The organism is Mesorhizobium sp. M1329, from assembly GCF_040318035.1.
Lineage (GTDB): Bacteria > Pseudomonadota > Alphaproteobacteria > Rhizobiales > Rhizobiaceae > Mesorhizobium.
This window is the reverse complement of the sequence record NZ_JAMYLN010000021.1, coordinates 57,265-110,783: the sequence shown is the minus strand read 5'-3', so window position 1 is coordinate 110,783 and position 53,519 is coordinate 57,265. Positions and strand designations below refer to the sequence as shown.

Here is a 53,519-nt window from a genome sequence, read left to right as displayed (position 1 = left end):
GGGAGAGAACTTGTTGGTCGTCTTGCTTGTCATGGCTCCACCTTCTCAGGAGTTGGAGCCTCCGATCAACCCGGGGCGGTTCACTTGAGCCTCCACAAAGAGATCAGCTTCGAAGCCGAAGTCTGCGACTATCTCGCCGGCAATAGTTGGCTCTATGTCGAAGGCGATGCCGCTGCGTATGATCGGCCTCACGCGATGTTTCCTAGCGACGTGATTGCTTGGGTGCAGGCGAGCCAGCCGGATGCCTGGGCGATCCTTAGCAAGAATCATGGCGTGGCGGCCGAGGGGATGTTGCTCGACCGAATCCGCAAACAGCTCGATGAGCGCGGGACGCTGGGGGTGTTACGCCAGGGCGTCGAACTGATCGGCCTTCGTGCGCCGCTCAGCCTCGCCCAGTTCAAACCGGCACTGGCGATGAACCCCGACATTCTCGCCCGCTACCAGGCCAACCGGCTGCGCGTCATACGTCAGGTGCGCTACTCCGAGTCCAACGAGAATTGCATCGACCTGGTGCTGTTCCTCAACGGGTTGCCGATGGCGACGGTCGAGTTGAAGACCGATTTCACTCAATGCATCCGGGACGCGGTGGATCAATACAGGTTCGACCGGCACCCCAACCCCAGGGGCCAGCGCCCGGAGCCTCTGCTGGCCTTCATCGGCGGCGCACTGGTACACTTCGCGGTCAGCAATGCCGAAGTGATGACGGCGACAAGGCTGGAAGGCTCGGCGACCCGCTTCCTGCCGTTCAATCGGGGGCGCGACGGCGGCAAGGGCAATCCGCCGAACCCGCTCGGCCACCCCACAGCCTATCTCTGGGAGGACATCTGGCAGCGCGACTCCTGGCTTGAAATCCTCGGCCGGTACATAGTCGTCGAACGGGACGCCAAGAAGAAGATCAAGGGCGTCATCTTCCCGCGCTACCATCAGCTTGACGCGACGCGAAAGCTTCAAGCGGCCGTGCTGGCAGATGGCGCTGGCGGCAAATATCTCATCCAGCACTCGGCGGGATCGGGCAAGACCAACTCGATCGCCTGGTCGGCGCATTTCCTTGCGGACTTGCATGACGGGCAGCACCGCAAGATGTTCGACACCGTGCTCGTGGTGTCCGACCGCAACGTGATCGACACGCAGCTCCAGGAGGCCATCTTCAGCTTCGAGCGGACGACCGGTGTCGTCGCTGTCATCAGGAACGACAGTGGTGCCAAGAGCGGCCAACTGGCGGAGGCGCTAGCGGGTGGCAAGAAGATCGTCGTCTGCACCATCCAGACCTTTCCCTTCGCGCTGGAAACTGTGCGTGAGCTTGCTGCAGCCAAGGGCAAACGGTTCGCGGTCATCGCCGACGAGGCACATTCCAGCCAGACGGGCGAGGCGGCGGCGAAACTGAAGGCAGTCCTCTCGGCCGAAGAATTGGCAAGCCTCGGAGATGGTGGGGAGATCAGCAGCGAGGACATTCTGGCGGCGCAGATGGCAGCCCGCGCGGCCGACACCGGCATCACCTATGTCGCCTTCACAGCCACGCCCAAGGCGAAGACGCTGGAGCTGTTCGGACGCCGTCCCGACCCTTCGCAGCCGGCCAGCGACAAGAACCTCCCAGTGGCCTTCCACGTCTATTCCATGCGGCAAGCGATAGAAGAGGGCTTCATTCTCGACGTGCTCCACAACTACACGCCCTACAGTCTGGCTTTCAAGCTAGCCAGTGACGGCGAGGAGATGGACGACAGGGAGGTGGAGCGCTCCGAAGGGGTCAAGACGCTGATGCGCTGGGTGCGACTTCACCCGTACAACATCAGCCAGAAGGTGCAGATCGTCGTCGAGCACTACCGCTCGCTGGTACAGCCGCTGCTGGATGGCAAGGCCAAGGCAATGGTAGTCGTCGGCAGCCGCCTGGAGGCCGTGCGCTGGCAGATCGCCATCCAGAAATACCTTCGCGAGAAAGGCTACAAGTTTGGGGCGCTCGTTGCCTTCTCTGGCGAGGTGAACGATCGGGAGAGCGGACCTGACCCGTTCAGCGAAACCAGCAAGGAATTGAACCCGGGGCTCAACGGGCGCGACATTAGGGAAGCCTTCAAACTGCGCGACTATCACATCCTGCTGGTCGCCAACAAATTCCAAACTGGGTTCGATCAACCACTGCTCTGCGGCATGTATGTGGACCGCCGGCTCGCTGGCATCCAGGCGGTTCAGACGCTCTCCAGGCTCAATCGGGCGCATCCGGGCAAGGACACAACCTTCGTCCTCGACTTCGTCAACAGCAGCGATGACATCCTGAAGGCGTTCCAGACCTACTACCAGACGGCAACGCTGGAGAACGTGACCGACCCCAATCTCGTCTATGATCTCAGGGCCAAGCTTGATGCGCTCGGCTACTACGACGATTTTGAGGTCGACCGCGTCGTCAAGGTCGAGTTGGAGCCAAGCTCGAAGCAGGGCGACCTGGTGGCGGCGATCATGCCCGTGGCGGATCGGCTGTTGCGGTCTTACCGGGGAGCGCAGGAACGCTTGAAAGCGGCAACGGCGCGGGATGACGACAAGGCCGCCAAGGATTCCCAGGACGAGATGAGCGCTCTGCTGCTTTTCAGGAACGATATGGGGGCCTTCATCCGCCTCTATACGTTCCTCTCCCAGATATTCGACTACGGCAACACTGCCATCGAAGCGCGAAGCATCTTCTTCCGCCGCCTGATTCCGCTCCTAGAGTTCGGCCGGCAGCGCGAAGGCGTCGACGTCTCCAACATCCTGCTGACGCATCACAAGCTTTCCAGCAAGGGTAAGACGCCGCTCGTTCTAGGCGGATTCAGCGAACCGCTTGAGCCGTACATCGCGCCGGGATCAGGCTCCATCACCGAGAAGGAACGGGCGTTGCTGGCCGAGATCATCGCCAAGGTGAACGACCTGTTTCAGGGAGACACCACCGACGACGACCGGCTGATTTACGTGAACAACGTCATCAAGGGGAAATTGCTGGAAAGCGAGACGCTGGCACAACAGGCGGTGAACAACAGCAAGGAGCAATTCGCCAACTCTCCGGCGTTGTCCAAGGCCATCCTCGATGCGGTCATCGACGCGCTCGAAGCGCACACCACCATGAGCCGGCAGGCACTGGACTCGAAGGACGTCCAGGAAGGGCTAAAGGATGTGCTGCTGGGACCGGGACAGCTTTACGAGAGTTTGAGAAGTGGTGCGGAACGAAGGGCGGCACCGTAGGCGTTCGTGGGGATTATTCCTTCGGGGGCTCGACGCGTTCGGCATCCAACACCGAATATGTCACACCACTTTCGACTTTTTGCGATCGTTGAAGTTCCTCAAAAAGGTATCGGGCAAACATCGCGCCGCCGCCCAGAACCACCCAAAGTGGAACCCCAACCGCGCCGCCGAGGGCCGCAATTCCTGCATTTGCTCCGCCAAACATCGCCACTCCGACAGCGGCAGCACTGAGCCCCAATCGTTGCGCGGCCGTGCGCTTATCCCATCCATGCTTCTTGGTCTCGAAGGCGACTATCTTTAAGACCGGCCAGATCGCCTTGCTCTTGATTGCGGCTGAGATGGCGGCCCCCGCTTTCTGGTAGATAGACAAGTCTGCTTGGCGAAGATCCAACAGCTTTAGCACAAGGGTCTGTAGGGCCTGATTCTCGCTTGGCGTCGCGTTTTCCGCAATCCGAACGGCGAGCTGCTTCTGACGATCTTGCTTTTCGATCATGCGTTTCCCTCGGCACCTTAGAGGTCATAGCAGACCGCGACGGATAATCGAGACTAGTTTCAGAAGGAGGACATTGCCAAATCACCGACATGTGTAAGTGAATATTGGGGCACCGGTTTGGGGCACCGCAAAGCAGGGGCTTAAAAATAAGTCATACAATATCAGCCACTTATGTGGCCATTTAGGAGATGGCGGAGAGAGCGGGATTCGAACCCGCGTTACGGTCTCCCGTAAACACACTTTCCAGGCGTGCGCCTTCAACCACTCGGCCACCTCTCCGTCTTTAGCATTTTCGCTGCGGCCGGTTTCGCCGCGCGGGTTGGGGAGATGCATCTCCCTTGGGAGTCCGGACCGGATTCCGGCCGTGGGCGCCGTCAACCAGCGGATACCCTTTCCCGCACCTGAGCCGTTAAAGCAACAGGCGCGGGGCTCATCTAGTCGATCCGGTGCCGAATGCCAAGACATAACGGCAGTCTATTCGCTTTGCCGGATAGGGATGCTCAGTCCATGTTATCGGAGCACCCATTGGGAGCGCATCGAAACGATTGGTGGAGGTGTGCTTGCCGTCCGGCGGGCCACCGGTTCCGGCGAACCGGCGGTCGCGGGTTCAACTTCGCGTGTCGCGATTGCAGGCCAAGCAAGTAGATCCTATCTAACAGTCCGATACGACATTCTGATAAACTCCTGGGGAGGAAGGGTCCGGATGTTCCGCTTCGTCTTTCGTCTCGCTGCAATGGTCTCGCTTTCGGTTTCGGTCATCATGGCCGTGCTCGACGCGACCCGCTCGGTGGCGGCTTCGGCGCTGGTGATGACCCCGCTCAATACCAGCTGGCTCGCGGTCTCGCCGGATACGCGCAGCGCCTTCGAAAGCTTCGTCCGCGACAAGGTCAATCCGTTGCTGTGGGACGGTGCCATCGCCTGGGTGCTCAGCCAGCCCGGCTTCGCCGTGTTCGCGGTGCTGGCGTTTATTCTTTATGCCATCGGCTACAGGCGGCAGCGCCCCAGCGGGCGGTTCGCCGCAACCTGAAATTTCCAGCTTTCCCGGCCCCTGCGTCGCGGGAAAAGCTCAACCAAGAAGAAAAGGAACCCGCACATGTTTCTCAGCGACATGCTGAACAAGAAGCTCAACCTGCCGAAGCCCTCCGAGGCGTTGCCGGGCCGCGACCGGCCGATCCCGACGGCGTCGAAGCACTTTGTCTCGAACAGGCCGCTCAAGGGTCCTTATCCCGAAGGGATGGAAACGGCGATGTTCGGGCTGGGTTGCTTCTGGGGCGCCGAGCGCCTGTTCTGGCAGGTCGAGGGCGTCTGGGTCACGGCGGCCGGCTATGCGGGCGGCGTGACGCCCAATCCGACCTATCAGGAAACCTGCACCGGGCTCACCGGCCATGCCGAAGTCGTGCTCGTCGTCTACGATCCGAAGATCGTGTCCTATGCCGAGCTTTTGAAGCTGTTCTGGGAAAGTCACGACCCGACGCAAGGCATGCGCCAGGGCAATGATGTCGGCACCACCTACCGCTCGGCGATCTATACGTTCAGCGACGCGCAGTACCAGGCTGCGATCGCCTCGCGCGATGCCTACGAGGCTTCGCTGCGCGGCGCCGGCCGCGGCAAGATCACCACCGAGATCGCGCCGGCGCCGGAATTCTACTTCGCCGAGGAAGACCACCAGCAATATCTGGCGAAGAACCCCTACGGCTATTGCGGCCTGCAGGGAACCGGCGTCTCCTGCGCCATTCCGGCCGCCGCCTCCGCCTGATCTTACGCCCTGACGCAATGAATATGCTGTGGCGCCGCGATGCGGCGCCATGCTTTTCCAAAGGGTCAAAATTCCACGTGAATTTTGTTTCGGGCCGTGCCAGATTGACCCGAAGCGGGAGGAAGACACTCCTGCCTGACGCCGCATGCCTGCCGGAGAACCGGGCCGGCATGCGGTGCATAATGGACAAATAACCGACAGGGGTGTGGATCACATGAAACGTATCGTACTTGGCCTCATGGCCGCAGCTGCAATGGTTCTTCCGGCCTTCGCCGCGGATATTCAACCCGCGATCCTCTACGATCTCGGCGGCAAGTTCGACAAGTCGTTCAACGAGGCGTCCTTCCACGGCGCTGAAAAGTTCAAGACCGAGACCGGCATCCCCTATGTGGAATTCGAGGTCAGCAACGCCACCCAGCGCGAGCAGGCGCTGCGCCGCTTCGCCGAGGACGGCCGCAACCCGATCGTCATGGCGGGCTTCTCCTGGGCTGACGCGCTCGACAAGATCGCCACCGAGTTCCCCGATACCAAATTCGCCATCATCGACATGGTCGTCGACAAGCCCAATGTCCGCTCCCTGGTCTATAAGGAGCAGGAAGGCTCGTACCTCGTCGGCGTGATGGCGGCGATGGCTTCCAAGACCAAGAAGGTCGGCTTCGTCGGCGGCATGGACATTCCGCTGATCCGCAGGTTTGGCTGCGGCTATGTCGGCGGCGCCAAGGCGGCCGGCGCCACCGACGTCATCCAGAACATGACCGGCGATACGCCGGCAGCCTGGAACGATCCGGCCAAGGGCGGCGAGATCGCCAAGACGCAGATCGACCAGGGCGCCGACGTGGTCTACGCAGCGGCAGGCGGCACCGGTGTCGGTGTGCTGCAGGCAGCGGCCGACGCCGGCAAGCTCGGCATCGGCGTCGATTCCAACCAGAACGGCCTGCAGCCCGGCAAGGTGCTGACCTCCATGGTCAAGCGCGTCGACGTTGCCGTCTACAACACCTTCATGGATGCCAAGAACGGCAAGTTCACGGCAGGCGTCAACGATCTCGGCCTCAAGGAAGGCGGCGTCGACTACGCCATGGACGACAACAACAAGGCGCTTGTCGACGATGCGATGAAAGCGGCGGTCGAAAAAGCCAAGGCCGACATCATTGCCGGCACCATCAAGGTGCACGACTACATGTCGGACAATGCCTGCCCGTATTGATTGATCGACATTGCAGACTGACGAGCCGCCGGGTGAAAGCCCGGCGGTTTTGCATTGTCAGCCGCTCACCAGTGCGGCGGCTTGGTCACCGGCACGTCGGGTGCGGCCTGTTCCTCCAGCGCCAGGAAGCGCTCGGCCAGCGCGTCGAGCTTGCGCTGCATGCGCTCGATCACCTTCCACTGCTCGGCGATCTGGCCGGACAGTTCCTCGATCGTCTTCTCCTGCTCGGCGGCGCGGATTTCCAGCGTCGTCAGCCGATCCTCGGGCATGGTCATTTGAAATCCTCGATCAGGCGATTGTGCAGGCTGCGGCCACGTTGGAAATTGACAAGCATGGCGGGATTTGTCGAGAGTGAACCCTGCTCCGGCCAATCGGTACGGACCCAATTGGCACAGACTGGGCGTCATGCTAGGCGTTTGACCAAGCGGTAAAAAAATAACAGTGGGAACAGGCTGCATGGCGCAAGCCGCAATCGAGCTGATCGGCATCGACAAGAGCTTTGGCGCCGTGCGCGCCAACCGCGACATCAATCTGGAGATTATGCGCGGCACCATCCATGGCATCGTCGGCGAAAACGGCGCTGGCAAGTCGACGCTGATGTCGATCCTCTATGGTTTCTACCAGGCCGATTCCGGCGAAATCCGTGTCGGCGGCCAGCCGGCATCGATCAAGACGCCGAACGATGCGATCGCGCTCGGCATCGGCATGGTGCATCAGCACTTCATGCTGGTCGACAATTTCTCGGTGCTGGAAAACGTCATTCTCGGCGCCGAAAGCGATGCGCTGCTGAAGAAGAGCATCGCCAAGGCGCGTTCCGAGCTGGAGCGGCTCGAGCGCGAATACGGGCTCGAAGTCGATCCGGACGCGATCATCGAGGAGTTGCCGGTCGGCCTGCAGCAACGCGTCGAAATCCTCAAAGCGCTCTATCGCGGCGCCGAGATCCTGATTCTCGACGAGCCGACAGGCGTGCTGACGCCGGCCGAGGCCGACCATCTGTTCCGCATCCTCAGGCAGTTGAAGGAGCAGGGCAAGACGATCGTGCTGATCACCCATAAGCTGCGCGAGATCATGGCGATCACCGACACGGTCTCGGTGATGCGCCAGGGCACGATGGTGGCGACGCGCGAAACCAGGAAGACCACGGTCGAGGAGCTGGCCGAGCTGATGGTCGGCCGGCGCGTGCTGCTGCGCGTCGAGAAGGGCGAGGCGAAGGCCGGCGGCGTCAAGCTCGCGGTCAAGAACCTGACGGTGAAGGATTCCCGCGGCGTCACCATGGTCGACGACGTCTCCTTCGACGTCCATGCCGGCGAGATCGTCGGCATTGCCGGCGTCGCCGGCAACGGGCAGTCCGAACTGCTCGAGGCGATTTCCGGCATCAGGCACGCCGTTTCGGGCTCCGTTATGCTCGACGGAAAGCCGATCGACCTGACCGGCGCCGCCGATCCCGGTGAGTTGCGCGAGCGCGGCCTTGCCCATGTGCCGGAGGACCGCCATCATGTCGGCCTGGTGCTGGCCTTCGAGGAGAACGAGAATTCGATTCTCGGCTACCAGGACGACGAGCGCTATCTGAAGGGGCCGTTCCTCGACATCGACGCCATCCGTAACGATGCCAGGGACAAGATCGTCAAATACGACATCCGCCCGGCGGACTGCCGCCTCAAGACCGCCAATTTCTCCGGCGGCAACCAGCAGAAGATCGTGCTGGCGCGGGAAATGGAACAGGATCCCGGCGTGTTGATCGTCGGTCAGCCGACGCGCGGCGTCGATGTCGGCGCCATCGAATTCATCCACAAGCGCCTCATCGCCATGCGCGACCAGGGCAAGGCGGTGCTGGTGGTTTCGGTCGAGCTCGACGAGATCCGCTCGCTGTCCGACCGCATCCTGGTGATGTTTGCCGGCCGCATCGTCGGCGAACGCGGTCCCGACGCGACCGAGGGCGAGCTCGGTCTGCTGATGGCCGGCGTCGAGCACCGGGAGGCCGCCGAGTGAGCACTCCCTATGCCAAGCTGCCGGCCTGGGCCGATTACGTGCTGATCCCGCTGATCAATCTGTTCGTCGCCTTCGTCGTTGCCGGTTTCGTCGTCATATTGGTTGGCGAGAACCCACTGCGCGCGGCCGTCGTCCTGGTCGAGGGGGCCTTCGGTCGCGGCCAAGGCATCGCGTTCACGCTTTTCTATGCCACCACCTTCATCTTCAGCGGGCTTTCGGTGGCGGTTGCGGCGCATTGCGGCCTGTTCAACATCGGCGGCGAGGGCCAGGGCTATATCGCCGGTCTCGGCATCGGCATCGTTTGCCTGACCTTCGACAGCGTGCTGCCCTGGTGGCTGACCTTCCCGATTGCCATTGTCGCCGCCGCGGCGATGGGCGCGCTGTGGGCGCTGATCCCGGCCTATCTGCAGGCCAAGCGCGGCTCGCACATCGTCATCACCACCATCATGTTCAATTTCATCGCCGCTAGTGTCATGGTCTATGCGCTGGTGGGCATGCTGAAGCCGCCCGGCTCGATGGCGCCGCAGACGCGTACCTTCCTCGAAGGCGCACAATTGCCGAAGCTCAACTGGGTCATCGAATTGTTCGGCGCCAAGATCCGTTCGGCGCCGTTCAACGTCAGCTCGCTGCTGGCACTGGCAATGGCCTTTTTGGTGTGGGCCCTGATCTGGCGTACCAAGCTCGGCTACGAGATGCGCACCTATGGCCACAGCCCGAAAGCGGCGCGCTATGCCGGCATTTCGGAGATCCGCATCATCATCATCGCGATGATGATCTCGGGCGCGCTGGCCGGCATGATGGCGCTCAACCCGACGATGGGCGACCAGCACAATGTCGCGCTCGAATTCGTTTCGGGCGCCGGTTTCGTCGGCATTGCGGTGGCACTGATGGGACGCCTGCACCCGGTCGGCATCGTGCTGGCGGCGATCCTGTTCGGCATGCTCTACCAGGGCGGCGCCGAGCTCGCCTTCGAGATGCCGGCGATCAGCCGCGACATGATCGTCATCATCCAGGGCCTGGTCATCCTGTTCGCCGGTGCGCTCGAGCATATGTTCCGGCCCTATGTCCAGGCGCTGTTCGCCTCGCTCAGCCCGAGATCGGTCGGCATGGAAGCGGTCAAGGGGAAGGGCGCCTGAGATGGATTTCTTCAACGCCATCGTGCAGGTCCTGGACTCGACCATCCGCCTGTCGGTCCCCTTGCTGCTCGCCTGCCTCGCCGGCCTCTATTCGGAGCGCGCCGGCGTCTTCGACATCGGGCTCGAGGGCAAGATGCTTGTCGGCGCCTTCGCCGGTGCGGCCGCCGCCTCGGTCCTCCACTCGGCCTATCTCGGGCTCGGCATGGCCATCCTCATCTCGGTTGCTTTCGCGCTGATCCACGGCTTTGCCTCGATCACCCATCGCGGCAACCAGATCGTCTCTGGTGTCGCGATCAATTTCATTGCCGCCGGATCGACGATCATGCTCGGCCAGGCCTGGTTCCAGCAAGGCGGGCGCACGCCGGCGCTGGCCGCCGGCGAGCGCTTCGAAGCAATCATCTGGCCTGGCGCGGATGCACTCAGGAGCGTGCCGATCCTCGGGCCAATCTATTCGGAACTCATCTCCGGCCACTCCGTGCTGGTCTATCTCGCCTTCCTGGCCGTGCCGTTCACCTGGTGGGTGCTGTTTCGCACCCGCTTCGGCTTGCGCCTGCGCGCCGTCGGCGAGAACCCGGCCGCGGTCGATACCGCCGGCATATCGGTCGCCTGGCTACGCTACCGGGCGCTGATCTGCACCGGCGTGCTCACCGGCATTGCCGGCGCCTATCTGTCGATGGTGCAGAATGGCGGCTTCGTGAAGGACATGACCGCCGGCAAGGGCTACATCGCGCTGGCCGCGCTGATCTTCGCCAAATGGAAGCCGGTCAATGCCATGTTCGCCTGCCTGCTGTTCGGCTTCCTCGACGCGGCGTCGATCCGCCTGCAAGGCACGCCGCTGCCGCTGATCGGCAAGGTGCCGGTGCAATTCATGCAGGCGCTGCCCTATGTGCTGACCGTCATCCTGCTTGCAGGCTTCATCGGCAAGGCAATCCCGCCGCGCGCCGGCGGCGTGCCTTATGTCAAGGAACGCTGATCTATCATGGCTCATGATTTGTTCGAAGCGGCGAAAGCCGCCATGGCCAAGGCCTATGCGCCCTATTCGAAATTTCCGGTCGGCGCGGCGTTGCGCACCGAGGACGGCCGCGTCTTTGCCGGCGCCAATGTCGAGATCGCGTCCTATCCGGAGGGCTGGTGCGCCGAAACAACCGCACTTGCCAACTACATCATGGGCCGCGGCGGCAAAATCACGGAAATCGCCGTGATCGCCGAACGCGTGGCAAAGTGCTCGCCCTGCGGCGGCTGCCGCCAGCGGCTGGCGGAATTCTGCCGGCCGGAAACGAAGTTCTATCTCTGCGATGATAGCGGCGTGGTCGAGACCGTGACCATGGGCGAATTGTTGCCATACGGGTTTAAAGGCGATGTACTGAAATGAAGGAAGCGCTCGATCACCTCGTCGAAAGGCTGGACGGGCTGGCGCCGACCACCGCCTTGGTGCTGGGGTCAGGGCTTGGCGGGCTTGTCGACAAGGTCCAGGATGCGGTGCGCATCTCCTATGCCGACTTGCCGGGGTTTCCCCGAAGCGGCGTCAGCGGCCATGCCGGCGAGGTGGTGGCGGGGCTTTTTGCCGGCACGCCGGTGCTGATGCTGTCCGGCCGCGCACACTACTATGAGCACGGCAACGCAGCGGCGATGCGGCCGGCACTCGAAGTGCTCGCCGGCCTGGGCATCTCCAGGCTGATCCTCACCAACGCCGCCGGTTCGGTCGATCCCGAGATGGGCCCGGGCTCGGTGATGCTGATCACCGACCACATCAATTTCTCGGGCTCCAACCCGCTGATCGGCGAGCCGAGCGACCGCCGTTTTGTCGGCCTGACCGAAGCCTATGACGCCGGTCTCCGCTCCGCCATCGAGCAGGCGGCGAAGGCCACCGGCACCACGCTGCACAAGGGCGTCTATATGTGGTTCTCCGGCCCATGCTTCGAGACGCCGGCCGAGATCCGCATGGCGCGCGTCATGGGCGCCAACGCGGTCGGCATGTCGACGGTGCCGGAGGTCATTCTCGCCCGCTTCCTCGGCCTGCGCGTCGCCGCCTGTTCTGTCGTCACCAACCTTGCCGCTGGCATGACCGGAGCCGAGCTGTCGCATCAGGAGACCAAGGACATGGCGCCGGTCGGCGGCGCGCGGCTGGCGACCATCCTGCAGCGTGTTTTTCAGGACAGGCTTCCGGAGCACAGGGTCGACGCCTGATGCTTCCCCAGGAAATCATCCGCCGCAAGCGCGACGGCCAGAAGCTCTCGGCTGAGGAGACAGCGTTCTTCATCGAGGGCCTGACCGCCGGCACCGTTACCGACGCGCAGGTCGGCGCCTTCGCCATGGCGGTATTCTTCAACGGCATGAGCCGCGACGAGGCGGTGGCGCTGACAATGGCGATGCGCGATTCCGGCGATGTGCTCGACTGGTCGGATCTGCCCGGCCCGGTCACCGACAAGCATTCGACCGGCGGCGTCGGCGACAATGTCTCCTTGATGCTGGCGCCGATCGTCGCTGCCTGCGGCGCCTATGTGCCGATGATTTCCGGCAGGGGTCTGGGCCATACCGGCGGCACGCTGGACAAGATGGATGCGATCCCCGGTTATATCAGCCAGCCGGATGTTGCGCGCTTCCGCAAGACCGTGCTCGAAACCGGCTGCGCCATCATCGGCCAGACCGCCGATCTGGCACCCGCCGACGCCAGGCTCTACGCCATCCGCGATGTGACGGGAACGGTGGAATCAGTGCCGCTGATCACCGCCTCGATCCTGTCGAAGAAGCTGGCCGCCGGCCTCAATTCGCTGGTGCTGGACGTCAAGGTCGGCAACGGCGCCTTCATGGAGAAATCGCGTGACGCAACCACCCTGGCCAATAGCCTGGTCGAGGTCGCCAATGGCGCCGGCCTGAAGGCCTCGGCGTTGGTCACCGGCATGAACGAGCCGCTGGCGTCCGCCGCCGGCAATGCGGTCGAGGTGCGCAGCGCCGTCGATTTTCTCACCGGCCGCTTTCGCGACCGGCGGCTGGAGGACGTGACGCTGGCACTGGCCGCCGAGATGCTGCAATCGGCAGGCCTGGTATCGTCCAACCAGGACGGCCTGCGCCGCGCCGCCGAGACGCTGGCCGGCGGCCGCGCTGCTGCCATCTTCGGGCGCATGGTGGCGGCACTTGGCGGTCCGGCCGACTTTGTCGACAATCCCGAAAAATATCTGCCGAAGGCGGCAACGGAATTCGCCGTCAAGGCGAGCGCCAACGGCTTTGTCACCGGCATCGCGACCCGCGAGATCGGGCTTGCCGTGGTCGGGCTTGGCGGCGGGCGGACGCGGCCCGACGACAGGATCGATCACGCCGTCGGCATCACCAGACTGTTGCCGGTCGGCGCCGAAGTGCGGGCCGGCGAAGCGCTGGCGCTGGTCCATGCCCGCAATGCCGGGGATGCCGAAGCGGCCGCGGCCGCCGTGCTTTCGGCCTATACGATCGGGACTTCCAAACCGGCCACGGAGAAAACCGTCATCCGGCGGATCCTGCCGCGCGGGTGATCACTGAATCAGCAGCAACGTGCCGTCTTCGACCTGGTATTTTTCAAGCCGCTGCAGAAAGCTCATGCCGATCAGGTTGGTGTGCAGCGCCCTGTCGTCGAGCACGACGGCCTCGACGCCCTCGACGCTGATCTTGCCGATCTGCAGGCGGTCAATCGTCACCACGGCGGCCTTTATCGCACCGTTGGCGGTATTGACCTGATGGCTGAAGTCCGTCGAATTGAGCGAGATGCCGATCCGGCGCGCAGTCGAGGTGTTGATGGCGACGAGCGTCGCGCCGGTATCGATCATGCCGTCGATCTGGCGGCCGTTCAACTTGAAGACTGACATGAAATGCCCGCGCGCGTCCGCGGTGACGACGACCTTGCGGCCGAGCGGCTGCGGCGTTGCCGGCCTGTCCGGGACGGCGGCGAGATTCAGGTCGGTTTGTGTGTCGGCCGGCCTGGCTCCGACGGCTGATTTCAACAGCCGCTCGATTACCTGTGAATTGGACTGATACACGATCGGCAGCGATGCCGACGTTCCGGCAAACACGCCAAGGATGAGAAGCTTGCGCAGCATGGACCGGCCTTTGTGGTTGCCGATCCTTAGTCCGACATGGTGTTTGCCGCTTTAACGAATGCGGAAACCAGCGGTTTGCGTAAACAATCGGTAAACGGATCTATTTGGTGCCGTACATGCGGTCGCCGGCATCGCCGAGACCCGGCATGATGTAGCCCTTCTCATTGAGCTGGCGGTCGATGGAAGCGGTGAAGACCGGAACATCGGGATGCGCCTGTGTAAACCGATCGAGGCCCTCTGGTGCCGCCAACAGGCAGAGGAAGCGGATGTTGGTGGCACCGCGGCCTTTCAGCTTGTCGATCGCGGCGATCGCCGAATTGGCGGTCGCCAGCATCGGGTCGACGACGATCACCAGCCGGTCGGCGAGGTCGCCCGGCGCCTTGAAGAAATACTCGACCGCTTCCAGCGTCTCGTGGTCGCGGTAGAGGCCGATATGGGCGACACGCGCCGCTGGCACCAGATCGAGCAGCCCTTCGAGCAGGCCGTTGCCGGCGCGCAGCACCGAGGCGAAGACCAGTTTCTTGCCCTCCAGCGTCGGCGCCTCCATCGTCTCGATCGGCGTCTCGATCGTCGTCGTCGTCAGTTCGAGATTGCGGGTGACCTCGTAGCCGAGCAGCAGCGAGATCTCGCGTAGCAGCCGCCGGAAGCCGGCCGTCGAGGTTTCCTTCTTGCGCATGATGGTCAGCTTGTGCTGGACAAGCGGATGGTCGACGACGGTGACGCCCTTCATGGTGTTCTCCAACTGCGCAGGTGAATAGTGGATGGTGAATGGTGAATAGTGAATAGTGAACTGGTTTGCGAGTCCTTGGTTGCGCTGAAAAACTCGCGGTGGACGAACCGAAGCGTCGGATGAACCATTCACCATTCACCATTCACCTGCCCTTGGCGCCGAGCCTCCCCAGCAGCGCCGCCCTGGTCTTCCTGTCGACGAAGGCTGCCTCGATGGCCGTCCTGGTGATGGCGGTGAGCGCCTTGTCGTCCATGGCAAAATGCTCGGCGGCGATGTCGTATTCGCGCTTCAGCGAGGTCCAGAAATAGGGCGGGTCGTCGGAATTGAGCGTCACCTTGCAGCCCGCCGCCCGCAATGCAGGGAAGGGATGGTCGGCGAAGCTGTCGAAGACTTTCAGGGCGATGTTGGAGCCGGGGCAGCATTCGAGCACGACGCCTTCGTCGGCGATGCGCCGCACGAGATCGGGGTTCTCGATAGCGCGCACGCCATGGCCGATGCGAGATGGGCGGATGTGGTCGAGTGCCGCCTCGACGCTCTCCCAGCCCATCAATTCGCCGGCATGAACGGTGATGCCGAGGCCGGCCTCGCGGGCGATCTCGAAGGCCCTGACATAATCTTCCAGATCGCCTATCCGCTCGTCGCCGGCGACGCCGAAGCCAGTGACCAGCGGATGCCCGCTGCGGGCGGCGAAACGCGCCGCCCGCTCGATCGATTCGACGCCGAAATTGCGCACGCCGGTGACGATCATGCGGCCTTCGATGCCGGTCTTCGCCTTGGCGCGGGCCATGCCTTCGCCGAGCGCGTCGGTATAGGCCTTTGGCGACAGCCCGGCCTTGCTGGCATGATCGGGCGAGGTGAAAACCTCGGAATAGATGGCGCCGTCGCGGGCAAGGCTGGTCAGGTAGTGATCGGCCAGCCGCGCATAGTCTTCTTCGGTGCGGAACAGGTCGGAGGAGAAGTCGTAGGCGGCGAGGAAAGAGGTGAAATCGTGCCAGACGAAGGAGCCGTCCTGGATGTAGGGCGAGGCATCCTTGCCGTATTTCTCAGCCTGGCGCAGGACGAGTTCAGGCGCCGCTGCCCCTTCGATGTGGCAGTGCAGTTCTGCTTTCAAAGGCATTCGATTATCCCGTCAGGCTTTTTCTTATGACGCAAGTTCCCGTCGGAAAACCGTGTGACACTTTTCCGGAACCTACTTCGAAGCGCGGCCGAACACCGCGCCTTAAACAATAGCGCCCGCACCATCGATCGGCTATGGTCCCGCCGATTTTATGGCGGATCAAAACGATGTCGGTTGAAAGAACCACTGCTGCGGGCGGTATGGAAACCTCCTATGGTTTCAAGCGGGTAGGACCAGGCGACAAACAGTCCCTGGTCAATGATGTTTTCCACAAGGTGGCGAACCGCTACGACCTGATGAACGATCTGATGTCGGCCGGGCTGCATCGGGTGTGGAAGGACGCCATGGTCGCCTGGCTCAATCCACCGAAGCGGCCGGGCTGGACCGTTCTCGACGTTGCCGGCGGCACCGGCGATGTCGCCTTCCGCATCGTCGAGGCGAGCGGCAGGCACGCTCATGCAACGGTTCTCGATATCAATGGCTCGATGCTCGCCGTCGGCCGCGACCGGGCCGAGAAAAAGGGCCTGTCGGCAAATACCGATTTCGTCGAAGCCAATGCCGAGGAACTGCCTTTTGCCGACGCCACTTTCGATGCCTACACCATCGCTTTCGGCATCCGCAACGTGCCGCGCATCGAAGTGGCGCTTGCCGAAGCCTATCGCGTGCTGAAGCCTGGCGGGCGCTTTCTCTGCCTTGAATTTTCCGAGGTCGAGATGCCGCTGCTCGACAAGGTCTATGAAGCATGGTCGTTCAACGCCATCCCGCGGATCGGCAAGATGGTGACCGGCGATGGCGAGCCCTATTCCTATCTGGTCGAATCGATCCGCAAATTTCCCAATCAGCAGAATTTCGCGGCGATGATCGCGCGCGCGGGCTTTGACCGCGCCTCATTCCGCAATTATTCCGGCGGCATCGCCGCGCTTCATTCGGGCTGGAAGCTTTGAGGCTGGCCCGCATTTCCATAACGCGACGTGCCTTTCGCCAGTTCAGGAAACCGGCAGGGCGAAGCCAGCCATGAGCAGCATCGGCGCTGGTTTCAGGCTCGTGCGGGCTGGCTGGGTGCTGGTCCGCGAAGGCGTCATCGCGGCTTTGCCTGGAGACGAACTCTTCGGCCTGCCGAAACTCGGCTGGCGCATGGCCCGGCTATTCACCCGCCGTCGCGCGCTTGCCTATGAGCGCGGCGACCGGCTGGCCAAGGCGGTCGTGCGGCTCGGCCCGTCCTACGTCAAGCTCGGCCAGTTTCTGGCGACACGGCCAGACGTCGTCGGCAACGATATCGCGCTTGATCTCGCCATGCTGCAGGACAAGATGCAGACCTTTCCCAAGGCCGAGGCCATAGCGGCGATAGAAGCATCGCTCGGACGCAAGGTCGGTGAGCTCTATGCCAGTTTTGGCGAGGCCGTCGCCGCCGCCTCGATCGCGCAGGTCCATACCGCCGAAACGCTGCAGGACGGCGTCGCTAGGCGAGTGGCGGTGAAGGTCATCCGGCCGGGCGTGCGCCGCCGCTTCTTTCGCGATCTCGAGAGCTATTTCCTCGCCGCCCGGCTGCAGGAAAAGTACATCCCGTCGTCGCGCCGGCTGCGGCCGGTGGAGGTGACGGAGACGCTGGCCCAAACTACCAAGATCGAAATGGATTTGAGGCTGGAGGCGGCGGCTTTTTCCGAGCTCGGCGAGAATACCAAGGACGATCCCGGCTTTCGCGTGCCGTCGGTCGACTGGGAGCGCACCGGTCGTGACGTGCTGACCATGGAATGGGTCGACGGCATCAAGTTGAACGATATTGCCGGCCTCGCCGCCGCCGGCCACGACCTGAAGGCGATTGCCGCCAACCTGGTCCAGTCGTTCCTGCGCCATACGCTGCGTGACGGTTTCTTCCATGCCGACATGCATCCGGGCAACCTGTTCGTCGAGGCCGATGGCACCATCGTCGCCGTCGATCTCGGCATTGCCGGCCGGCTCGGCAGGAAGGAGCGCCGCTTCCTCGCCGAAATCCTCTATGGCTTCATCACGCGCGATTACCAGCGCGTCGCCGAGGTGCATTTCGAGGCCGGCTACGTGCCGCGCCAGCACAATGTCGCAGCTTTCGCCCAGGCGATCCGGGCGATCGGCGAACCGATCCACGGCCAGCCGGCCGAGACCATCTCGATGGCCAAGCTGCTGACGCTGCTGTTCGAGGTGACCGACCTCTTCGACATGGCGACGCGATCCGAGCTGGTGCTGCTGCAGAAGACCATGGTCGTTGTCGAGGGCGTCGCCCGCACCCTCGACCCGGCCTTCAACATGTGGAAGACGTCGGAACCTGTGGTCAGCGGCTGGATTGCGCGCAATCTCGGCCCGCGCGCTTTGCTGGCCGATGCGCGCGACGGCGCCAACGCGCTGCTGGCGCTGGCCCGCCAGGCGCCGGACCTCGCCGCCCGCACCGAGCGGCTGTCGCGTGAGATCGACCTGATGGCCGAACACGGCCTGCGCTTCGACGAAAGGACCGCGCACGCGATCGGCAAGGCCGAGGCGCGCTACACCCGCTCCGGCCGGCTGGCGCTGTGGGTAATCGCATTGACGCTGGTGTACATCGCCTGGAAGCTGCTTTAACGCCTTGTTGTCGATTGATTGCATTGCTATCATTGCCTTCGGCGATTTTGGATAACGTGCAATCACATGGCCAGCATCACGATCCGCAACCTTGATGACGAGGTCAAGGATATGCTGCGCCGATTGGCTGCAGAGAATGGCCGGTCAATGGAAGACCAGGCGCGGGTCATGATCCGCGCAGCGGTCGAAGGTCAACTCGGTTCGTCCGACCGCATCGACCAGATCGAGAAAACGTTGCGCGAACTGACAAGCTTGCAGAATCCTGCAGCTCCGGTGGTCGCGGTCCCCAGCCAGGTCGTGCGAGGTGTCCTCTCCGGCAAGCGCATCCTGCTGATCATCGGCGGAGGCATCGCTGCCTACAAGGCGCTCGACCTGATCCGCCGGCTGCGCGAGCGCGGTGCTTCGGTGCGCGTGGTGATGACAGCCGCGGCGCAGGAATTCGTCACCGCGCTGGCGGCCGGAGCACTGTCCGCCGACCACGTCTTCACCGAGCTGTTCGACCGGCAGGACGAGCACGACATCGGCCACATCAGGCTGTCGCGCGAGGCCGACCTTGTGGTCGTGGCGCCGGCCACCGCCGACCTGATGGCAAAGCTCGCCAACGGCCACGCCAACGACCTTGCCTCGACGGTGCTCATCGCCACCGACAAGCAGGTGTTGATGGCGCCGGCGATGAATCCGAAAATGTGGACACACCCGGCGGTCCGCCGCAACCGTGCGACGCTGGGTAAGGACGGCGTCGCATTCGTCGGCCCGGCGAAAGGCGAGATGGCCGAAAGCAACGAGGCGGGCGAGGGCCGCATGGCCGAGCCGCTGGAGATTGTCACCGCGGTCGAGGCGCTGCTGGACAGCCGGCCAAAGCCCCTGGCGGGAAGAAAGATCATCGTCACTTCCGGACCGACGCATGAACCGATCGATCCGGTGCGCTACATCGCCAACCGCTCGTCGGGCAAGCAGGGTCACGCCATCGCGGCGGCGCTGGCCAGGCTCGGCGCCGACGTGCGTCTCGTCTCCGGTCCGGTCGGCATTGCCGATCCGGCCGGCGTCGCCACGCTGCACGTCGAAACCGCCGTCGAGATGAAGGACGCGGTCGAGCAGCTGCTGCCGGCCGACGCGGCAGTGTTCGTCGCGGCTGTTGCCGACTGGCGTACTCAAAGTTCGGCCGGGGAAAAGATCAAGAAGGTGGCGGGCGAGGGACCTCCGGCGCTGCAAATGGTGGAAAATCCCGATATTCTTGCCGGTGTCGGGCATCACAAAAAGCGGCCGATGCTGGTGGTCGGTTTCGCCGCGGAGACGCAGGACCTGGTCAGGAACGCCCAGGCCAAGCTTACGAAAAAGGGTGCCGATCTTATCGTTGCCAATGACGTCTCGCATGAAGGCGGTTCTCCGGGCGTGATGGGCGGCGACCGCAACAAGGTGCGGATCGTCTCGAAGGCCGGCGTCGAGGAATGGCCGGAGATGAGCAAGGACGAGGTGGCGACGCGGCTCGCCGCACTGATCGCCGGCCGGCTGAAGACGGTGGTGGTTTAGTCAATCTCCCCCACGGAGATTGGCAGCTTCGCCGGCTTCGTGTCGCTCGCCCCCGAAATCCGCAAGGCGGCGAGGCATCCCAGGATGCCGAGTGGCACGAACGCGAGGAACAGCCAGGTAGCAACATTTGCCGCGGCCTCGCGGTTCAGGCCTTCGGAAAAGCCGCTGGCGTTGGCGACGATGCCCGTCAGTGCCGCACCCACGGCATAACCGATGCGCTGCATGGTCGGCACAGCGGCCGAGGCGATTGTCTGCTCGCCTTCCCGCGCCGATGCCACGACGACACGCGTGACGAACGGCCAGGCAATGCCGAAACCGCCGCCTTGCAGCAAGGCGCAAAGCAGGATCAACGGGATCGAGCCCGCCGGCACCGTATAGGCGAAACCGGCGACGCCAGTGGCGATCATCAGCGCGCCGCCGACGATAGTCAGCCGTTCGCGCTCCGGCGGCGCATTGGCGACGAGGATCGACAGGATCGACCAGGCGATCGATTCGGCGGCGATGATGTAGCCGGTGGTGAGGATCGGAATACCGTGCAGGCTGGTCAGGAGCAGCGGTCCGTAGACCGCGAACGAACAGGTCGCCATCGAGAACGCCGCAACCATGGTCATGCCCGCGCCGACCGGCGAGCGCCATGAAAACAGCCGCGACGGGAACAGGCGCGAGCGCGGCTTCAGTGCGTCGATATAGATAAACAGCGCCAGGCCGATCAGGCCGAGGGTGAGCAGCAGCGACGAGCGCAGCAGGGCGATGTCGACGCCGGCGGTGGCGATCAGCACGACGCTGACGGCAAGGCAGCCAAGTGCTGCAAAGGGGAAGGGCGGCGCCGAGCCGCCGGTCGCCTGCGGCCTTGTTGCTTCAGGTGTATCGAGCACGAGGAAGCTTGCCAGCGCCATGGCCGTGCCGCCGAGGGTGAAGACGCCGAAGGCCCAGCGCCAGGACAGCAATTCGGTCATGACCGCGCCGAGCACCGGCCCGCTGAAGGCGGCGACACCCCAGATCGCCGACATGACGCCGAAAAGCTGCGGCCAGATCGCGCGGGCAAACAGCCGCTCGACCGAGACGAAGGCCAGCGACACCAGCGCGCCACCGCCGAGCCCTTCGATCAGGCGGCCGCAGAGGAACAGCGGCATCGAAGGCGCGGTGGCGCAGACCAGCGCGCCGGCGGCATAGAGCATTGCTGCGACCATCATGTTGGTGCGCAGCGCGACATAGCTCACCAGCCGTCCGGCGGCCGCACCGGCAACGATGGCGCCGAGCTCGTAGATCGCCAGCGACCAGCCGACCAGCTGCACGCCGGCGAGATCGCCGACCATGGCCGGCATGACCGTTGCCACCATGGTTTCGTTGGTAGCGTGCAGCAGGATGCCGAGGCTGATAAAGCAGAAGCGCGCGAGGTCGCCGCTCGCCCACAGCGCGCGCCAATCGACCCTGTTTGTGCTTGTTTTGATCATCCAGTCCCCCAAGCTTTCTTAGACGCTGGTCTAAAGGATTCGAGCGTTCTTCACATCCAAATGAGCGCATGCCGCAGTATGGGGAGGACTTCTAGAACCTCAACCGTAGTTGAGATCAAGCGGTTTTGATCGCCGTTGGTGGGGCGGATGTCAAATTTGTGCGATGGGGGACAATCACGAGGCGTTGAGATTTCTGGTTGGACCGAAGACAAGCAAAATTGGATCGTCGCAATCTTCGGTCACAGTAACTGCATGGATCCTGGGATCCATGCCGTTACCTTGGAGCGCTGCAACTTTGAACATCAGGGCGGCCCATTCTCTGCGGAGTGGGCCTGCCGGAATCCATGAACTTTCGGCAGCTATTCGCAGGTCGACACCTACGCTGCCCCGCCGCTCGGGAGCCGCGCTACGCCGCTATTTGAACGAGTGGATCAGGTCCAGCGACGTGACGGCGACCGCCAGGTTGACGCCGGTCTGTGCCTGGACGCTGAGCGGCTGCAGCGAAAAGGCGCTGTCGAGGCCGCCGACCAGGAGATTGGCGCCGCCACCGGTGACCACGCTGGCCTCGGCATTCACGCCATAGTAGCTGCCGGCAAGGTCGCCTTCATCGTGGTTGCGGGTCGCCGCCAGAACCGCCCAGACCAGCTGGCCCTGATGCGTCCGGCCGACATCGACGCCGAGCTTGGAAATCACCCCGGTATAGACTTCGGAGGGGCCGCCACGATGCGGACGAAAGACACATGAAACACCCTTGTTGGAGGTGACGAGATAGGCCGTGCCGCCGTCGATGGTGCAGTCGAGCACACCGAGCTGGAGCTTGCTGGCGCTGGCGGGAGCGACAACGGCGGTCGTCGCGAGAGCGGCGGCACAGGCGAGTTTCTTGATCATGGCAGGGTCCTTTCCAAATGGCTTTGTACAAACGGCTGAGCACGCCGAGCGTTCCGCCGAAAACTTGGCGCCAGCAAGGTAAGGATAAACGCAGGGTTGTCGGGGTGTGGAAAGGGCCGCCCGATAAACCGGCCCGATCAGCCGGCGCTGGTGCGGGCCAGGCCGTCCTTGGCCGGCTGGTAGGTCGGATTGAGGTGCACGGCCTCGCGGTAGGATTTCGCGGCCCTGACCTTGTCGCCGCGCCGCTCGTAGATCAGCGCCTGGTTGGACCACGCCTCGGCGTTCTTGCCGTCGAGCTTGATGGCCATATTGAAGTCGGCGAAGGCATTGTCCTCGTCGTTCATGGCAAGGTAGGAGAGGCCGCGTCCGTTGTAAGGCTCGGAGGCGTCCGGCGCCAGCGAAATGGCAGTCGAGAAGTCCTCGATAGCAAAGGCGTGCTGGCCCTGACTCTGGTAGATCAGGCCGCGATTGTGATAGGCGCGCGCGTCGGTCGTGTCGAGCTGAATGGCCTTCTGGAAATCGTTGAAGGCTTCCTGGACCCGGCCCGCCCTGCGGTAGAGATTGCCGCGGCCGATATAGGCGGCGTCATAATTGGAATTGATCTGGATCGAGCGGTTGTAGTCGGCCAGCGCGCTTGCCTGGTCACCGAGGAAGCGCTGGATGAGCGCCCGGTTCGAATAGGCCTGGTAGAAATTCGGATTGAGCTGGATGGCGGTGTCGAAGTCCTTCAGCGCCGCCTGGTACTGGCCGCCGCGGCCATAGGCCGAGCCGCGCACATTGTAGGCTTCCGGATCCTGAGGGTTGCGCTGGATCACCGCCGACAGCGAGGAGATGTTCTCGCTCGAGGCTTGCGCCTTGTCGATGTTGTTGAACTCGCCGGTCGGAACGCTCTGGCAGCCGGCAAGCGCCATCCCGGAAAGCAGGGCTGCCGTCAGGGCGAGGCCGCGCCACGCGGTTCTGCGCTCTACGGTGATTGCGTCCATATCTGCCCTGTCCTTACTGCGCCGTCTGGTCCGTTCCCCCTCCGAACCGGCATCTCTCCCAACCGGTCCTCTCGGACCGGGTCGAACTCACAACAAAAAGGTGGCGGCGATTCCGCATCGCGCCACCTTGGATATCCTTGGAAAAGGACGAAAAATTGACGTCAGAACCGCGGCGGACGCGGAGCACCGGCACCGGCAGCACCGGCCGCGACCGGACGTGGCGTCATCGGCAGCAGGCCTTCGCGCTGGGCGCGCTTGCGGGCCAGCTTGCGGGCGCGCCGCACGGCTTCCGCCTTTTCACGGGCGCGCTTCTCGGACGGCTTCTCGTAATGTCCGCGCATCTTCATTTCGCGGAAGATGCCTTCGCGCTGCATCTTTTTCTTGAGCGCGCGAAGCGCCTGATCAACATTGTTGTCGCGGACGAGTACCTGCACGTGCAATCCTGTCTTTCGGTTTGAAATCAACAGGCAAGCGGCCATAGCCACAAGCCTCCGCGGCGCGTTACACCACGAATTGGGGCGGCTGATAGCAGAATCAAGGGGCGCTGTCCACAGCCGATTGAGAGGCGGTGCCGATCCCGAAACGAAAAACCCGCCTCGGCGGCGGGTCTTCGGTGTGAATCAGCACCATACAGAAATTAGTAGCATAGCTGCCGGCACAAAGCAAGAACAAAATTCGCCTTGGGCCAGATAGGCGCCGCTACACCGTAGCCAGGTGGAGCTGCTCGAAACCCTCGAAGAACTCGCCGTAGTCGCAGGTTATCTCCTCGCCGGCGGCGATGTCGCGGGTCGCGGTGGCCCCGCCATATTGCGAAAAGTCGGTGTTCGGCTCGTCGGCGTGGTTCATGAAGCGGCCATTGTCGACCTCATAGACCATGAAGCCCGGCCGATCCGGACTGGGATAGGCATATCTGTCGAGCAATTCCTTGAGGTGCGGCGGCGCCGTCTCGTATCTTTCCACCGGGATCAGCCGGTCAAAGTCCGGATCGAGACGCCAGATCTGCGCGCCTTTGCGGACCGGCTCGGCGGCGAACACGCCGACGCCTTCGATTGCGCTTGCAGCGATATAGGTTCTGATCAGCAGCATGTTTCCAATCCGTCTTTGAGGAGAAGACGAAATCGTCAAATCGCCGGAAAAAGCAAGACCGGTTTTTCTGACGTTGGCTTGCGCGCCGATGCGCCAACCGCGAAACGCTTCACGTCCGGGTGATCGAGACGCCGCCATCGGCGAACAGTGCCGTGCCGGTGGTGAAGCTCGATGCATCGGAAGCCAGGTAAAGCGCCGAGCGGGCGATCTCCTCAGGCTCGGCGACGCGCTTCAAGGCATGCAGGTTTTCGACGAAGGCTCGCGATTCAGGTGTCTTGAACGTTGCCGAGGGCGTGTCGGTGCCGCCCGGCAGCAGCGCGTTGACTCGAATGCCCTTGGCGCCAAATTCGGCCGCCAGCACCTGCGTCAATCCGATCAGTCCGGCCTTGCTCGCCGCGTAGCTGGTCATGCCGGGCATGCCGACCGTGTAGCCGACGAAGGTGGAGGTGAAGATAAGCGAGCCGCCGCCGCGATCGATCATCGCCGGCACTTGGTATTTCGCGCCGAGAAAGGCGCTGGTCAGATTGGTATCGAGCGTCTCGCGCCAGCCCTCCAGCGACAGCTCCGAAACCGGCCCCATCCTACCGACCGAGCCGGCATTGTTGAAGGCGATGTCGAGCCCGCCGAATTTCCCGACCGCCAGGTCGACGAGGGCTTTGGCGTAGGCTTCGTCGCGTACGTCACCGGGAAGAGCGATGGCGGTGCCGTCGGCGTCTTCGATTTCGGCAACCAGTGCATCGAGCTCCGCCTGGCGGCGGGCTGCGACGACCACCTTGGCGCCTTCCTCCGCAAACACCTTGGCCGTGGCGCGGCCGATGCCGGAGCTGGCGCCGGTGACGATGGCAACTTTGTTTGCAAGTGCGGGCATTTTTTTGCATCCTTTTTTCGCGCCGGCCCTTGCCGGCAATCGGGATGCTTGGTCGCAAATCGGGACGGTGCGAACCACCCGATACCTGCGAGGTGCTTCGGATGTGGTTTGATCGCCCATCACGTCGCATGCCTCTTTTTCACCACGGCGCAAAACGGCAAGCGCCGTCGCAAACAGTGCAAGGCTGGCAGTGCGGTTTCGCTAGTGATACAGCTCGCGCGCCGGGGTTGGCTGATCTGCCCGGCCGCCATTTGCGAGGCCTGCAACGTTGAAGAAATACTCGGTATTCGCCATCGCCCGCGAGGCCATGCGCGGTCATAGAGGCTGGGAGGAACAGTGGTCCTCGCCGGAGCCGAAAAAGGAGTATGACGTCGTCATCGTCGGCGCCGGCGGCCACGGCCTGGCCACCGCCTATTATCTCGCCACGGTGCACGGCATCAGCAATGTCGCGGTTTTGGAAAAAGGCTGGCTCGGCGGCGGCAATACCGGCCGCAACACCACCATCATCCGCTCGAACTATCTCTACGACGAGAGCGCCGGCATCTACGACCATGCGCTGAAGCTGTGGGACGGGCTCAGCCAGGAGCTCAACTACAACGTCATGTATTCGCCGCGCGGCGTCATGATGCTCGCCCACAACATCCACGACATCCAGGTGCTGAAGCGGCACGTCCACGCCAACCGGCTGAACGGCATCGACAATGAATGGCTGACGCCGGAGCAGGCCAAGGAATTCTGCCCGCCGCTCAACATTTCGCGCGATGCTCGCTACCCGGTGATGGGTGCTGCCCTGCAGCGCCGCGGCGGCACGGCGCGCCACGATGCCGTCGCCTGGGGCTATGCGCGCGGCGCTTCGGCGCGTGGCGTCCACATCATCCAGAATTGCGAGGTCACGGGTGTCAAGCGGGCGCCGAACGGCGCGGTCACCGGCGTCGAGACGACGCGCGGCTTCATCGGCGCCAAGAAGGTCGGCGTGGTCGCCGCCGGGCACTCCTCGGTGATCATGAACATGGCCGGCGTGCGCATGCCGCTGGAAAGCTATCCGTTGCAGGCACTGGTGTCGGAGCCGGTCAAGCCAGTGGTGCCCTGCGTGGTGATGTCGAACACCGTGCATGCCTATATCTCGCAGTCCGACAAGGGCGAGCTGGTCATCGGCGCCGGCACCGACCAGTATGTCTCCTATTCGCAGACCGGTGGGTTGCACATATTGCAGCATACGCTCGACGCCATATGCGAGATGTTCCCGATCTTCACGCGCATGAAGATGCTGCGTTCGTGGGGCGGCATCGTCGACGTGACGCCGGACCGTTCGCCAATCCTGGCCAAGACGCCGGTGCCCGGCCTCTATGTCAATTGCGGCTGGGGTACGGGCGGCTTCAAGGCGACGCCGGGTTCGGGCCATGTCTTTGCCCATACGATCGCCAGGGACGATCCGCACCCGATCAACGCACCTTTCACCATAGAGCGCTTCCGCACCGGCCGGCTGATCGATGAGGCGGCGGCGGCAGCGGTGGCGCACTGAGCACCGCAATGACGCGCAAGACTCACACCTTGCTTTTCGGATTGGCCCTCGTTGGGGTCACGGTGCTGTTCGCGCTGTTGGTGCTTCGGGAGATTTTGGTTCGAATTGGATACGAGGCAAATGCGGTCGATCCTGTGATGGGGGCAATGTTTGCAGTGATCGGACTACGTACCTTTGGCTGCGTGGTTGCGTTTAGCCTACCGAAATTCTTCGCGGACATGTTTCTGAACGACACCTATCCAAGGCCTAGGTTCTTTGGGCCGCGAAAGCAGGTGGGCGTCGATCGAGCCAGAGAGAAATTGCGGTCAGTAGGGCTACTCCTCGAAGACGGTCCTGACGAAAAAAATGTTGTGACAAAACGTGGCAAGGATGACGCCTTTCCGCATGGTGAGTCAATTAAAACCAAGAAAGTCGATTGATGCTTCTCATCCGCTGCCCCTATTGCGAGGAAGAGCGTCCGGAGCTCGAATTCCGCAACGCCGGCGAGGCGCATATTGCGCGTTCCCCGAACATCGCCGGCGAGAGTGACGACGACTTCGAAAAGTTCTTTTTCATCCGCTCCAATCCCAAGGGGATCATCTATGAGCGCTGGCGGCACATGCATGGCTGTGCGCGGTTCTTCAATGCCGTGCGCGACACCGTCAGCGACAGGTTCCTGATGACCTACAAGGCCGGTGAGCCGAAGCCCACGAAGCTGCCGGGAGCCGCCAAATGAGCGCCACGTTCCGCATTGCCGGCGCCGGGCGGCTCAAACAGGCAAAGATAGCCGGCTTCAGCTTCGACGGCCGCCCCTATACCGGCATCGAGGGCGACACGCTGGCCTCGGCGCTGCTTGCCAATGGCGTCCATCTCGTCGGCCGCTCGTTCAAGTACCACCGGCCGCGCGGCTTCCTGTCGGCCGGCGCCGAAGAGCCGAATGCGCTGGTCGAGATCAAGCGCGACGCGGCACGCAGGACGCCGAACGTCCGCGCCACCGTACAGGAGCTCTATGACGGGCTGACCGCACAGTCGCAGAACCGCTGGCCGTCGCTGGCCTTCGACATCGGTGCGGTCAGCAGCATTGCCTCGCCGATGCTTTCGGCCGGCTTCTACTACAAGACCTTCATGTGGCCGAAGGCGGCGTGGAAAAACCTCTACGAGCCCAAGATCCGGGCCGCCGCCGGTCTCGGCGTCGCCCCCGACCAGCCGGACCCCGACCACTATTCGGCGCGCTTCGCCCATTGCGAGGTGCTGGTGCTTGGCGGCGGTGCCGCGGGCATCGCCGCGGCATTGGCTGCGGCCGAGACCGGCGCGCGCGTCATCCTTGCCGACGAGCAGGTGAAATTCGGCGGCAGCCTGTGCTTCGAGAGCGGCGCGAAGATTGAAGGCCAGGACGGCTTTTCCTGGGCGCAATCCGCCGTCGCCAAGTTGAGCGCGATGGACAATGTCCGCGTGCTGCCGCGCACCACGGCCTTCGGCTATTACGCGCAGAATTTCGTCGGGCTGGTCGAGCGCGTCAGCGACCATCTGCAGAGCCCCGACCGCGACCTGCCGCGCGAGCGGCTGTGGCAGGTTCGCGCCAAACGCTTGGTGCTGGCGACCGGCGCCATCGAGCGCCACATGGTGTTTGCCGACAACGACCGCCCCGGCATCATGCTGGCGTCGGCGGCGCGCACCTATCTCAACCATTACGGCGTCGCCGTCGGCAGGAATGTTGGCGTCTATACGGCAAACGATTCCGCCTATGCGGCGGCGATCGACCTGAAGAAGGCCGGCATCAACGTGGCGGCGATCGTCGATCTGCGCGACAACCCGGCCGGGCCGGTGATCGACGAGGCGAGGGCGCTCGGCATAGAGGTCAATTTCGGCCGCGCCGTGATCCGCGCCGGCGGCAAGCTGCGGGTGTCGTCGATGACCGTGCAGCCGAAGAATGGCGGCGGCGAACGCACCATGCCGGTTGACGCGATCTTGATGTCGGCCGGCTGGACACCGTCGGTGCATCTGTTCTCGCAATCGCGCGGCAAGGTCGCCTTCAATGACGAGACCAAGCGCTTCGTGCCCGGAATTTATGCGCAGGACTGCGTCTCGGTCGGCGCCTGCAACGGCACCGACGGGCTGTCGGCGACGATCGACGAGGCCTATGCTGCGGGCACCAAGGCGGCCAAGGACGCCGGCAGCAAGCCGGCCAGGGGCACCAAGCCGAAGGTCGATGCCGGCGAGAGCTGGTCGCGCGGCATGCTGGGTGCGGCGCCCGGCGCCGGGGCGGATACGACGGTAAAGGCGTTCGTCGATTTCCAGAACGACGTCACCGCCAAGGACATTCGCCAGGCGGTGCATGAAGGCATGCGCTCGATCGAGCACGTCAAGCGCTTCACCACCAACGGCATGGCGACCGATCAGGGCAAGACCTCCAACATGCACGGCCTGGCGATTGCCGCCGAGACGCTGGGCAAGCCGATCCCGCAGGTCGGGCTGACGACGTTCCGCGCGCCGTATACGCCGGTGACGTTCGGCTCGATCGTCGGGCACGCGCGGGGTCCCCTGTTCGACCCGACCCGCAAGACGGCGATCCATCCCTGGGCAGAGCGTCAAGGCGCGATGTTCGAGGATGTCGGCCAGTGGAAGCGCGCCTGGTATTTCCCGAAGCCAGGCGAGGACATACATGCGGCCGTCGACCGCGAATGCGTCACGGTGCGCAAGACGGCCGGCCTGTTTGACGCCTCGACGCTGGGCAAGATCGAGGTGGTCGGGCCGGATGCGGCCAAATTCATGGAACTGCTCTACACCAATCCATGGGAGAAGCTCGAGCCCGGCCGCTGCCGCTACGGCATCATGCTGCGCGAGGACGGCTTCATCTATGACGACGGTGTCGTCGGCAGGCTTGCACCCGACCGTTTCCATGTGACGACGACGACCGGCGGCGCGCCGCGCGTCATGAACCATATGGAAGACTATCTCCAGACCGAGTTCCCGCATCTCAACGTTTGGCTGACCTCGATCACCGAGCAGTGGGCGGTCATCGCCGTGCAGGGGCCCAAGTCTCGCGACATCATCGCGCCGCTGGTCGAGGGCATCGACATGTCGGATGAGGCGCTGCCGCATATGTCGGTGCGCGAAGGCCAGATCTGCGGCGTCCCGACCAGGCTGTTTCGCATGTCGTTCAGCGGCGAGCGCGGCTTCGAGGTCAACGTGCCGGCCGATTACGGCGAGGCGGTCTGGGAAGCGCTATGGGCCGAGGGCCAGAAACACGGCGCCTGTGCCTACGGCACCGAGTCGATGCATGTGCTGCGCGCCGAAAAGGGCTACATCATCGTCGGCCAGGATACCGACGGCACGGTAACGCCGAACGACGCCGGGCTCGACTGGGCGGTCGGCAAGAAGAAGACCGACTTCGTCGGCATTCGCGGCATGGCGCGGCCGGACTTGGTCGCCAAGGGCCGCAAGCAGCTTGTCGGCCTGAAGACCAGGGATCCCAAGGTGGTGCTGGAGGAGGGCGCGCAGATCGTCGCTGACCCGAAGCAGGCAATCCCGATGAAGATGATCGGCCATGTCACCTCAAGCTATTGGTCGCAAAATTGCGGCCGCTCGATCGCGCTGGGGCTGGTCGCCGGCGGCCGCGATCGCATGGGCGAGACGCTCTATGTGCCGATGCCGAACGGGGTGATCGAGGTGGAGGTCACCGGTATGGTGTTCTTCGACGAGAAGGGAGAGCGCCTCAATGGCTAAGGCCGCTTTGAAAACCGCCGCCGCCGGGCCGTCGGTCGAACGCCGTCCGGCTCTGGCCAGCCAGTCGCTTTCCGCCACCGGCGTCACACTTGCCGTACTACCGCCGGCCGAGCGCATATCGCTGCGCGCGCCGGACGCCTCGATCGCGGCACTTTCGAAAGCGCTCGGCGTCGTCCTGCCGCAAAGGCCGAAAACCTCGGCGGCAAAGGCCGGACGCACGGCCTTGTGGCTGGGGCCGGACGAATGGCTGGTCATCGACGAGAGCGGAAAAGATCCGCTCGCCGATTGCGCCAGCATTCCCGCGCTGCATTCGGCGGTCGGCATCTCGCACCGCAACGTCGCCATATCCGTTACCGGTCCGGCTGCCGCGGCGACGGTCAATGCCGGCTGCCCGCAGGATTTGTCGCTCGACGCCTTTCCGGTCGGGGCGGCGTCGCGTACCATTCTCGGCAAGGTCGAAATCGTGCTGCTGCGCACCGCGGCCGACACGTTCCGCGTCGAATGCTGGCGTTCCTTTTCCGATTATGTCTTTACGTTTCTGTCGGAGGCAGCGCGCGACGCGGCAGCATAGGCATGTTCGCCGCGCCCGACCGTTCTGCGACAGCGAGCCGAGGGAGAATGCAAATGCCGTCGAACTCCGCGCCGAAGTCGCCGGCCAAGACGCCGGCTGTGCGCTCTTTCGAAAACGAGCAGCGCACTGAGACGGATATTGAAGAGGAACTCGAGGAAGGCCTCGAGGATACATTCCCGGCCAGCGATCCGGTGTCGATCACCGGAACGGCCATTCCCGGCGCACCGGCAAGACCTGGCAAGCCCAAAAGCGTGGCAGGACAGAAGCGCAAGAGATAATTTCTATCGGCCCGGCGGGGCCGGTTCGGTTGGCGAGGGCAACCCTTCAGGTTTGCGCGGTTTTGCGTTCCAGCGTCGATGATTGGCGAAAGCCCGAACGAGGGCGATCTCCCCCGCAAGGGGGGAGATTGGCAGTTTCGCCGATGGCTCGAAGTCCTCAGAAGCTGCTTGGCACGATCCACGGGTCGATGCCGATGCCGAGCCTCGGGCCTTTGCTGCCGGCCTTGTGGGTCGCGGCATCCGCCTTTTCAAGCGATCCGGTCGGCGCGCAATCGAGCTTCACATCGGTCTTGGTGTCGACGCAGGCCCCTTCTTGCTTGGCTGGCTGACTGCTGCCGGCAAATGCGGCGCCAGAGAGCGCCAGCAGGGCGGCGAGCGTGAGGATTGCCTTCTTCATGGTCAGTCTCCGGTTCCAGTTATTCGACTTGTACATGTACGGTATTGCGTACAGATACGGCTATGACTTACGGAGGTTCAAGCAAAATCGTACATGTACAGAGAAGTTGAGCGCAGGAATTGCCGAACGCTCGGTGCCGGAGCGCGGATCGTTCGGAGAAGATCCTACAGATCGGGAGAAGGGCCGCTCTTCAGCAATTGACCGGCGGCGTGAGCGGCGCGATCTGGTGCGCGGCGATGGCTTCAAGCATGATGTCGCCGATCCGTGTGATGAACGTCGTCTGGTCGCCGAACGGGTAGAACGGGAAGGTGATCAACAACGAGATGGCGCCGTGGCCAACTGCCCACAGCATGGTGGCGATGGCGCGTGGATCGCCTCTGAGCCTGCCCGCGGCAACGCAGGCTTCGACCCTCTCGATCAGCACTTTCATCGCCGGGTTGCCGCTCTCCATTTCGGCGAAGGTCTTGCCGGCTGGCGGCCTGACTTTTTCGGTCATGAAGACGGTGCGGTACTCGTTGGGATTTTCCAGCCCGAAGGCGGCGTATTCGACCAGCACGGCCTTGAGCGCCTCGATCGGGTCGTCGGCCGTATGATTTGCGATGCGCCTGGCCAAGGTCTCGAACGCGTCCTCGGCTAAGGCGAACAGGATGTCCTGCTTGTCGGCGAAATAGGAATAGACCGACATCGGCGCATAGCCGACGCGCTTGGCGAGCTTACGGATGGTGAGGCCGTCATAGCCTTCTTCCTGGACAAGCTTGTGCGCGGCATCGACAAGTTCGGAACGCAGTTCGGCCTTTTGTTTTTCGCGGCGCTCCTGGACGCTTAGCTGCAACTTTCTACTGCCTTATGACTGATGGCTGGATGCAGCATATATACGCTGTACGGCGTCGGGCAAGGGTGGCACGAAGCAGAAGCTTGACTGTCACAAAACGATATAGCCCGGCAACATTGCGCTGCAGGTCAGTCGTCACATGAAGTACGTCGCGGCCGAAGCCAAATAGATTTGGCACAGATAGATTTGGGCTTCTCTGCCTGACGAACAGTCAAACCGCTTCCGGCTGGCGTTCGATCAGCGTCAGCGTCAGCCAGCGCGCAGTCAGCGCCGGTTTTTTCGAGCCCTCGATCTCGATCGTCACGTCGTGGGCAGTCTGCACCCAGCCCGACGGCCTGACCTTGACGTCGGCCAGCACGAAGCGGGTGCGGATGCGCGAGCCGGTCTTCACCGGCGCCAGGAAGCGCAGCGAATCGAAGCCGTGATTGACGCCCATCTTGCTGTTTTCGAGCGGCGGCATGGTTTCGAAGGTCATCGCCGACAACAGCGAAAGCGACAGGAAGCCGTGCGCGATGGTGCCACCGAACGGCGTCTCGCGGCTGGCGCGTTCCGGATCGCAATGGATGAACTGATGGTCGTCGGTGGCATCGGCGAACTGGTCGATCATGCGCTGGGTGACGACACGCCATGGCGACACGCCGACTTCCTTGCCGACGTTGGCCAGAAGCACATCGAGACTGATAGGTTCCACGCTGATGTCCTCCATCTTCACCCCCGGGCATTTCACTCGCCGGACGGCGTGCGTCTCATTCTTTGAACAATGTCAGCCCGTGTTGCACCGACTGCCCGCCATCGATCGGCAGGATGGCGCCGGTGACATAGCTGCCGGCACGGCTGCACAAATAGAGCGTTGCGCCGGCAATGTCATCCGGTGCGCCGATGCGGCCGATCGGAACGTGGTTGCCGACATGTCTTGCCTGGTCCTCGGTGCCAGTGGCGAAGGCCGTCATCCGGCTCTGGAAAGGGCCAGGCGCAAAGGCGTTGACGGTGATGCGGCGGGCGGCGAACTCGATCGCCAGGATGCGCGTCAGGTGGTGAACCGCAGCTTTCGAGGCCGAGTAGGAGTAGGCGTCTTCGGCCAAAGGCTGCGTGCCCATCACCGATCCGAGGTTGATCACCCGGGCCGGGTCGGCATCGCTGGCGGCGGCCTCGAGCAGAGGCAGCAATTCGCGCGTCAGGTGGAAGACCGCGGTGACGTTGACGCCGAACACCTTGGCCCAGGCATGGTAGGGAAAACTTTCCAGCGGCGCGCCCCAGGAGATGCCGGCATTGTTGACCAGGATATGCAGCCGCTCGGTCCTCACCCTGACCTCGGCAACGAGCGCCGCGATGCCGGCCTCGCTGGAGACGTCGGCGGCGAAACCCTCAGCCCGGCCGGAGGCGCCAAGCCCGTTCAGTTCGCCGGCAACCCTGACGCAATCCTCGCCCTTGCGCGAGGCAATCATCACCGAGGCGCCGGCCCTGACCAGCGCGGTCGCCGCCATGCGGCCGATGCCAGTCGCGGCGCCGGTGACCAGCGCCGTCTTGCCGGCGACTGAGAACAGCTCGTCCAGATAGCTCATCGAATTCCTCCGCGCAGTTCACCGCGCTTTTGACTGGTGGTTCAAAGAAGCGGCTTCACGTAGACAAGGCTAGCCGAACTACGATCATCCTTGCCACGGCTAAAGTACCCGGACTGGGGCGATGGCACGGTTTGCGGCTGAATTGGTTAGGCGCCAGCGGCAAGGCGGTCATTCGGCCGTGACATGGGTCGGATGAATGATGCGGCCATCCCCGTTAGCGAGCACCTTGGTAAGCTGTTCATTTCGCGTGTGAACCAGTCGTCATTACTCCTCCGCCCAAGCCGCCGGCGGGTCTTGAGGAGTTGGGAGGTGGCCGAGCAGTGGGGCGAGACTGACGTTCGTATTCGTGGACGTGGACTATGCTTTCAAGGCGAAAGTTATGGGTAAGAAACAACGCACGGTCCTGCTGGCAGCGGTCTTTGCGTCTGTCTTTGGCATTTTTTTGCTGATCCTGATGGTCAGTTTTTTGGTTGACTAGGCACGGCCAGCAGCGTCCCTTTCCGAAGTGCTGCGCTACCGCAGGCTTTCCAGTTCGCGGATGCGTTTGGCGCCGTCGGCCTCGAGCTGCCTTGTGACGGCGCCGATCAGCGTTTCGGCAACGACGAAAAGTGCGGCGGATGAGTCCCAGGCCGAAGGCACGGCGGTGCGCCCGGCAATGACGTGGCGGGCGAAGCGGGCGATCGGCGACAGCCACTGGTCGGTAAACAGCACGATCTGCACGCCGCGCTGGTTGGCGGTCTCGGCGAAACGGATCAGGCTGTCCTGGTAGCGCCTGATGTCGAAGATCACCAGCACGTCGCGCTTGCCCATGTCGATCAGACGGTCACGCCAGACGCTTTCCTGGCCGGCGAGATGGAACACGTTGGGCTGGATGATAGCAAGGTGGGCGGCCATGTAGCGCGCCAGCGGGTCGGTGAAGCGGCCGCCGATCAGGAATGTCTTGCCGCGCCGGTCGGCCAGCTTAGCGACGATATCGGCAAGCTGCTTGTCCGAAAGGTGCCGGAAGGTCTCGCGCATATTGTCGAGCGTCGCCTCCAGCATCGGCGAAACGGCGCTGCTGCCCTGCGAGGAGGGATTGAGCGTGCGCGAGGCCGGCGACTGCAATTGCGCCGCCAACTCGTCTTGCAGCGTCGACTGGAATTCCGGATAGTTCTGGAAGCCGAGCCGGGCGACGAAACGCAGGATCGTCGGCGACGATACGCCGGCCGTGGCCGAGAATTCGGCGACCGTCTTCAGCCCGATCAGCGGATAGCTGGCGATCAGCGTTTGCGCTGCGCGTCGCTCGCCGGCCGGCATGGTGCCGATGCGGTCGGAGATCAGTTCGGCAATGCTCGAAACCATGTTTTTCCCCACCCTGGCCGGGCCGTTACCGCGTTATCGAAATCGCGTTTGACAAAGCCGACCAAACTGTATGAAATCATCCGCAGGGACGCAATGAGGCAAAATACGTAACATACGATACAGCGCTCCCCGGGGACAGCAGACAATGGAGACAGCACGGCCCGCCAGCCTTGCATCGCCTGAGACCGTAAGGGTGACGAACCCCGGCGGATCAAGCCCTTTCGTGCTGACCTGCGACCACGCCTCAAATTTCCTGCCGCCTGAATTCGGAACGCTCGGACTTGCCGCCGAGGAGCTTTCCCGCCACATCGCTTGGGATCCCGGCGCCTTGCCGGTAGCGCGCCGCATGGCCGAGGTGCTCGATGCGACGCTGGTCGAGACCTGCATCTCGCGGCTCGTCATCGACTGCAACCGGCCGCTCGACGCGCCGGACCTGATAGTGACGGTCAGCGCCAGCGAAAAAACCGTGATCCCGGCAAACCAGGGGCTTTCCGCCGACGAGCGGCAGGCGCGCATTGCGCTGGCTTGGCGGCCGTTCCACGACCGGATCGCGACGATCATCGACGAGCGTCTGGCGGCCGGGCGGGAGACGCGGCTGGTATCCGTCCATTCCTTCACGCCGGTGTACAAGGGCAAGAGCCGGCCCTGGCACATCGGCATCATCCATGACGAGGACCGCCGGCTGGCGGCGCCGCTGATCGCGGCGCTCCAGCAGCTTGCGGGCATCGCCGTCGGCGTCAATGAACCCTATTCGCCGGCCGACCGCGTCTATTTCACACTGGAACGCCATGCCCGCTCGCGCGGGCTGCCCTGCGCAATGATTGAAATCCGCAACGACGAGATCGCCGGCGCAGCCGGGCAGCGGAAATGGGCGGATCTGCTCACGGGTATTTTTCTCAATCTGGAGCCCGAGGCGGCCAAGGGTCCCAGACCAAGCGCAGTCGGAAAGTCAGTTCAATCGGCCAGCTAAGAAACCAACAGGGGACTAAAAAATGGCAGCACCGGGCTACACTGAAGTTGACAAGGCAGAGGACGTAAAGGTCCTCCACAACATGGGCTACGCCCAGGAACTGGAGCGGCGCCTCAGTCGCTTTTCGAATTTCGCGGTTTCCTTCTCGATCATCTGCATCCTGTCCGGCGGCATCAACTCGCTGGCGCAGGCAACCTCCGGCTCCGGCGGCATCGGTATCGGCATTGGCTGGCTGGTCGGCTGTTTCGTTTCGCTGACCTTCGCTGTAGCGATGTCGCAGATCAGCTCGGCCTACCCGACCGCCGGCGGCCTCTATCATTGGGGCTCGATCCTCGGCAATCGCGGCACCGGCTGGGTGACGGCCTGGCTCAACCTGCTCGGCCTGATCACCGTGCTCGGCGCCATCAATGTCGGCACCTGGACGTTTTTCCTTGGCGCCTTCGGACCGGCGCTCGGCATCGAGGGTACGCTGACCAACCAGATGATCTTCCTGGTCGTCATCACCGGCGCCCAGGCACTGATCAACCATCTCGGCATCAAGCTGACCGCCAAGCTGACCGACTTCTCGGGCTACCTCATCTTCTTCGGCTCGATCCTCATCGCGGTCGTCTGCCTGATCTCGGCCGAAACCTGGGATTTCAGCCGGCTGTTCACCTTCCACAATTATTCCGGCGATGCCGGCGCCGGTGTCTGGCCGTCGGTATCCAATGCCTGGGTGTTCGCACTTGGCCTGCTGCTGCCGATCTACACGATCACCGGCTACGACGCGTCGGCGCATACTTCCGAGGAAACCATCAAGGCGGCGAGCTCCGTGCCCCGCGCCATGGTCATGTCGGTGATCTGGTCGGCCGTCTTCGGCTATCTCTTCCTCGCAGCCTTCGTGCTGATGATCCCGAATATGGACGATGCGGCCAAGCAGGGCTGGAACGTGTTCTTCTGGGCCTTCGACCAGCGCGTCAGCCCCGGCATCAAGGAGTTCGTCTACCTCGTCGTCTTCCTGGCACAGCTGCTTTGCGGCCTCGCCACCGTCACCTCCGCCTCGCGTATGATCTTCGCCTTCTCGCGTGACGGCGGCCTGCCGGGTTCCTCGGCGCTGGCCAAGGTCAGCCCGACCTACCGCACGCCGGTGGCGGCGATCTGGACGGCGTCGATCCTGTCCGTCCTGTTCGTCTGGGGCTCGACGCTGGTTTCAGTCGCAGGCACCTCGGCCTACACCATCGTCGTGTCGTGCACCGTCATCTTCCTGTTCCTCTCCTTCACCGTGCCGATCGTGCTCGGCATGCTGGCCTGGGGAACGCCGAAATGGGACAAGATGGGACCGTGGAACATGGGGCGCGCCATCTTCATGCTGTTCGGCGTGCTTTCGATCCTGTCGATGCTCCTGATCTTCGTCATCGGCATCCAGCCGCCGAACGACTGGGCGCTCTACATCACCGTCGGTTTCTTCATCCTGACGGCGATCGTTTGGTTTGCCTTCGAGCGCAACCGCTTCCAGGGCCCGCCGCTCGGCGACATCATCGCGGCGCGCCAGGCAGCGATCAAGGCTGCGGAACAGGCCGTCGGCGAGACCGGCCACTGAGGCAAGTCCTCCAACTATGGCCGGCGCTTTGCCGGCCATAGCTTCCCACATCTTCAAAGTGGCTTTTTACAAGCCCGAAACGACAAGCGCTGGAGTACCAAAGGAATGGCCGGAAATTTCTCGTTCGACCAGTTGAAGCAAGCGGTCTCCAGCGGCGAGGTCGACACGGTGCTGGCCTGCATCGTCGACATGCAGGGGCGGCTCGCGGGAAAGCGGTTCCTGGCCCGCTATTTCGTCGATTCCGCGCATGACGAGACGCATGGCTGCAACTATCTCTTGGCCGCCGACATCGATATGGAACCGGTGCCGGGCTACAAGGCGGCGAGCTGGTCGAAGGGTTATGGCGATTTCGTCATGAAGCCGGACCTTGCGACGCTGCGGCGCGTTCCGTGGCTGGAGAAGACGGCGCTGGTGATTTGCGACGTGCTCGACCACCATACCCATGACGACCTGGCGCATTCGCCGCGCGCCATGCTGAAGAAGCAGGTCAAGCGGCTGCAGGATCGCGGCTATATCGGCTATTTCGCTTCCGAGCTCGAATTCTATCTGTTCAGCGAAACCTACGATTCCGCCCGCAAGAAGCACTGGCAGGGCCTCGAGACGGCATCGCCCTACATCGGCGACTACCAGATCGGCATCACCACCAAGGAAGAAGGCGTCATGCGCCGGCTGCGCAACGAGATGGAGGCGGCCGGCATCCCGATCGAGAATTCGAAGGGCGAGTGGGGTCCCGGCCAGGAGGAGATCAATGTCCGCTATGCCGAGGCGCTCGACATGGCCGACCGCCACGTCATCCTGAAGAACGGCGCCAAGGAAATCGCCGAGTCCGAAGGCAAGGCGATCTCGTTCATGGCCAAGTACAATTACGGGCTCGCCGGCAATTCCAGCCACATCCATAATTCGCTGTGGAGCGCCGACGGCAAGACGCCATTATTCTACGACAAAAATGCCGAGTGGACGCTGTCGACACTCGGCCAGCAATGGGCGGCCGGCCAGCTCAAATATGCCAAGGAATTCACCTGGTTCCTGGCGCCCTACGTCAACTCCTACAAGCGCTTCCAGGCCGGCACCTTTGCGCCGACCAAGATCATGTGGAGCGAGGACAACCGTACCGCCGGTTTCCGTCTTTGCGGCGAGGGCACCAAGGGCATCCGTATGGAATGCCGCATCGGCGGCGCCGATTTGAACCCCTATCTGGCTTTCGCCGCGCTGATCGCGGCCGGGCTTGCCGGCATCGATGAAAAGCTTGAACTGCAGAAGCCCTTCGTCGGTGATGCCTACCAGGCCTCGCAGCTGCCTGAAATTCCAAAGACATTGCGCGACGCCACCGCGACGCTGGCGGAATCGAAAATGCTGAGGCAGGCGCTCGGTGACGATGTGCTGGAACATTACGTCCACACGGCACACTGGGAACAGTTCGAGTACGACCGCCGGATTACGGACTGGGAACTGCACAGGGGGTTCGAGCGGTATTGACGGCGTTGCACTTTACGCAATATTGTTGCGGTTATCGCACCGCAACACCCTGGAGGCAGCGTTGCCCAAAGGTAGAGCCCATGTCGACAAGGCGTGGTTCATGAGTCGAATGAACGAGCGCAAGCTCACGGTACGCAGCATGGCCGGCCGCATGAACATACACTACAGCGCCTTGTCGCGGACACTGAACGGCGAGCGGCGCATGCAGGTCGACGAGATACGCAAGATAGCTGAAATTCTCGACCGGCAGGAAAGCGAGATATTGGTGCACCTCGGAAGTTCCAGTGATGCGACGAGGCCACCGGAGCCTGATCGCCGGTCTGGTTTCAAGGAGGGGCAAGTGGATTCCGTGGACGACATGAACGGCAACAAGGAAGAGTACATCGTGCCGCCTCGGGGTGCCGATCCGTTGTTTGGATGCATGGCCGGGACGCTCACTCTGCTTCCGGATGTCGACTATACCGCGCCCGCCGATCCGGATTGGGGCAATGTCTATGACGAGTGAGGGGGTTCTGCTCGACACATGCTTCATGCTGTGGCTGTCAACGGAGCAGCCGGTCACGAGGACTGCGGTCGAGAAGGTGACCAGCGCACGCAAAAATGGCAGCGTGATCGCCGTTTCCGTGATGTCCGCCTGGGAAATCGGCGTGCTTGTAGCCAAGGGCCGGTTGCCATTCATCAAGTCGCCGCTCGCATGGTTCGAACGGTTCGTGCAGACCGGGGCAGCGAGCGTCGAGGGGATCGACAGTGAGCTTTTGGTCGAGTCTTCGTTCCTGCCCGGCGTCGTTCACAATGATCCGACGGATCGGATCATCATAGCCACGGCGCGTTCGAAAAACCTCGAGATCATCACCCGCGATCGCGCAATCCTTGCCTATGGCGCGGCCGGCTATGTCAAAACAATTCCTTGTTGATTTGGAGACCTCTTTGGAAACCGTGAAAATAAAATCCCCCGTCGACGGTTCGATCTATGCCGAACGGCCTCTGGCGACGGATCAGGCGATCGGTGCCGCGGTCGAACGTGCCAAGGCGGCGCAGGAGAAGTGGGCGCAGACGCCAGTCGTCGAGCGCGGCAAGTACATGCTTGCCATGCTGGAAGCGCTGGTCGCCATGACCGACGAGATCGTGCCGGAGATCGCCTGGCAGATGGGCAGGCCGGTGCGCTATGGCGGCGAGTTCGGCGGCGTCAGGGAACGCGTCAGCTACATGGTCGAGATCGCCGAGGCGGCACTGAAGCCGGTCATGGCTTCCAACCCGAAGGACGGCTTTCGTCGTTATGTGAAGAAGGTGCCACTCGGCGTGGTCATGGTGATCGCACCGTGGAACTATCCCTATCTCACTGCCGTCAACACCATCGTGCCGGCGCTGATGGCGGGCAGCGCCGTCATCCTCAAGCACGCGGCGCAGACATTGTTGGTCGGCGAACGGTTTCAGCAGGCGTTCGATGAGGTCGGCCTGCCCAAGGGGCTGTTCCAGAACCTCGTCATGAACCACGCGCAGACCGAAAGGCTGCTCGGCTCCGGCAAGATCGACCATGTCAACTTCACCGGCTCGGTCGCCGGCGGCCGCGCCATCGAAAAGGCGGCGGCGGGCACCTTCATGACGCTTGGCCTCGAACTCGGCGGCAAGGATCCCGCCTATGTGCTGCCCGACGCCAAGATGGACCATGCCGTTGCCAATCTGGTCGACGGCGCCTTCTTCAATTCCGGCCAGTGCTGCTGCGGCATCGAGCGCGTCTATGTCCACGAGAAGGTCTACGACGAATTCGTCGAAGGCTTCATTGCCGAGACCAGGAACTACGTCGTCGGCAATCCACTCGACCAGGCGACCACCATGGGGCCGATGGCGCAGGCGCGCTTCGCCGACCTGATCCGCGAGCAGAAGGCCGAGGCGCTGCGCAAAGGCGCCAGGGCGCATATCAATATGAAGGTGGCCAACGACAGGCAAGGTTCGCCCTATCTGGCGCCGGAAGTGCTGACCCAGGTCGACCACCAGATGAGCGTCATGCGCGAGGAAAGCTTTGGCCCGATCGTCGGCATCATGAAGGTGCGCAACGACGAGGAAGCGATCGCGCTGATGAACGACAGCCCCTATGGGCTGACGGCCTCGATCTGGACGCGCGACACCGACCATGCGGCGGCGATCGGCGATCGCGTCGAGACCGGCACCGTGTTCATGAACCGCTGCGACTATCTCGACCCGGCGCTGGTCTGGACCGGCGTCAAGGACACCGGCAAGGGCGCGGCACTGTCGGCCACCGGCTACGACAATCTGACCAGGCCGAAATCATACCATCTGCGCGAAGCCATCTGATTTTCTGAAAGACAACAAATGACAAAACTCGTTTCCAAATGGAATTACCCGACGACCGTCCGCTTCGGCGCGGGGCGCATCAAGGAATTGCCGGAGGTGCTGGCGGCGACCGGCATCAAGCGGCCGCTGTTCGTCACCGATCCGGGACTGGCCAAGCTGCCGGTGGTGGCCTCGACGCTGAAGATCCTCGACGACGCCAAGGTGCCGTATGGCGTGTTTTCCGAGGTCAAGCCGAACCCGGTGGATTCCAACCTGACCGCCGGCATTGCCGTGTTCAAGAAGGGCAAGCATGACGGCGTCATCGCCTTTGGCGGCGGCTCGGCGCTCGACCTCGGCAAGCTGATCGCCTTCCAGGCCGGGCAGACACGTCCGGTCTGGGATTTCGAGGATGTCGGCGACTGGTGGACGCGCGCCGATGCCGATGCGATCGCGCCGATCATCGCCGTGCCGACCACGGCCGGCACCGGTTCGGAAGTCGGCCGCGCCGGTGTCATCACCAATGAAGCGACCCACACCAAGAAGGTCATCTTCCATCCGAAGCTTTTGCCGGCAATCGTCATTGCCGATCCGGAGCTGTCGGTCGGCATGCCCGGCTTCATCACAGCCGGCACCGGCATGGATGCGCTTGCCCATTGCCTCGAAGCCTATTGCGCGCCGGGCTATCACCCGATGGCCGACGGCATCGCGGTGGAAGGCATAAGGCTGGTCTTCGAAAACCTGCCGAAAGCCTATGCCAACGGCAAGGATCTGGTCGCCCGCGCCAACATGATGAGCGCCGCTGCCATGGGAGCGGCCGCCTTCCAGAAAGGGCTTGGCGCCATTCATTCGCTGTCGCATCCGATCGGCGCGCTCTACGACACCCACCACGGCATGACCAACGCCGTGTTCATGCCCTACGTGCTGGCCTTCAACCGCGAGGCGATCGAGCCACGTATAGCCCGGCTCGCCGCCTATTGCGGAATCAAGGGCGGCTTCGACGGCTTTGCCAAGGCGATCGTCAAGCTGCGCAAGGAGCTCAAGGTTCCGCACGCACTACCCGGCCTGATCAAGGGGCTCGACATGGACAAGAAGCGCAAGGGCCTGATCGCCGACATGGCGGTGGTCGACCCGACCGCCGGCGGCAACCCGGTCAAGCTGACCAAGAAGGCGGCGCTGACGCTGCTCGAAAACGCCATCGCCGGCGCCGTCTGAGGCATCGGAAATCGACTTGGGAAAAGAGGCGAAGAAAGGGGGAAGGATGAAAGGCAAGGCCGAAACTAGTTAGCCGGAAAAATAACGGCGCAGCGATTGCTACAGCCGGTTAAAAAGAGTTTACTTTTTCGTACTGCGGGGCGCCGGTTTCACAAAGCTTTCATCTGGCTGTCACACGAAAACGATACCGCATCGCAGGCGTCCAACGGCGTCAGTTCAACGGAGAGAACACATGTTCAAATTCACGGGAAAACTGCTTTCCCTTTCGGCCGTCGCCCTGATGGCGACCTCTGCCATCTCGTCGGCCCAGTCCATGGATGAACTGGTCGCCGCAGCCAAGGCAGAAGGCCAGCTCACCACCATCGCGCTGCCGCATGACTGGTGCGGCTACGGCGCGGTCATCGACGGCTTCAAGGCGAAATATCCGGAAATCACCATCAACGAACTCAACCCCGATGCCGGCTCAGGCGACGAGGTCGAGGCGATCAAGGCCAACAAGGACAACAAGGGCCCGCAGGCGCCCGACGTCATCGACGTCGGCCTGAGCTTCGGTCCGACCGCAAAGAAGGATGGCCTGATCCAGGCTTATAAAGTATCAACCTGGGACTCGATCCCGGACAGCGCCAAGGATGCCGAAGGCTTTTGGACCGGCGACTATTACGGCGTGCTTTCGTTCCTGGTGAACAAGGACCTGGTCAAGGAAGCGCCGGCCGACTGGGCCGACTTGCTGAAGCCGGAGTTCGCCAATACCGTGGCGCTCGCCGGTGACCCGCGCGCTTCGAACCAGGCCATCCAGGCCGTCTATGCCGCCGGCCTTTCCGGCGGTGCGGCTGCCGGCGAAGCTGCCGGCACGGCTGGTCTCGACTTCTTCAAGAAGCTCAACGCCGCCGGCAATTTCGTGCCGGTCATTGGCAAGCCCGCGACGCTTGCCCAAGGCCAGACGCCAATCCTGGTGACCTGGGATTACAACGCGCTTGCCGGCCGCGACACGCTGAAAGGCAATCCGCCGGTCGACGTCGTCGTGCCGAAGACCGGCGTCGTCGCTGGCGTCTATGTCCAGGCGATCAGCGCCTACGCGCCGCACCCGAATGCTGCCAAGCTATGGCTGGAATATCTCTATTCCGACGAAGGCCAGATCGGCTGGCTGAAGGGTTATTGCCACCCGATCCGCTTCAACGACCTTGCCAAGAACGGCAAGCTCCCGGCTGACGTGATGGCCAAGCTGCCGCCGGCCGAGTCCTATGCAGCCGCGGTGTTCCCGACGCTCGACGAGCAGGGCAAGGCCAAGGAAGCCATCACAAAGAACTGGGACGCCGTCGTCGGCGCCAACGTCAAGTAAGACTTGAGATCAGCCGGGCGGCTTAGATCGCCGCCCGGCATACCTCCAGGACGGTAGCCGGCGCATGACCGATATCTCGTTGTCCGATCACGCTGTTGCCGGGAAGACCGCGCCTCCCGCCGACGCCCGCAGCATGAGGCTGCCGACGCAATGGCTTGGCGTTGCGCCTTTCTTCATCTTCGCCATCATGTTCCTGATCCTGCCGACGCTCTATCTGATGCTGGGCGCATTCCGGAACGATGCCGGCGAATTCACTTTCGAAAACATAGCGGCCTTGGCGCAGCCGTCGATCGTTGCCGCCTACTGGATCTCAATCAAGGTCAGCCTCGCCTCGTCGCTGATCGGTGCGTTCGCCGGGCTTGCCATTGCCGTTGCCATCGTGCGCGGCGGGCTGCCGGAGTGGATACGCTCGGCGACACTGACCTTCTCCGGCGTGGCCTCCAATTTTGCCGGCGTGCCGCTGGCCTTCGCCTTTCTCGCGACGCTCGGCCGGCTCGGGCTCGCCACGGTGCTGCTCAACGTCTTGGTCGGCTTCAACATTTATGCCCATGGTTTCAACATCCTGTCGTTCTGGGGCCTGACGCTGACCTATGTCTATTTCCAGATCCCGCTGATGGTGGTGATCATCGTGCCGGCGATCGACGGGCTGAAGAAGGAATGGGGCGAAGCGGCGGCAACGCTTGGCGCGACCCAGGCGCAGTTCTGGCGCATGGTCGTCATTCCGGTGATCTGGCCAAGCTTCCTCGGCACCGTCATCCTCTTATTCGCCAACGCCTTCGGTGCCATCGCCACCGCTTACGCTCTGACCGGCTCCTCGCTTAACATCGTCCCTATCCTGCTCTACGCGCAGATCCGCGGTGACGTGCTGCACAATGCCCATCTCGGCTACGCCATCGCCTTCGGCATGATCGTCATCACCGGGTTGGCCAATGTCTTCTACATCTGGTTCCGGACGCGCTCTGAGAGGTGGCTCAAATGAAGTCCGGCAGATTCTGGGCCTGGGTCGTCTTCGCGCTGGGCGCGGCCTATTTCTTCATTCCGCTGATCGCGACCGTGGAATTCTCCATGCGCATGCGGCGCGGCGCCTATTCCTTCGATGCCTATCAGGTCGTGCTCGGCGATCCCCGCTTCCAGGCGACCTTCATCTATTCGGTGGTCGCCGCCATCTTCACCATCGTCCTTGGCGTGCTGGTGGTGGTGCCGGCGGCGTACTGGATTCGTCTGCGGCTGCCGCAGCTAAGGCCCGTCGTCGAGTTCATCACGCTGCTGCCGCTGGTCATCCCGGCAATCGTTATCGTCTTCGGCTACATCAGAATGTACGGGTCTAACTCACCGCTGCCGTTCCTGGCCAGCGAGACAGGAGCCAATGCCTTGCTGGTCATCGGTTATGCGACACTGGCGCTGCCCTATATGTATCGCGCCGTCGACACCGGGCTTCGCACGATCGATGTGCGGACACTAACCGAGGCGGCGCAGATCCTCGGCGCCGGCTGGGGCACGATCATCACCCGGGTCATCCTGCCCAACGTGCTGATCGCGGTGCTGTCGGGCGCCTTCCTGACCTTCGCCATCGTCATCGGTGAATTTACCATGGCCAGCCTGCTGAACCGGCCTGCCTTCGGACCCTATCTGCAGAACGTTGGCGCCAACCGCGCCTACGAGCCGGCGGCGCTTGCCATCATCGCCTTCGCCATCACCTGGGGCTGCATGTCGCTGATCCAGATCCTGTCGCGCTTCGCGCCGCGATCGGCGAACCGTCCGAACTGACCCGAAGGAAAAAGCCATGACCGAGCCATTCCTCTCAATCCAGCATGTGCGAAAATCCTTCGGCGCCGCCACGGTGGTGCAGGATTTCAACCTCGACGTCGAGCCGGGCGAATTCGTCTCCTTCCTCGGCCCGTCGGGCTGCGGCAAGACGACGGTGCTGCGCATGGTCGCCGGTTTCGAGGAGCCGTCCGCCGGCAAGATCGTCGTGGCCGGCAAGGACATCACCCGGCTCAAGCCCAATCAGCGCAATGTCGGCATGGTGTTCCAGGCCTATGCGTTGTTTCCGAACCTCACGGTGGCGCAGAATATCGGCTTCGGGCTGAAGGTCGCCGGTATGCCGAAGGCCGATGCCGACAGGCGCGTTGCCGAAATGCTCGACATCATCAAGCTGCCGCAGATGGGCGACCGCTATCCCTACCAGCTCTCCGGAGGCCAGCAGCAGCGCATCGCGCTGGCGCGGGCGATTGCGCCCAAGCCGAAGCTGCTGCTGCTCGACGAGCCGCTGTCGGCGCTCGACGCCAAGGTGCGCGTATCACTGCGCGAGGAAATCCGCTCGATCCAGAAGAAGCTCGGCATTACCACCATCTTCGTCACCCACGACCAGGAAGAGGCGCTGTCGATCTCCGACCGCATTGCTGTCATGCATGGCGGCAAGGCCGAGCAAGTCGGCACGCCGTTCGAGATCTACAACCGGCCGGCATCCAAATTCGTCGCCAATTTCGTCGGCACGCTGAACGTGCTCGAAGGCACAGTCACCGACGCGGCATCAGGCAAGGTGCGCGTCAATTCGCAAGAGGTCTCGCTCAAGGGCAAGCTCAACGGCTCGAAATCCGGCGACACGTTGTCGCTGGCGCTGCGGCCCGAGGCGATCTCGCTCGGCCGACACCCCGGCCGCGATTCCAGCCTTTCGGGTGAAATCGCGGAGGTGCATTTCCTCGGCTCGGTCATCCGGGTGCGCGTCGGCATCGGCGGCAGCACGGTCTCGCTCGACACGTTCAACAGTCCGGCCACGCCGCCGCCAGCCGTCGGCGAAAAGGCCGAGATTTCGTTCTCGTCGGGCGACATGCTCGTGCTGCATTAGGGAATAGTGAATAGTGAATAGTAAGAGGGCACTTTACGCGCCGAAATTACCCTGCAAGCAAGCATTCACCATTCACCATTCACCATTCACCATTCACCAGCAGCCAAGGCCGTGGCCGTTTTTGCAGTGCCAATCGCCCGGCTTCACCGCTACGATAGGGCATGGCGCTTTTTGAACTCACCCTTGTCCTGCTTCTCATCGCGGTCGCCCTGACCGCGCTGTCGCGGCGTCTGCAGATTCCCTATCCGTCATTGCTGGCGCTGGCCGGCGCCGGCATCGCCTTCCTGCCGTTTGCACCGACCATCGAGATTGACCCGGAGCTGGCGCTCGCTCTGTTCATCGCGCCGGTTCTGCTCGATGCGGCCTATGACACGTCGCTGCGCGATCTCAACCGCTACAAGGTTTCGCTCATCCTGCTGGCGCTTGGCGCCGTCATCTTTACCACGGTGACGGTCGCGCTGGTCGGCTGGACGATGGCAGGCCTGCCCATCGCCGCCGCCATAGCAATTGGCGCGATCGTGGCGCCGCCCGATGCCGTGGCAGCGGCGGCCGTGCTCGGACAGTTCAAGGTGCCGCACCGCATCACCGCCATCCTGGAAGGCGAGAGCCTGCTCAACGACGCCACCGCGCTGTTGATCTACAGGATGTCGGTTTCCGCAGCCGCCGGCTCCATCCTGTTGAGCAGTGCCGTACCAATGATCCTGCTGTCGACGGTCGGCAGCCTTGCCGCAGGCTATGTGCTCGGCCGGTTGTCTCTCGCGATACTCGGCCGCATCGACGACCCGGCGAGCGGCACAGTGGTCCAATTCGCCTCAACCTTCGGCGTCTGGATCCTGGCCGACAGGATAGGGCTTTCCGCCATCATCACGATCGTCGTCTATGCCATGACGATCGCACGTACGTCGCCGCGCCGCATGCCGGCAAGGAATCGTGTCAGCTCCTACTCGGTCTGGGAGACGGCAGTGTTCGTGCTCAATGTTCTGGCCTTCGTTCTGATGGGCCTGCAAGCGCGATCGATCGTGGGCCGACTTGCCGAGCAAGGCCAAAGCGAGGCATTCGTCTTTGCCCTGGCTGTACTGGCCGTCGTCATCGTATCGCGGCTCGTCTGGGTGCTGGGCTGCGGCGCGATCCTCAGAGGGCTGGCACGTCTGGGCGACGAAGACAGGCGGAAGGACGCACCGACATTCCGCGGCGGCGTGCTCATCGGCTGGTGCGGCATGCGCGGCCTGGTGACGCTTGCGGCGGCCTTTGCCTTGCCGGCCGACTTTCCGGGCCGCGATCCGATCGTGCTCGCTGCTTTCACGGTCGTGCTCGGCACATTGGTGCTGCAAGGCGTCAGCCTGAAACCGTTGCTGCTTCTGCTCAATCTCGACCTCGACCGGACGGTCGACCGGGAAGTGGCGCAGGCGCGCGTCGTCATCATGCAGGCGGCGCTGGACGTGCTCAGCGGCAAGACATCGAGCGCGGCAGGGGCGGTGCGAGAGCAATATGCCGCCCAGCGCGCCATCGCCGAAAACCCGGAGGATGCCCAGGCGGCGACCGAGTATGACAGATTACGTCTTTATGCCATCAAGAGCCAGCGCGATGCGCTGGAGCGCTTGCGCATCGACGGAACGATCGGCGACGAGGCCTACCACCGCCTCGAGGAAGAGATCGACTGGTCGGAACTGGCAGCATCCCCGCCCGGTCGGTTCCAGCCGCTAACCACTTAGCATCTGGCCCAAGCTGCCTCTGTCCGGCTGCACATTGCAACCAATCCAGCGAACGGCTACTGCCAGCAAGAAATTGAGCCGGATAAGCAATGAAGCTGGTCAGCTATAACATCCAGTACGGCTTCGGCAGCGACGGCCGCTACGATCTGGCGCGTTGCGCCAAGATCGTGGCCGGCGCCGACATCATCGCCTTGCAGGAAGTGGAACGGCACTGGCGGCGCAGCAACGAGGACGACCAGCCGGAACTTCTTTCGCAATTGCTGCCCGACTATCATTGGGTCTATGGCCCGGCCTTCGACATGGATGCCAGCCAACGGCGTGACGGCCGCATCATCAACCGGCGGCGGCAATTCGGCACCATGGTTCTGTCGAAGCTGCCGATCGTCTGGTCACGGCTTCATACGCTGCCGCTCAGGCGCGCGCTTCGTCCGCTCAACACCCGCAACGCCGCACTCGAATGCATGATCCGCACCCCCGCCGGCCCGGTGCGGTTCTTTTCGCTGCATCTGGCGCATGTGGCCGCCGAGGAGCGGCTGGAGCAGATCGACTATTTGCTCGCCGAGCATCGCCGCGCGCCGTCCGAGGGCGGGCCATGGAGCGGCGACGACGACGAGCCGGCGCGCAACTGGAGCAATGGCGAACAGGAGCCGGAAAACCCCTTGCCGGCGATCTGGATGGGCGACTTCAACATGGAGCCGGGCAGCGCAGAATACCGCCGCATCGTCGGCAGCACGCCCTATCATCGCGGTGCCGCCTATCTCGACGGTTTTGTCGACGCAGCCGCCGTCGCCAGCGAACCGACGTCGGACTTTCATACCCATGTGAAGACCATCGACGGCAGGATCGCAAAGCGCCGGCTTGACCATTGCTTCGTCGGCGGCATGTTTGCCGGGCGCGTGCGCTCGATCAGCGCCGATATCGGCCAAATCGCCTCCGACCATTTTCCCCTCTGGGTCGATATCGACCTGGAGACGCCGATCGTCATCGGGACGGGCGGCGGATGAATCGCCAATGAGCCTGTTTGTCTTTTTCGCGGTGCTCGCCGCCGCTTCCATGCATGCGATCTGGAACGCGCTGGTCAAGGTCCATCTCGACCGTTTCCTGTCGATCACGCTGATGACGCTCGGCATGGGTGCCGCGGCGCTGGTGACGTTGCCCTTTGTCGAGGTGCCGAAGCCGGAAGTATGGCCGTACATCCTCGCCTCGGTTGTCTTCCACATGGGCTACAGGACGTTCCTGATCGGCGCCTACAAGGCCGGCGATTTCGCCCAGACCTATCCGCTGGCGCGCGGCACTGCGCCATTGCTGGCCGCTTTGGGGGGCGTTGTGGTGGTTGCCGAGATGCCGGCGCCGCTCGCCATTCTCGGCATCCTCTTGTTGTCGGCGGGCACGCTGGTGCTGTCGTTTCGCGGCGGCGCGCATCTGGAGAAATTGAACCTGCGCGCCGTTGGTTTCGCGCTGGGCACATCGATCTTCATCGCCAGCTATACGCTGTCGGACGGCAGCGGCGCGCGGCTGGCCGCCACCGCGTCGAGTTATGCGGCCTGGCTGTTCGTCTGCGATGCGCTGTGGGCGCTGGTGCTGTGCGTCGTCTTTCGCGGCCCACAGGCGCTGCCGGTGCTGGCGCGCGACTGGAAGGCAGGAATCTATACCGGCGTGCTCAGCGGCGGCGCCTACTGGATCGTGATGTGGGCGATGACCAAGGCGCCGATCGCCTCGGTGGCGTCGCTGCGCGAAACATCGATCCTGTTCGCCATGATGATCTCGGTGTTCGCGCTCGGCGAGAAGATGACGGCATGGCGAGGTGCCGCGGTGCTTAGCATCGTCGCCGGCGTCGTTGCACTGAGAATGGGATAGTCAGGCGATCTCCAGGTCAAAAACCATCAGCCCGTCGGTGCCGCCTTCGAGCGCCGCGACCAGTCTTGCGCCGGCTCGCTGATGTGCTTCATGCTCGAGATAGCCGTCGCGTGCCGCGGCATCGCGAAAGTCGATGGTGAAGCCGTGCGTGAAGCCGCGGGCGAAGGGTTCCGGGCTGGTATTGGCGCTGAATTCGACCTTGCCCATGCCGTCGATCACCGTCCGCAACGCTTCGAGATCGGCGTGGATTGCCGCGCGCTCGGCGTCGGCAACATCGTTGCGGAATCTGACGAAAACACAGTGTCTGATCATTCCTTGTCCCTCATGCCGCTCGGTTGGTGGAAAACACTGCCGGCGGCAGCGGCTCGCGGCCAAGGATCAGATCGGCGCCTTTTTCGCCGACCATGATCGTCGGCGCATTGGTGTTGGAGGAGGGGATGCGCGGCATTACCGAGGCGTCGCAGACGCGCAGACCCTCGATACCGCGCAGCCTGAGATCGGGCGTCACCACGCTCATCGCATCGTGGCCCATGCGGCAAGTGCCGACCGGGTGGTGGTCGGTCTTGGAACTGCGGCAGGCGTAGTCGAACAACTCGTCGCCGCTCTGCAGGTCAGGTCCCGGCAGTACCTCGCGCAGCACATAGGGCCGCAGCGCTTTCTGCCGCATGATCTCGCGCGCCAGCCTCAGCCCCTTGATCGACATGTCGCGGTCATAGGGATCGGACCAATAGTTCGGATCGATCAGCGGGTGGTCGGCCGGGTCGGCACTGTTCAGCCGCACCGTGCCGCGCGAGCGCGGGCGCAGGAAGGCCGAGTTCAATGTCACGCCCGGATTGTTCAGCTTCTCGACGCCGGCCTCGATGCCGGAGCCGAGGCCGAGATGCAGCTGGATATCGGGAGAGGCGGCGGTCGGATCGGCGTACCAGAAGCCGCCGGTCTCGAACAGGCTGGAGGCAACCGGGCCTTTCTTCAGGAGCAGATATTGCAGGCCGGCCCACGCCGTCCAATGCAGCTTGGCATAGTTGTCGTAGGTGTGGTCGCCGGTGCATTCGGCGATGACGAACAGATCGAGATGATCCTGCAGGTTGGAGCCGACGCCAGGCAAATCATGCACCGGTGTCACGCCGATCGCCTTCAAATGGTCGGCCGGGCCGATGCCCGACTGCATCAAAAGCTTCGGCGAGCCGATGGCGCCGGACGAGACGATGACCTCGCGTTCGGCGCGCAGGATCGTTGGCTGGCCGCCCGGCCTGTCGACGATCTCGACGCCGACGGCGCGGCCCTTGTCGACGACGATGCGCGTCACCAGAACGCCGGTCCTGATAGTGAGATTCTTGCGCTCGCGGATCGGCCGGAGATAGGCGACCGAGGCGGAGGAGCGCTTCGCGTCCTTCTGCGTCAGCTGATAGTAACCGACGCCCTCCTGGGCCGCCCCGTTGAAGTCGGGATTGAAGGGAATGCCCATCTCTTGTCCCGCGCGAAAATAGGCCTCGCAGATCGGCAGCGGCGCGATCGGGTTCGACACGCCGAGCGGGCCCTGGTCGCCGTGAAAATCGTTGGCGTAGCGCTGGTTGTTCTCGGCGCGTTTGAAATAGGGCAGCACGTCGCGATAGCCCCAGCCGGCAAGGCCTTCCTCTTTCTCCCAGGCGTCGTAGTCGCGGGCGTTGCCGCGCGTGTAGATCTGGGCGTTGATCGAAGAGCCGCCACCGATCACCTTGGCCTGCGTGTATCGGAAGACGCGGTCGTTCATGTGCTTTTGCGGCACCGTCGACCAGCCCCAGGCGGCGATGCCCTTGGTCATCTTGGCAAAACCGGCCGGCATGTGGATCAGCGGATGCCAGTCCTTGCCGCCGGCTTCGAGCAGCAGTACCTGATGCGACGGATCTTCGCTCAGCCGGTTGGCGAGTACGCAGCCGGCCGGGCCGGCGCCGACGATTATGTAGTCGGTCATGGGATGTAGTCGATCATGGCGTCACCTGTTCATAGCCTCGGCACCGACAGCGCGCCGTCGACATTGATGACCGAGCCGGTCGAAAAGCCGAGCTTGCCGCCGGCGAGTGCTGCCACGGCGGCACCGATATCTTCGCTCTCGCCCCAGCGCATTGCCGGCACCAGCCCGCCGTCGATCAGCCCGTCATATTTGGCGGTGACACCGGCTGTCATGTCGGTGCGGATGATGCCCGGGCGCACCTCGAACACGGCTATGTTTTCGCTGGCAAGCCGCAGCGCCAGGTTCTTCACCCACATCGAAAGCCCGGCCTTGGAGATGCAGTAATCGGCACGTTCCGGCGAGGCCATGGCGGCGCTGACCGAGGTGATGGTGATGATCGATCTCGCACCATCGCTCGGCAGGCCGAGCATCGCTTTGGCAACGGCCTGGCTGAGGAATACGGTGCCGCGCAGATTGATGCCGAGCACCCGGTCGAAATTTTCCGGCTTGAGCTCGAGCAGGTCGCCGCGCAGGACAGCGCCGATGCCGGCATTGTTGACCAGGCAGTCGATGCGGCCGAAGGCATTCAATGCAGCATCGATAAGTGCCACATGGCCACCGAGATCGGCGATGTCGCAGCGATGGTATGCGAATGCCGCGCCGCGCGCTGTAATGTCCGCGGCGAGCCCGTCGGCGGCTTCGTCGGCAAGGTCGGCGACGAGGATGTCGAAGCCGGAATCTGCGAGCGCTTCGGCGCAGGCAAGGCCGATGCCGCGCGCGCCGCCGGTGACGATCGCTGCCGGGCGGCTCATGCTGCAAGCTCCGTCTTGCGGATATGATCGGCGACGCGCAGCGCCTGTGCTGCGATCGATAGCGCCGGATTGACGGCGGCCGAATTCGGCAGGAAGCCGGCGTCGACGACGAACAAATTGCTGTGGTCGAAGGAGCGGCAGAACGGATCCAGCGGCGAGGTCGCTGGATCGTTGCCCATCTTCACCGTGC

General features: G+C 63.2%; 53 protein-coding genes and 1 tRNA gene (1 of these 54 running past the window's edge). 33 read left to right on the top strand and 21 right to left on the bottom strand.

Features of this window, described 5'->3' with window-relative positions; genetic code table 11:
* Positions 1–84: 84 nt before the first annotated feature.
* Positions 85–3,204 carry a type I restriction endonuclease subunit R gene (locus tag NKH21_RS21080; RefSeq protein ID WP_352867269.1) on the top strand — a complete coding sequence of 1,040 codons (3,120 nt, stop codon included), beginning with the start codon at positions 85–87 and terminating at the stop codon, positions 3,202–3,204.
* Positions 3,205–3,217: 13 nt separating this feature from the next.
* On the opposite strand, the gene NKH21_RS21075 is transcribed toward NKH21_RS21080, so the two are convergent.
* Positions 3,218–3,697: a hypothetical protein gene (locus NKH21_RS21075; protein ID WP_352867266.1), complete on the bottom strand. Its 480-nt coding sequence runs from the start codon at positions 3,695–3,697 to the stop codon at positions 3,218–3,220.
* 189 nt (positions 3,698–3,886) lie between these two features.
* Positions 3,887–3,976 (bottom strand) — tRNA-Ser (locus NKH21_RS21070).
* Between the two features lie 424 nt (positions 3,977–4,400).
* Here NKH21_RS21070 and NKH21_RS21065 point away from each other — a divergent pair.
* The 3 genes from NKH21_RS21065 to NKH21_RS21055 all read left to right on the top strand — a co-directional run bounded on the left by NKH21_RS21065 (position 4,401) and on the right by NKH21_RS21055 (position 6,657).
* A complete protein-coding gene (locus NKH21_RS21065) occupies positions 4,401–4,724 on the top strand; it encodes a hypothetical protein (protein WP_352665598.1) in 324 nt (107 codons plus the stop codon).
* A gap of 66 nt (positions 4,725–4,790) precedes the next feature.
* A complete protein-coding gene (msrA, locus tag NKH21_RS21060; protein WP_352665597.1) occupies positions 4,791–5,453 on the top strand; it encodes a peptide-methionine (S)-S-oxide reductase MsrA in 663 nt (220 codons plus the stop codon).
* Positions 5,454–5,667: 214 nt separating this feature from the next.
* Positions 5,668–6,657: a BMP family lipoprotein gene (locus tag NKH21_RS21055; protein WP_352488676.1), complete on the top strand. Its 990-nt coding sequence runs from the start codon at positions 5,668–5,670 to the stop codon at positions 6,655–6,657.
* A 65-nt stretch (positions 6,658–6,722) separates the two neighbouring features.
* Here the strand turns inward: NKH21_RS21055 and NKH21_RS21050 are convergent, their stop codons facing one another.
* Positions 6,723–6,932, bottom strand: a complete 210-nt coding sequence (locus tag NKH21_RS21050; protein ID WP_031211352.1) for a SlyX family protein — start codon at positions 6,930–6,932, stop codon at positions 6,723–6,725.
* A gap of 181 nt (positions 6,933–7,113) precedes the next feature.
* Here NKH21_RS21050 and NKH21_RS21045 point away from each other — a divergent pair, with 181 nt between their 5' ends.
* From NKH21_RS21045 to deoA, 6 genes are read left to right on the top strand one after another with little or no spacing between them, the layout of a single operon-like run.
* On the top strand, positions 7,114–8,646 hold the full coding sequence (locus tag NKH21_RS21045; protein WP_352867262.1) for an ABC transporter ATP-binding protein: 1,533 nt from the start codon (positions 7,114–7,116) through the stop codon (positions 8,644–8,646).
* The gene (locus tag NKH21_RS21040; protein ID WP_352867259.1) at positions 8,643–9,782 is read left to right on the top strand and encodes an ABC transporter permease; all 1,140 of its coding nucleotides are present in this window, start codon (positions 8,643–8,645) and stop codon (positions 9,780–9,782) included. Before NKH21_RS21045 ends, NKH21_RS21040 begins: the two co-directional genes overlap by 4 nt.
* A gap of 1 nt (position 9,783) precedes the next feature.
* Positions 9,784–10,755, top strand: coding sequence for an ABC transporter permease (locus NKH21_RS21035; RefSeq protein ID WP_352867256.1), 972 nt, complete (start codon positions 9,784–9,786; stop codon positions 10,753–10,755).
* A 6-nt stretch (positions 10,756–10,761) separates the two neighbouring features.
* On the top strand, positions 10,762–11,154 hold the full coding sequence (cdd, locus tag NKH21_RS21030) for a cytidine deaminase (RefSeq protein WP_352867253.1): 393 nt from the start codon (positions 10,762–10,764) through the stop codon (positions 11,152–11,154).
* Complete coding sequence (locus tag NKH21_RS21025; protein ID WP_352867251.1) at positions 11,151–11,969, top strand: purine-nucleoside phosphorylase; 819 nt, start codon at positions 11,151–11,153, stop codon at positions 11,967–11,969. The genes cdd and NKH21_RS21025 overlap by 4 nt, the downstream gene beginning before the upstream one ends.
* Positions 11,969–13,288, top strand: a complete 1,320-nt coding sequence (gene deoA, locus NKH21_RS21020; protein WP_352867248.1) for a thymidine phosphorylase — start codon at positions 11,969–11,971, stop codon at positions 13,286–13,288. Before NKH21_RS21025 ends, deoA begins: the two co-directional genes overlap by 1 nt.
* On the opposite strand, the gene NKH21_RS21015 is transcribed toward deoA, so the two are convergent.
* The 3 genes from NKH21_RS21015 to NKH21_RS21005 form a co-directional block, all read right to left on the bottom strand.
* On the bottom strand, positions 13,289–13,849 hold the full coding sequence (locus NKH21_RS21015) for a TIGR02281 family clan AA aspartic protease (RefSeq protein ID WP_352867246.1): 561 nt from the start codon (positions 13,847–13,849) through the stop codon (positions 13,289–13,291).
* 100 nt (positions 13,850–13,949) lie between these two features.
* On the bottom strand, positions 13,950–14,579 hold the full coding sequence (upp, locus tag NKH21_RS21010; RefSeq protein ID WP_352867243.1) for a uracil phosphoribosyltransferase: 630 nt from the start codon (positions 14,577–14,579) through the stop codon (positions 13,950–13,952).
* 142 nt (positions 14,580–14,721) lie between these two features.
* Positions 14,722–15,696 (bottom strand): adenosine deaminase, encoded by a 975-nt coding sequence (locus tag NKH21_RS21005; protein WP_352867240.1) that lies wholly within the window; start codon positions 15,694–15,696, stop codon positions 14,722–14,724.
* Between the two features lie 167 nt (positions 15,697–15,863).
* Here NKH21_RS21005 and ubiE point away from each other — a divergent pair, with 167 nt between their 5' ends.
* The 3 genes from ubiE to coaBC all read left to right on the top strand — a co-directional run bounded on the left by ubiE (position 15,864) and on the right by coaBC (position 19,815).
* The gene (gene ubiE / locus NKH21_RS21000; RefSeq protein ID WP_352867237.1) at positions 15,864–16,640 is read left to right on the top strand and encodes a bifunctional demethylmenaquinone methyltransferase/2-methoxy-6-polyprenyl-1,4-benzoquinol methylase UbiE; all 777 of its coding nucleotides are present in this window, start codon (positions 15,864–15,866) and stop codon (positions 16,638–16,640) included.
* A 70-nt stretch (positions 16,641–16,710) separates the two neighbouring features.
* Complete coding sequence (ubiB, locus tag NKH21_RS20995; RefSeq protein WP_352867234.1) at positions 16,711–18,285, top strand: 2-polyprenylphenol 6-hydroxylase; 1,575 nt, start codon at positions 16,711–16,713, stop codon at positions 18,283–18,285.
* 66 nt (positions 18,286–18,351) lie between these two features.
* Positions 18,352–19,815, top strand: coding sequence for a bifunctional phosphopantothenoylcysteine decarboxylase/phosphopantothenate--cysteine ligase CoaBC (gene coaBC / locus NKH21_RS20990; protein WP_352665586.1), 1,464 nt, complete (start codon positions 18,352–18,354; stop codon positions 19,813–19,815).
* On the opposite strand, the gene NKH21_RS20985 is transcribed toward coaBC, so the two are convergent.
* The 6 genes from NKH21_RS20985 to NKH21_RS20960 form a co-directional block, all read right to left on the bottom strand.
* Positions 19,812–21,269, bottom strand: coding sequence for an MFS transporter (locus tag NKH21_RS20985; protein WP_352867231.1), 1,458 nt, complete (start codon positions 21,267–21,269; stop codon positions 19,812–19,814). The two genes, coaBC and NKH21_RS20985, sit on opposite strands and share 4 nt — an antisense overlap.
* Before the next feature lie 414 nt (positions 21,270–21,683).
* Positions 21,684–22,157 (bottom strand): DUF992 domain-containing protein, encoded by a 474-nt coding sequence (locus NKH21_RS20980; RefSeq protein ID WP_352665584.1) that lies wholly within the window; start codon positions 22,155–22,157, stop codon positions 21,684–21,686.
* A 137-nt stretch (positions 22,158–22,294) separates the two neighbouring features.
* Entirely contained in the window at positions 22,295–23,140 is an 846-nt protein-coding gene (locus tag NKH21_RS20975; RefSeq protein ID WP_352665583.1) for a tetratricopeptide repeat protein, read from the bottom strand.
* A gap of 161 nt (positions 23,141–23,301) precedes the next feature.
* A complete protein-coding gene (rpsU, locus tag NKH21_RS20970) occupies positions 23,302–23,574 on the bottom strand; it encodes a 30S ribosomal protein S21 (RefSeq protein WP_023675331.1) in 273 nt (90 codons plus the stop codon).
* Positions 23,575–23,839: 265 nt separating this feature from the next.
* The gene (locus NKH21_RS20965; protein WP_352867227.1) at positions 23,840–24,226 is read right to left on the bottom strand and encodes an SET domain-containing protein; all 387 of its coding nucleotides are present in this window, start codon (positions 24,224–24,226) and stop codon (positions 23,840–23,842) included.
* A gap of 109 nt (positions 24,227–24,335) precedes the next feature.
* On the bottom strand, positions 24,336–25,094 hold the full coding sequence (locus tag NKH21_RS20960; RefSeq protein ID WP_352867224.1) for an SDR family oxidoreductase: 759 nt from the start codon (positions 25,092–25,094) through the stop codon (positions 24,336–24,338).
* A gap of 268 nt (positions 25,095–25,362) precedes the next feature.
* On the opposite strand from NKH21_RS20960, the gene NKH21_RS20955 reads away from it, so the two are divergent.
* From NKH21_RS20955 to NKH21_RS20930, 6 genes are read left to right on the top strand one after another with little or no spacing between them, the layout of a single operon-like run.
* Entirely contained in the window at positions 25,363–26,616 is a 1,254-nt protein-coding gene (locus NKH21_RS20955; protein WP_352867221.1) for a sarcosine oxidase subunit beta, read from the top strand.
* 8 nt (positions 26,617–26,624) lie between these two features.
* Entirely contained in the window at positions 26,625–27,035 is a 411-nt protein-coding gene (locus NKH21_RS20950; protein ID WP_352867218.1) for a hypothetical protein, read from the top strand.
* On the top strand, positions 27,035–27,331 hold the full coding sequence (locus NKH21_RS20945; protein ID WP_292519105.1) for a sarcosine oxidase subunit delta: 297 nt from the start codon (positions 27,035–27,037) through the stop codon (positions 27,329–27,331). The genes NKH21_RS20950 and NKH21_RS20945 overlap by 1 nt, the downstream gene beginning before the upstream one ends.
* Positions 27,328–30,321: a sarcosine oxidase subunit alpha gene (locus tag NKH21_RS20940; RefSeq protein WP_352665578.1), complete on the top strand. Its 2,994-nt coding sequence runs from the start codon at positions 27,328–27,330 to the stop codon at positions 30,319–30,321. The genes NKH21_RS20945 and NKH21_RS20940 overlap by 4 nt, the downstream gene beginning before the upstream one ends.
* Positions 30,314–30,892 (top strand): sarcosine oxidase subunit gamma, encoded by a 579-nt coding sequence (locus NKH21_RS20935; RefSeq protein WP_352665576.1) that lies wholly within the window; start codon positions 30,314–30,316, stop codon positions 30,890–30,892. The genes NKH21_RS20940 and NKH21_RS20935 overlap by 8 nt, the downstream gene beginning before the upstream one ends.
* Positions 30,893–30,945: 53 nt before the next feature.
* Positions 30,946–31,170 carry a hypothetical protein gene (locus NKH21_RS20930; protein ID WP_352665575.1) on the top strand — a complete coding sequence of 75 codons (225 nt, stop codon included), beginning with the start codon at positions 30,946–30,948 and terminating at the stop codon, positions 31,168–31,170.
* Between the two features lie 157 nt (positions 31,171–31,327).
* Here NKH21_RS20930 and NKH21_RS20925 read toward each other — a convergent pair whose 3' ends face one another.
* From NKH21_RS20925 to NKH21_RS20905, 5 genes are all read right to left on the bottom strand, one after another.
* The gene (locus NKH21_RS20925) at positions 31,328–31,567 is read right to left on the bottom strand and encodes a DUF680 domain-containing protein (RefSeq protein WP_352665573.1); all 240 of its coding nucleotides are present in this window, start codon (positions 31,565–31,567) and stop codon (positions 31,328–31,330) included.
* A gap of 190 nt (positions 31,568–31,757) precedes the next feature.
* Positions 31,758–32,399, bottom strand: coding sequence for a TetR/AcrR family transcriptional regulator (locus NKH21_RS20920; protein ID WP_352867214.1), 642 nt, complete (start codon positions 32,397–32,399; stop codon positions 31,758–31,760).
* Between the two features lie 211 nt (positions 32,400–32,610).
* Positions 32,611–33,105 (bottom strand): MaoC family dehydratase, encoded by a 495-nt coding sequence (locus tag NKH21_RS20915; protein ID WP_031211357.1) that lies wholly within the window; start codon positions 33,103–33,105, stop codon positions 32,611–32,613.
* Between the two features lie 40 nt (positions 33,106–33,145).
* Entirely contained in the window at positions 33,146–33,961 is an 816-nt protein-coding gene (locus NKH21_RS20910; RefSeq protein WP_352665571.1) for an SDR family oxidoreductase, read from the bottom strand.
* Between the two features lie 513 nt (positions 33,962–34,474).
* On the bottom strand, positions 34,475–35,302 hold the full coding sequence (locus tag NKH21_RS20905) for a MurR/RpiR family transcriptional regulator (protein ID WP_352665568.1): 828 nt from the start codon (positions 35,300–35,302) through the stop codon (positions 34,475–34,477).
* A 145-nt stretch (positions 35,303–35,447) separates the two neighbouring features.
* Here NKH21_RS20905 and NKH21_RS20900 point away from each other — a divergent pair, with 145 nt between their 5' ends.
* The 14 genes from NKH21_RS20900 to NKH21_RS20835 all read left to right on the top strand — a co-directional run bounded on the left by NKH21_RS20900 (position 35,448) and on the right by NKH21_RS20835 (position 50,587).
* Positions 35,448–36,272 carry an N-formylglutamate amidohydrolase gene (locus NKH21_RS20900; protein ID WP_352665566.1) on the top strand — a complete coding sequence of 275 codons (825 nt, stop codon included), beginning with the start codon at positions 35,448–35,450 and terminating at the stop codon, positions 36,270–36,272.
* A gap of 22 nt (positions 36,273–36,294) precedes the next feature.
* Positions 36,295–37,851, top strand: a complete 1,557-nt coding sequence (locus tag NKH21_RS20895; protein WP_352665564.1) for an amino acid permease — start codon at positions 36,295–36,297, stop codon at positions 37,849–37,851.
* 105 nt (positions 37,852–37,956) lie between these two features.
* Entirely contained in the window at positions 37,957–39,327 is a 1,371-nt protein-coding gene (locus tag NKH21_RS20890) for a glutamine synthetase family protein (RefSeq protein ID WP_352665563.1), read from the top strand.
* A 100-nt stretch (positions 39,328–39,427) separates the two neighbouring features.
* Entirely contained in the window at positions 39,428–39,832 is a 405-nt protein-coding gene (locus tag NKH21_RS20885; protein ID WP_352665561.1) for a helix-turn-helix domain-containing protein, read from the top strand.
* Positions 39,816–40,241: a type II toxin-antitoxin system VapC family toxin gene (locus NKH21_RS20880; protein WP_352665560.1), complete on the top strand. Its 426-nt coding sequence runs from the start codon at positions 39,816–39,818 to the stop codon at positions 40,239–40,241. The genes NKH21_RS20885 and NKH21_RS20880 overlap by 17 nt, the downstream gene beginning before the upstream one ends.
* Entirely contained in the window at positions 40,219–41,640 is a 1,422-nt protein-coding gene (locus NKH21_RS20875; protein ID WP_352665559.1) for an aldehyde dehydrogenase family protein, read from the top strand. The genes NKH21_RS20880 and NKH21_RS20875 overlap by 23 nt, the downstream gene beginning before the upstream one ends.
* Before the next feature lie 18 nt (positions 41,641–41,658).
* The gene (locus tag NKH21_RS20870; protein WP_023719041.1) at positions 41,659–42,831 is read left to right on the top strand and encodes an iron-containing alcohol dehydrogenase; all 1,173 of its coding nucleotides are present in this window, start codon (positions 41,659–41,661) and stop codon (positions 42,829–42,831) included.
* Positions 42,832–43,063: 232 nt separating this feature from the next.
* The gene (locus NKH21_RS20865) at positions 43,064–44,170 is read left to right on the top strand and encodes an ABC transporter substrate-binding protein (protein WP_352588184.1); all 1,107 of its coding nucleotides are present in this window, start codon (positions 43,064–43,066) and stop codon (positions 44,168–44,170) included.
* A gap of 64 nt (positions 44,171–44,234) precedes the next feature.
* Positions 44,235–45,149: an ABC transporter permease gene (locus NKH21_RS20860; RefSeq protein WP_352665555.1), complete on the top strand. Its 915-nt coding sequence runs from the start codon at positions 44,235–44,237 to the stop codon at positions 45,147–45,149.
* Positions 45,146–45,937 carry an ABC transporter permease gene (locus NKH21_RS20855; protein WP_352867206.1) on the top strand — a complete coding sequence of 264 codons (792 nt, stop codon included), beginning with the start codon at positions 45,146–45,148 and terminating at the stop codon, positions 45,935–45,937. Before NKH21_RS20860 ends, NKH21_RS20855 begins: the two co-directional genes overlap by 4 nt.
* Before the next feature lie 16 nt (positions 45,938–45,953).
* Positions 45,954–47,018, top strand: a complete 1,065-nt coding sequence (locus tag NKH21_RS20850; protein ID WP_352665553.1) for an ABC transporter ATP-binding protein — start codon at positions 45,954–45,956, stop codon at positions 47,016–47,018.
* A gap of 161 nt (positions 47,019–47,179) precedes the next feature.
* Positions 47,180–48,730: a cation:proton antiporter gene (locus NKH21_RS20845; RefSeq protein WP_352867204.1), complete on the top strand. Its 1,551-nt coding sequence runs from the start codon at positions 47,180–47,182 to the stop codon at positions 48,728–48,730.
* Positions 48,731–48,819: 89 nt separating this feature from the next.
* Positions 48,820–49,734, top strand: coding sequence for an endonuclease/exonuclease/phosphatase family protein (locus tag NKH21_RS20840; protein WP_352867201.1), 915 nt, complete (start codon positions 48,820–48,822; stop codon positions 49,732–49,734).
* Between the two features lie 7 nt (positions 49,735–49,741).
* Positions 49,742–50,587 (top strand): EamA family transporter, encoded by an 846-nt coding sequence (locus NKH21_RS20835; protein ID WP_023675361.1) that lies wholly within the window; start codon positions 49,742–49,744, stop codon positions 50,585–50,587.
* Here NKH21_RS20835 and NKH21_RS20830 read toward each other — a convergent pair whose 3' ends face one another.
* The 4 genes in view from NKH21_RS20830 to NKH21_RS20815 are tightly spaced (at most 29 nt apart) and all read right to left on the bottom strand, a layout consistent with a single transcriptional unit that may run on beyond the window.
* Complete coding sequence (locus NKH21_RS20830) at positions 50,588–50,899, bottom strand: Dabb family protein (protein ID WP_352867198.1); 312 nt, start codon at positions 50,897–50,899, stop codon at positions 50,588–50,590.
* Positions 50,900–50,909: 10 nt separating this feature from the next.
* A complete protein-coding gene (locus NKH21_RS20825; protein WP_352867196.1) occupies positions 50,910–52,538 on the bottom strand; it encodes a GMC family oxidoreductase in 1,629 nt (542 codons plus the stop codon).
* Positions 52,539–52,567: 29 nt separating this feature from the next.
* Positions 52,568–53,329, bottom strand: coding sequence for a 3-ketoacyl-ACP reductase (locus NKH21_RS20820; protein WP_352665545.1), 762 nt, complete (start codon positions 53,327–53,329; stop codon positions 52,568–52,570).
* Positions 53,326–53,519, bottom strand: the final stretch of a protein-coding gene (locus tag NKH21_RS20815; protein ID WP_352665544.1) for a GMC oxidoreductase. It continues 1,321 nt past the right edge of the window; only the last 194 of its 1,515 coding nucleotides appear in the window; its start codon lies beyond the right edge, outside the window — the gene reads right to left on this strand; its stop codon occupies positions 53,326–53,328. Before NKH21_RS20815 ends, NKH21_RS20820 begins: the two co-directional genes overlap by 4 nt.

Excerpts from the sequence above, each read along its gene's own strand:
- NKH21_RS20835 (WP_023675361.1), top strand. The coding sequence starts at position 49,742 with ATGAGCCTGTTTGTCTTTTTCGCGGTGCTCGCCGCCGCTTCCATGCAT.
- NKH21_RS21055 (WP_352488676.1), top strand. The coding sequence starts at position 5,668 with ATGAAACGTATCGTACTTGGCCTCATGGCCGCAGCTGCAATGGTTCTT.
- msrA (WP_352665597.1), top strand. The coding sequence starts at position 4,791 with ATGTTTCTCAGCGACATGCTGAACAAGAAGCTCAACCTGCCGAAGCCC.
- NKH21_RS20965 (WP_352867227.1), bottom strand. The coding sequence starts at position 24,226 with ATGCTGCTGATCAGAACCTATATCGCTGCAAGCGCAATCGAAGGCGTC.
- NKH21_RS20840 (WP_352867201.1), top strand. The coding sequence starts at position 48,820 with ATGAAGCTGGTCAGCTATAACATCCAGTACGGCTTCGGCAGCGACGGC.
- NKH21_RS20845 (WP_352867204.1), top strand. The coding sequence starts at position 47,180 with ATGGCGCTTTTTGAACTCACCCTTGTCCTGCTTCTCATCGCGGTCGCC.
- NKH21_RS20865 (WP_352588184.1), top strand. The coding sequence starts at position 43,064 with ATGTTCAAATTCACGGGAAAACTGCTTTCCCTTTCGGCCGTCGCCCTG.
- NKH21_RS21075 (WP_352867266.1), bottom strand. The coding sequence starts at position 3,697 with ATGATCGAAAAGCAAGATCGTCAGAAGCAGCTCGCCGTTCGGATTGCG.
- NKH21_RS20930 (WP_352665575.1), top strand. The coding sequence starts at position 30,946 with ATGCCGTCGAACTCCGCGCCGAAGTCGCCGGCCAAGACGCCGGCTGTG.
- deoA (WP_352867248.1), top strand. The coding sequence starts at position 11,969 with ATGCTTCCCCAGGAAATCATCCGCCGCAAGCGCGACGGCCAGAAGCTC.
- NKH21_RS20885 (WP_352665561.1), top strand. The coding sequence starts at position 39,428 with ATGAGTCGAATGAACGAGCGCAAGCTCACGGTACGCAGCATGGCCGGC.
- NKH21_RS21005 (WP_352867240.1), bottom strand. The coding sequence starts at position 15,696 with ATGCCTTTGAAAGCAGAACTGCACTGCCACATCGAAGGGGCAGCGGCG.
- coaBC (WP_352665586.1), top strand. The coding sequence starts at position 18,352 with ATGGCCAGCATCACGATCCGCAACCTTGATGACGAGGTCAAGGATATG.
- NKH21_RS20905 (WP_352665568.1), bottom strand. The coding sequence starts at position 35,302 with ATGGTTTCGAGCATTGCCGAACTGATCTCCGACCGCATCGGCACCATG.
- NKH21_RS20945 (WP_292519105.1), top strand. The coding sequence starts at position 27,035 with ATGCTTCTCATCCGCTGCCCCTATTGCGAGGAAGAGCGTCCGGAGCTC.
- NKH21_RS20860 (WP_352665555.1), top strand. The coding sequence starts at position 44,235 with ATGACCGATATCTCGTTGTCCGATCACGCTGTTGCCGGGAAGACCGCG.
- NKH21_RS20830 (WP_352867198.1), bottom strand. The coding sequence starts at position 50,899 with ATGATCAGACACTGTGTTTTCGTCAGATTCCGCAACGATGTTGCCGAC.
- NKH21_RS20900 (WP_352665566.1), top strand. The coding sequence starts at position 35,448 with ATGGAGACAGCACGGCCCGCCAGCCTTGCATCGCCTGAGACCGTAAGG.
- NKH21_RS20960 (WP_352867224.1), bottom strand. The coding sequence starts at position 25,094 with ATGCCCGCACTTGCAAACAAAGTTGCCATCGTCACCGGCGCCAGCTCC.
- ubiB (WP_352867234.1), top strand. The coding sequence starts at position 16,711 with ATGAGCAGCATCGGCGCTGGTTTCAGGCTCGTGCGGGCTGGCTGGGTG.
- NKH21_RS20895 (WP_352665564.1), top strand. The coding sequence starts at position 36,295 with ATGGCAGCACCGGGCTACACTGAAGTTGACAAGGCAGAGGACGTAAAG.
- NKH21_RS21025 (WP_352867251.1), top strand. The coding sequence starts at position 11,151 with ATGAAGGAAGCGCTCGATCACCTCGTCGAAAGGCTGGACGGGCTGGCG.
- NKH21_RS20855 (WP_352867206.1), top strand. The coding sequence starts at position 45,146 with ATGAAGTCCGGCAGATTCTGGGCCTGGGTCGTCTTCGCGCTGGGCGCG.
- NKH21_RS20825 (WP_352867196.1), bottom strand. The coding sequence starts at position 52,538 with ATGACCGACTACATAATCGTCGGCGCCGGCCCGGCCGGCTGCGTACTC.
- NKH21_RS20925 (WP_352665573.1), bottom strand. The coding sequence starts at position 31,567 with ATGAAGAAGGCAATCCTCACGCTCGCCGCCCTGCTGGCGCTCTCTGGC.
- NKH21_RS20875 (WP_352665559.1), top strand. The coding sequence starts at position 40,219 with ATGTCAAAACAATTCCTTGTTGATTTGGAGACCTCTTTGGAAACCGTG.
- cdd (WP_352867253.1), top strand. The coding sequence starts at position 10,762 with ATGGCTCATGATTTGTTCGAAGCGGCGAAAGCCGCCATGGCCAAGGCC.
- NKH21_RS20975 (WP_352665583.1), bottom strand. The coding sequence starts at position 23,140 with ATGGACGCAATCACCGTAGAGCGCAGAACCGCGTGGCGCGGCCTCGCC.
- NKH21_RS20940 (WP_352665578.1), top strand. The coding sequence starts at position 27,328 with ATGAGCGCCACGTTCCGCATTGCCGGCGCCGGGCGGCTCAAACAGGCA.
- NKH21_RS20880 (WP_352665560.1), top strand. The coding sequence starts at position 39,816 with ATGTCTATGACGAGTGAGGGGGTTCTGCTCGACACATGCTTCATGCTG.
- NKH21_RS20950 (WP_352867218.1), top strand. The coding sequence starts at position 26,625 with ATGACGCGCAAGACTCACACCTTGCTTTTCGGATTGGCCCTCGTTGGG.
- NKH21_RS20910 (WP_352665571.1), bottom strand. The coding sequence starts at position 33,961 with ATGAGCTATCTGGACGAGCTGTTCTCAGTCGCCGGCAAGACGGCGCTG.
- NKH21_RS21045 (WP_352867262.1), top strand. The coding sequence starts at position 7,114 with ATGGCGCAAGCCGCAATCGAGCTGATCGGCATCGACAAGAGCTTTGGC.
- NKH21_RS20915 (WP_031211357.1), bottom strand. The coding sequence starts at position 33,105 with ATGGAGGACATCAGCGTGGAACCTATCAGTCTCGATGTGCTTCTGGCC.
- NKH21_RS21050 (WP_031211352.1), bottom strand. The coding sequence starts at position 6,932 with ATGACCATGCCCGAGGATCGGCTGACGACGCTGGAAATCCGCGCCGCC.
- NKH21_RS21015 (WP_352867246.1), bottom strand. The coding sequence starts at position 13,849 with ATGCTGCGCAAGCTTCTCATCCTTGGCGTGTTTGCCGGAACGTCGGCA.
- NKH21_RS20850 (WP_352665553.1), top strand. The coding sequence starts at position 45,954 with ATGACCGAGCCATTCCTCTCAATCCAGCATGTGCGAAAATCCTTCGGC.
- upp (WP_352867243.1), bottom strand. The coding sequence starts at position 14,579 with ATGAAGGGCGTCACCGTCGTCGACCATCCGCTTGTCCAGCACAAGCTG.
- NKH21_RS21065 (WP_352665598.1), top strand. The coding sequence starts at position 4,401 with ATGTTCCGCTTCGTCTTTCGTCTCGCTGCAATGGTCTCGCTTTCGGTT.
- NKH21_RS20935 (WP_352665576.1), top strand. The coding sequence starts at position 30,314 with ATGGCTAAGGCCGCTTTGAAAACCGCCGCCGCCGGGCCGTCGGTCGAA.
- NKH21_RS21035 (WP_352867256.1), top strand. The coding sequence starts at position 9,784 with ATGGATTTCTTCAACGCCATCGTGCAGGTCCTGGACTCGACCATCCGC.
- ubiE (WP_352867237.1), top strand. The coding sequence starts at position 15,864 with ATGTCGGTTGAAAGAACCACTGCTGCGGGCGGTATGGAAACCTCCTAT.
- NKH21_RS20890 (WP_352665563.1), top strand. The coding sequence starts at position 37,957 with ATGGCCGGAAATTTCTCGTTCGACCAGTTGAAGCAAGCGGTCTCCAGC.
- NKH21_RS20985 (WP_352867231.1), bottom strand. The coding sequence starts at position 21,269 with ATGATCAAAACAAGCACAAACAGGGTCGATTGGCGCGCGCTGTGGGCG.
- NKH21_RS20980 (WP_352665584.1), bottom strand. The coding sequence starts at position 22,157 with ATGATCAAGAAACTCGCCTGTGCCGCCGCTCTCGCGACGACCGCCGTT.
- NKH21_RS20870 (WP_023719041.1), top strand. The coding sequence starts at position 41,659 with ATGACAAAACTCGTTTCCAAATGGAATTACCCGACGACCGTCCGCTTC.
- NKH21_RS20820 (WP_352665545.1), bottom strand. The coding sequence starts at position 53,329 with ATGAGCCGCCCGGCAGCGATCGTCACCGGCGGCGCGCGCGGCATCGGC.